Raw genomic sequence first — 57671 nt, 5'->3', positions numbered from 1 at the left:
AAGCCACCGTCGACCCAAATTTAGGGTCGTCAGCGAGAAGCGACTCCTCAATCTCACGGAGTAACTTCTGTTCTTGCTCTGAAAGAGCCACTTTTCCTCCCAGCCATGTTTGGTCGGTGTCCACTATGTGAGTACAACGCTCAACTACACGGCATTGTTCCCTGGACGCTCACATCATCATAGCGCCTGCACACGCCTGGACATGCTACGCCGCCGCCATACCCGGCCCCTCCCCCGCTACCTCCGCATAGAACGCGGCGGCCCGGTCAACCAGCTCCGCGACTAGTGCACCATCAGGCTTTAGCTCGATGCCCGAGGCGACCCGCCCGCGCAATCGCGAGTAGCCCTCGAACACTTCCGCCCAATAGCCGCCGCGGACACCGGTCAGCTTGAGCTTTGCCCACGCACTGGTTGGCAACCTCTTCCTTTTAGCAATCACCGCCGAATCCGCCACGACTGCGCCTGCCGTTCGCAGTGCTGCGCGGTAGGCGCTCTCCAGCGCAAGATCGGACCGGCCGGCGCCAAGGTGCGCATACGACTCATCCAGCAGAGCTCGAGCGGTGCCGAGAAAATTCTCACTCCGGGAGGCAGCTGGAACCGTTCCGTACACCGTGCCAGTGGTTGCAGAGATAACGCTGTTCATGAGGGGCCTCCTTTGGCTGGCCGTCTCGCCTGTCGGCAGTTCGTTTTGTTGAGTAACAACCTAGGACCCCCACCCGACAAACCGGGCTACCCAATCGAACGCACATTCGAACCCCAAAAATGGCCCCGCACTAACCCCGACGTGATTCGATTAAGACGTGACCTTCACTATCCGCAGGTTGTCCGGTTTTGACTTTGCCCGCATGGCTCCGGACCTGGTTGATCTCTATATCACTGCCATGAAGTACCCGCGCACCCTCCGCGAACAGCGAATCGGGGTATGGCGCCGTGAGACCTCACATCCGGGTTTCACTGCCGTGGCGGCATTCACAGAGACCGGAGCGCTCGCCGGTGTCGCCTACGGTTTCAACGGCACGCCCGACAGATGGTGGGACCAGCAACTTCGTCTGGGTTTGCAGCAACAGAGCATCCCCGACCACATACGGCGCGAGTTGACATCGCATTACTTCGAGCTAGCGGAGATCCACGTTGCGCCTGACCTACAGGGACAGGGCGTTGGACACGCCCTGATTCACGAGCTGCTAGTAGATATAGGTCGCAAGTACGTCCTGCTGTCAACGCCTGAAGTCCCGGCGGAAGCAAATGCCGCTTTCGGTCTCTACCGCTCACTCGGATTCAAAGATGTCCTACGCAACTTCCTCTACGCGGGAGATTCCCGTCCCTTTGCGGTGCTCGGACGCACGCTACCGCTGGGCTCCCAGTCTGTAGAGTGGCCGCTATGGTGACCCATCCCGATAAGGCCGATGTCCCGACTACTGCACAGATCCCCGCGGCTGTGCAACGGGAACTGGAAAAGTTCTTCACCGAGCACGGCCCTTCAGTGGACGTCATCGGTCCGCCGGTATCGGAGGCGGTAGAGCACCTTCGCACCTTCGTTCTCGGGGGTGGTAAGCGCATTCGCCCCACATTCGGATGGGTCGGGTTTGTCGGTGCGAACGGGCTGGAGAATACGGAGGAGGATCCGGCAGCTGTGCTCTGCGCGGTGAGTTCCTTGGAATTCATTCAGGCATGCGCACTCATCCATGATGACATTATCGATGCATCTGCGACCCGGCGCGGAAACCCGACCGTGCACGTCGCCGCTGCGCACAGTCACCGCGAACACAACTGGCTCGGAGATTCCGACAAGTTCGGGGAAAGCCTCGCCATTTTGGTCGGTGATTTGGCGCTCGTGTGGGCAGACGACATGTGGCACCACTCCGGCCTGAGCCATGCGGCTCTTCTCCGCGCTTCCGAGCCCTGGCGAGGCATGCGCACGGAGGTCATCGGCGGCCAGATTCTGGATATTTCGCTCGAAGCCGCCGGCTGCGAAAGCGAAGAGCTTGCAAATGCAGTCAATCGTTTCAAAACTGCCGCATACACCATCGAGCGCCCCCTCCACTTGGGCGCAGCAATCGCGGGTGCGGACGATGACACGATTGCTGCTCTGCGGCGTTACGGCCACGACATCGGGATCGCTTTCCAGCTTCGCGACGACATTCTCGGCGTCTTCGGCGATCCTGAGGTCACTGGAAAACCCGCCGGAGACGACCTGCGGGAAGGCAAGCGCACTGTGCTGTATTCCCGTGCGCTCCAGGCAGCCGATGAGCGTGACCCGGCGGCAGCGCAGCGCCTCCGGGACGGCATTGGTACGGCCCTGACCCCCGACGAGATCGCCGAACTCTCGGGGATCATTCGTGAGACGGGGGCGGTAGAAGACGTCGAAAAGCGTATCGACGAGTTGACCGAATCCGGCCTTGCACATGTCCGTGGTGCCGCGTTGTCGCCCGAGGCGGTGGAGACACTCGAGACCCTGGCGGTCAATGCCACCGCGCGGCGCATGTAAGCTCCGCACCATGTCTCCCCGTGTCGTAGTTCCGCTCGGCGTTGCCGGTACCACGCTTATCGCGCTCGGTTCTTTCGGCGCGGGCGCCACCCGCAACCGCGGCGGAATGCTCGACTACTTCGGATGGGCCTTCCTGTCCTACGGCCACGCGCGCGGGCTTGCCGACGTCGCTCTCACTGCCGGGCTTTTTCTCCTCGTTTTCGCGTGGGTCATGCTGCAGGGAGCTCACGTGGAACAGGTCCGCGCTGCGGTATGGGGGTGGACCGCTCCCCTGCTGCTCGCGGCACCGCTGATGTCGCGCGACGTGTACTCCTACCTCATGCAGGGCGCCATGGTGCGCGACGGCTTCAACCCTTACGACGAGGGCGCGGCCGTCAACCCAGGGCCGTACTTGCTGGAGGTCTCGCACGACTGGCGGAATACGACCACCCCTTATGGCCCGCTGCACTTGTGGATCGGCGAAGGAGTGACCACTGCTGTCGGCGACAACGTCATGGCCGGCATCATTGTCTACAAATTCATCTCCTTCGCCGGTTTCGCCGCTATCGCGTGGGCAGTCCCGCGCATCGCGCGTGAGCTGGGTGGCGATCCTGCATTGGCGCTGTGGCTCGGCGTGGCCAACCCAGTGATGATCATCCACATGGTCGGCGGCATGCATAACGAGTCTGTGATGGTCGGCCTGGTCAGCATCGGCTTGCTCGCCTGCCTGCATAGCCGCTTCTTTGTGGGGATCGTGCTCATCTCCGTGGCGGTGTCGCTCAAGGCGACGGCGGCCATTGCACTGCCGTTTGTCGTGTGGATCGCGATGCAGCGTTACGGCCGCCGAGTCACCGTCTTCCTGGCCACGGGAGTAAGCGTCGTCGCGCTGTCCATCGCCGTCGTCGCCGCAGTTACCTGGGCATCCGGCACATCGTGGGGTTGGCTAGCGGAGATCTCGGGCAACTCGAAGGTGGTCAATCCCCTCTCCGGCGCCACACTCATCACAGACTTGGTCACTCCGCTCGTGTGGCTGGTGGATGAGGAATTCCCTTACAACACTGTCCTCGACTTCACCCGCACCATCGGGTCTGTGCTCATGCTGGTTGGTCTCGTCGTGGTGTGGGTCCTCTACCGCCAGTCGCAGCGCCGCGCCGTCAAGGGCGTAGCACTGGCGTACCTAGTGGCGTTCGTGTTCAACGCGGTGACGCTGCCGTGGTACTACGCATCGTCGATCAGCGTTGCGGGAACGTTCGCACCGCCGCGCTGGCTGGTGAAGGTGACCGTCGCTGCGTCAGTCATTGTCGCGCTGTCGTTCATGGGCAGCGGAAACCACCGCTTTTACGTCGGCTGGTGGATGCTGGCGGTCTTCCTTCTCGGCTGGCTTGCAGCCCGGAGCGTTAAAACGCCATTGCCTGCGCGCGCCTGATTACTTCGCGGGCACCATGCCCATGCAACGCATCGATGGGGCGGCCAGGCAGACTGTCGTCGTCAGTGAAGAGGTAGGCGAGGATTTCGTCGGGGCGGTATCCGCCGTCGAGAAGCACCGTGATCGCGCCACCAACGAACTTGGATAGCTCATCACCGCTCAGAAGCGCCTCTGGAATGTACTTCACACCGTCAGCCTTGTGCGCAACGAGTTTTCCCGCACCAACGTAATCGTGGACCTTGGTCACTGGGACACCGAGACGGTCCGCCACCTCAGGGAAAGACAGCAGCGTTTCGCCCTCAAGAAGGGTGTCAAGGTCATATTCGATATCGCTCACGCTCTTCACTGTACGCGCGCTGCTAGCACTTCCCCAGCCTCGTCGGCCATACTTATATGCCATGAGTGACCTTGCAGCTGGCGACGTATTGGAAGGACGTTACGCCGTGGACCGCCCCATTGCCCGCGGTGGCATGTCCACGGTCTACCGCTGCCTGGATACTCGTCTCGACCGCGAAGTCGCCGCCAAGGTCATGCACCCGCGCTATGTCGACGATCCGCTGTTTCTCGACCGCTTCCAACGCGAAGCTCGCGCCATGGCGCAGATGAGCCACCCGAACTTAGTCAACGTCTACGACTTCTCGTCCCACGGCGAGGATGTCTTCCTCATCATGGAGCTCATCACCGGCGGCACGCTGCGCGAGCTTTTGGCCGAGCGAGGTCCCATGCCCCCGCATGCCGCTGCTGAAGTCATGCGTTCGATGCTCACCGGGCTGTCTGTGGCGCACCGCCGCGGGTTGGTCCATCGCGACATCAAACCGGACAACATCCTCATTAACGGCGACAATTCGGTGAAGCTCGCAGACTTCGGCTTGGTTCGCGCAGCCAGCGAATCCCAGCGTTCCACCGACCAGATCGTGGGCACCGTCGCCTATCTCTCCCCGGAGCAAGTCGACGGTTCCGAGCTCACCCAAGCTTCGGACGTCTACTCCGCCGGCATCGTGCTCTTTGAACTGCTCACCGGTACCCAGCCGTTTTCCGGCGACACCTCACTGGCGCACGCGATGGCGCGGTTGCACAGGGATGTGCCGCCGCCATCCTCACGCATCGCGGGGGTGCCCATGCTTTTCGACGAGCTCGTGGCCACCGCCACTGCCCGCCACCCCCGCGACCGCTTCGCTGACGCAGACGAATTCCTCGACGCCCTCGAAGACGTTTCCGCCGACTTGGACTTGCCCGACTTCACCGTTCCGGCACCGACCCAGTCGGCCGCCCACCGTGTGGCCGCCATTCCGACCGGGGTGACGCAGATCGAACAGGACGGGGCAGAGGAACCCGAGCTTGCGCCCGAAACGCGCTTTGACCACCAGCCGGTATACGAACCAGAGCGCGAGCACCTGCAAGAACCAGTACGCGAACCATCGCCTGCGCTGTATCACCAGGACCACCAGCAGCCGTATCGGCCGCAAGCCCCTGCGCCAGTGCCAGCGCATGCACCTGCGCACCCGCCCGTTCCAGCACAGGCACCGGTGCGCGAACCTGAAGCTCCGCGCATCCCCGAACCGGAGACGAACCGCTCCGCAGCGGCAACAGCCGTCATGGTGCTACTCATGATTACAGCCACCGCGGCTGTCGCCGTCGGTGGCTGGTGGTACGGCTCCGGATGGTACGGGGAGATCCCCGAGATCATCCGGATGCCGGAGTACTACTAAGCGCAACTTAGTTGCGGAGCATCTCCGCGACGAGAAACGCGAGCTCCAGAGCCTGCTCGGTGTTCAGGCGCGGGTCGCACGCGGACTCATAACGGCCCGGCAGGTCGATGTCGGTGATGTCCTGGGCACCGCCGAGGCACTCCGTGACATGCTCGCCGGTCAGCTCGATGTGAATGCCGCCCGGGTGGGTGCCCAGGTGGCGGTGGACCTCGAAGAAGCCCTGCACTTCGTCGATGATCTTGTCGAAGTGGCGGGTCTTGTATCCATTGGACGCGGTGAAGGTGTTGCCGTGCATCGGGTCGGACTGCCAAATGACCTTGTGTCCCTCGCGCTCAACAGCATCCACAATGCCCGGAAGGACATCACGCACCTTGTCGTGGCCCATGCGGGCGACAAAGGTGAGGCGGCCGGGTTCGCGGTTCGGGTCCAGCTTCGCGGCGTAAGCGACGGCTTCCTCCGGGGTGGTGGACGGGCCGAGTTTCAGGCCGATCGGGTTGTTGATCAGCGCCGCGAAGTTCACGTGGAAGTCGTCGAGGCCGCGGGTGCGCTCGCCGATCCAGAGCTGGTGAGCAGACAGATCGTAGAGCTTGGTCTCGCCGTTCTCGTCTTCGGCGAGGCGCAGCATGGCACGCTCGTAATCCACCAGCAACGCCTCGTGGGAAGCGTAGATCTCGGAGGTGCGCAGCTCACGGTCATTCACGCCGCAGGCATCCATGAAGTGCAGGGAGCGGGTGATCTCGCGTGACAGGGCCTCGTAACGGGCGCCGGCAGCGGAGTTAGCCACGAACTCACGGTTCCATGCCTCAACGCGGTACAGGTCAGCGGTACCGGAGGTAGTCAGAGCGCGCACCAAGTTCATGGCGGCAGAGGAGTTGGCGTAAGCGCGGACCATGCGTGCCGGGTCGTGCTTGCGGGACTCTTCGGTGGGTTCCACACCGTTGACAATGTCACCGCGGTAGTTCGGCAGACCGTTCTCGTCCAAGTCCGAGGAACGCGGCTTGGCGTACTGGCCAGCAATGCGGGCCAGTTTCACCACCGGGGTGGACGCTCCGTAGGTGAGCACGACGGCCATCTGCAGCAGCGTCTTGATGTTGGCGCGGATGTGCGGCTCAGTGTTGGACTCGAATGTCTCAGCGCAGTCGCCGCCCTGCAGGAGGAACGCATTGCCCTCAGCGACGTCTGCTAGCTGGCTCTTCAGCTTGTGGATCTCGGGTGCAACCACCACCGGCGGGACCGATTCGAGGATCTTGCGGACGTATACGGCCGCGTTCTCATCCCATGTCGGCTGCTGTTTCGCTTCGAGGCCCAGAACCTTCTGGAATTCCTCATTGATATCGCCGGGCAACGGCGGTAGATCGGGCAGTACTTCTTTGGGGATGTCTACAGTCCAACTCACCCTATAACTTGTAGCACGCCCGAGACGTTTCTCCTACTCAGGGCGGGTAATTCTTCCACGGCGGTCCAATGGCAGAACGTCGTTGCAGGCGCGGAACTTGATCAGGTTGTGTCGAGCGTCCACAAGCGCGTCGTGGGCATCTTTCGGAGCAGGAGGAATCTTCGGGCGGCCAGCCATCTCCCAGTACTGCTTGAGCTCGCGGGTGAACCGCGGCAAGTCCTTAGGCAGCTTCGTCATGTCGCCCCACATCTGCGCGAAAACCACATGATCATAGGCACCCACCCACGCCCACAGCTCAGGCCTCGTGCCGTTTGGGGTGAGAAAGGCATGCACTTCTTCACGGATGCGCGCCAGAGGCTTCCATTCCGGACTGGACGGGTTCGGGAGTTTCTCTAGAACGTTCTCACGCACCCAAGGGTTGGCGCGTGAACCGTTGAAATCCGTGGACACTGCGTAATACTCGCGTCCGTCCTCAGCCACGATGCCGATGGAGATCAGTTCGATGGTGGAGCCATCTTCGATGAACTCCGTGTCATAGAAGTACCGCACGCTTTACTGCAGCCAACCCCACGGCGGCTCGGTGCCCTCCGGGTACCCGTTGCCAGCTTCGAGCGACTTCTTCACGGCCGCCGCGTAGGCGTCGCAGTAGGGGTAGCCGGACAGTTCCTCGAGTTGCTCCATGAAGAAGTCCGTGAACGGGCGCCACACGGCGGAGTCAGACGGGTCGTAGCCGTTGTCGCGGGCCCACTGGTGCGGGTCGATGGGCTCACCGACTTTGATGGTCACCTTGACCGGACGCGGAATCCAGGTGCCAATCGGGTTTGCCTCACGGGTGTCAATCATGGCCACTGGGATGCAAGGCACACCAGTTTCCATCGCGATTCGCGCCATGCCAGTCTTGCCCTTGTAAATGCGGCCGTCCGGGGAACGAGTGCCCTCCGGGTAGATGCAGAACAGGTCGCCGTTGTCGAAGACTTCCTTGGTCACTTTGAGCAAGTTGTCGCCGGCATCTTTCGCAGATCGGTCGATGGGAACCTGTCCCACGGAAGTGAAGAAGAATTTCTGGATGCGCCCGACCAATCCCGGAGCGGTAAAGTACTCCTTCTTTGCGGGGTGCACCAGCTGGCGCGGGCACACCAGGGGAAAGTAGAAGGAGTCCATCACGGCCTGGTGGTTGGACACCATTAGCGCGGGAGTTCCTTCGGGCGGAATGTTGTCCAGGCCGTGCGTTTCAGGCCGGTTCCACAACCGCAGCCAGGGACCAATCAAGATGTACTTGAAAAACTTGTACCACTTGTTGTTCATGTTTTCCCCTAAAGAAGTTTGCGGGCCAAATCAGCAACGCCAATCATACCTGCCTGCGGTCCAAGGTCCGCAGTTTGCAGACGTGGAATCGGGCGGAAGCCGGATCCGACCATGTTGCGACGCATGGCTTCGTGCGCAGCATCGAGGAACAGGTCAGCATCCGCGCTCACTCCCCCGCCCAGCACGATCAACTCCGGGTCGAGCACGTCGCTCACGATGGAAAGACCCTGTCCGAGCCAGCACGCAAAGTCATCCATTGTTGCTAGCGCCAGCGCATCGCCGTTGCGTGCGGCAGCGACAACATCGTTGCCAGTCGCGCGCTTATCGACGGCCCTGCGGTACAGCGTGCAGGGTTCAAATCCACCCTTCGTAGCAATCTCAACGGCGGTGTCCACCAGCGCAGTGCCAGAGGCATAGCGCTCCAAGCACCCTTGTTTCCCGCAGGAGCATGCACGCCCACCTTGGACGACGGTGATGTGACCGAATTCGGGTGCGGTACCAAAAGAACCGCGGTAGATCTCACCGTGATGCATGAGTGTTGCACCAATGCCTGTACCCACGGCAAAGAACACCCACGTGTCTGCGTCCTGGGCGGCACCGTAGCGGTATTCGCCCCACGCCGCGGCGTTCGCATCATGCTCCAGGCATACCGGCAACTCCAGCTCTTCTTCCAGCAGCTGCTTCACTGGCGCGTTGTCCTGCCACGGTAGGTGCGGAGCGAAACGGACCACTTCACAGTCCGGATCCAAGAAACCGGCGACGGCGAGACCGACAGCGCCGATGGAATGCCTGCGGCGCAAAACTTCCACCAGTTCGACGATGGCGTGAGTCAGTCCGTCCGCGTCGTGGGGAGTATGAGTTTCCTCCACGTCCACGATGTCGCCGTGCTTATCGACGACACCAGCGCGCGTATTCGTCCCGCCAATGTCGAATCCGATTGTGACCATGACAGATCATTCTAGACCCAACACACGGACGAGCCTGCTCGTCAGCATCTCCCACGAGAAAGCCTGGCTTACGTGCTCGCGGCCTGCGCGCCCCATGCGTCGACGCCTTTCCGGGTCCGCAAGCAAAGTGAGCACGGCCGTGGTGATCTCTTTCTCTGAATGCCCGTCCACGACAATGCCGCTCTCCGGTGTCACCGTCTCCGGCGCTCCGCCAGAGTCCCCCGCCACAACGGGGATACCGCACGCTTGGGCTTCCAGGTAGACGATGCCTAAGCCTTCGACGTCTAGCCCCCAGCCGCGTGTCCGGGCCGGCATTGCCATGACGTCGGCCGCAGCGAGAAGATCACGCATGTCCTCACGCTCCAGGCGGCCATGGAAACGCACTGAGTCTGTGACGGCGTTTCTATCGGCCAGCTTGCGCAGCGTGTCTTCATAAGGTCCCTGCCCGATGATCGCGAGCTTCGCATCCGGAAAGACCTGCCGGATACTTGGCCAAACGCGAATCAACATGTCCTGTCCTTTGCGCGCGACGAGCCGAGACGGAACAACCACCAACGGGTCTGCCCCGTAGCCGTAACGCTGCCGTGCTGAGCGCCGCTGCGACTCTGAAGCTGGGCGGAAGAAGTCCGTATCCACGCCCGACGGCAACGCGACATACTCCGGGTGCTTCCCGAAGGCGCGTGAGAACCTCCTGCGGGTGTAGTCCGACACGTAAGTCACCACGTCGGAGGAGTTTCCAATCCGCCGTAGTGCCTGGCGCGGCCCTGGGAGCATCGACCACCCGACTTCATGGCCGTGGGTGCTTGCGACAATTCTCTTCGCACCCGCCTTGCGCGCGACCCCGGCCATCAACCCCAACGGGGCGGCGGCGCCGAACCACACGGTGTCAATGCCCTGTTCTCGAATGATCTGGCTCATGCGTTCAGCGGTTCGAGGGGTAGGCAGCATGACGAGCTTCGGCCAGCGAAAGACAGGGGTGGCAGAAGAAGCGTCGTAAAGCGATGCTTGCTCATGATCCTGCGTCGATGCGAAAACAACGATGGACTCCGCACCGCATGTAGCAGCGACAGCGTCGGTGAAATCTCGCAAATACGACTGAATCCCGCCGAAAGTAGGCGGGAAGTCGTTGGTGACCAGGAGAACCTTAATGGCGCAGATGCCTTAGCGCTTAGTAGCGGACAGCGCCCTGAACAGGCATCGAGTTCAACGGCACGACCTGGACCGGAATACCGTAATCGGAGGCGTGCACAACCTGGCCGTCACCGATGTACATGCCCACGTGAGTAATTCCCGGGTAGTAACCGATGATGTCGCCCGGCTGCAGCTCAGACAAAGGCACCGGCGTGCCGCCAGCCAGCTGCGCCTGTGAGGTGCGCGGGATGGTCTTGCCGTTCTGAGCGTAGGACCAGTACATCAAGCCGGAGCAATCGAACTGGTTCGGGCCAGCTGCGCCCCAGCCGTACGGTGAACCAATCTTGGACAAGGCTGCACCCACCACGCCGTCACCATGGGCGGATGCCGGGACGTTGAGAGCTACCGGTCCGTTCTTCGCCTCCCACGCGGCGCGCTGCTCCGGGGTGAACGCATCCACGCGACGCTCGACTTCCTTGACCTTGGCGTCCAGGTCTTTGCGCTCCTTCTCCAGCTTGTCGCGCTTGCCCTCCAGCTCCGCCTTGCGGTAGTTGGCCACAGCCACGGCAATGTTAGCGTCGGTGGCCCGCTGGGCTGCTTGCTTGTTCAACTGGGTGGAGTTATCCAGGGTGCGCTGCGCGGAGCGGCTCAGAGAACCGAGGTAGGAAGCGCGGTCAATAGCCTCCTGCGGATTCATTGCATCGAGGGCATTAAGTCGAGCGTCGTTAGAGACGTTGCGGTACTGCGTACGCGCGTGGCCGTCGACCTCCTGCTGCGCGCCCGACCGAGCGCCTACCGCGCGTTCTGCTTCACGCTTTGCATCATCAGCTTGCCTCTGCAGCGTCTTGACTTCCTTATCGCCTTTGACGATCTGGTCCTCGATCTCCTTGACCTCTTCGGCCTTCTCGGTGGCCTGGTGGGAGACATCTTCCATCTCCTTGATCATGGTCTCAACGTCCTCGGCATAAGCCGGGACGGTAGAACCCGCAGTTGCGACGGCTGTAAGTACGCCAGCTGCAACGATCGGACGCGACGTGCGACGGGAGGAAGCGCGGTGCTTGCCCACGAGGACCTCTTTCTGAAAGAACATGAAGGAAGAGATGACAAACCTGTAACAAAGTTATAGCGTCCGCCCGCACCGGTCAAACACTTTGGACAGACTAAAGTGCCAAAAAGCTCCACTCTGTTACTGTTGTGACAATTGTGCGATAAAGAGCCAAAACCGGCCCGAGCCCCGAGGCTCCAGACCGGTTTTAGGTACGCCGCGGAAGTTCCTGCGGCAGGTGCTGCGCTAGAAGCGGACTGCAGAGTGAATCGGCATCATGTTCAGCGGGCGGTAGCCCACCGGGGTGCCGGAGTTCAGCGCGTCGATGATCTGGCCGTTACCGGCGTAAATAGCAACGTGGGATGCGCCACCGTAGTAGACGACGATGTCACCCGGCTGCAGGTCAGAAATGGCGACCTTACGGCCAGCGTTGGCCTGAGCCTGCGAGGTACGCGGAATCTGCTTGCCTGCCTGAGCGTGAACCCAGGAGGTGAAGCCAGAGCAGTCGAACGCGTTCGGGCCGGCAGCGCCGTAGACGTACGGGGAGCCGATCTTGGACTTTGCGATGGACACGATGCGCTCACCCTGGGACGGCTGGCGCACCGGAGCCGGTGCGGCAGCAGCCTGCGGCTGGCGGTTAGCGACAGGGGCGCTAGCGTACTTCTTCTCGACGCCGTTGATCCAGTCGTTGAAGCCCGGAACGTTAGCAACGCCCGGAACAGCCTTCACGGCCGCGATAGCAGAACGGATGTCAGCGTCGCGGTCGGCCTTACCGGCCAGGGACGGGATCCACTGCTCGATGCCCGGGATGCTTGCGATGCCAGGGGTGTTCTCAATGCCCGGGATCTCCGCAGAGATGTTCGTGTTAGGAACGCGAACCTCGGCAGCGTCAGCGGTAGTCGGGGCGATCAGGGTTGCGCCGGCGAGAACGGCGGACGCGGTTGCAACGGTGCGCTTAGTACCGTTTGCCTGGCGGCGGTGCTTAGCCACTTATAAACTCCATATCTCCAGTTGCGCCTACCGGGTTAGCTGTCGGGTTCGGTGCGGGAAGTCACCTCTAGGACGCTCCTGCGCTTGCGCGCTCCTTGCGCCCCGTTCACCCCAGGGAAGTCATGGTTCCCCGGCTTCCGGACCATAGGGGTCCTAGAACTCGGCTCTATGTGGTTCAAATGTCGCTTGCGCCTTCGTGGCTACAAGGTCTCAGCTAGGTTACGAAACGGACACAAGCATTGTCCAACGGCGCGCCCGTTATTTTTTCGTTATTTTCCCCGGCGCCCCGAAAAACCGACGCCTCGAGCCCCTCCATGCCAACCTGCTTTAGCGTGTGACGGCCTACTGCGGGCCTGTCACCAGCACGTTTGCTGCGGAATGGCGTTACGTCCAAGGCCGGCAGAAAGCGATGATTGACGCCAAAACTTTCTAATGTGATCCTGCTCACAGTAGATGTCTTTATGGTTTTGTTACAAGCCAAAGGCCCCTCCCCCACCCGTTTTTGGGCAGTCAGAGGGGCCTCGGCGTTATGCGCTAATGGCTCTAACGCTTGCTCTTAGTACCGGCGTCGCGGTCGACAGAGTTCTTCTCTGCCTCCAGCGCACGCAGCGTCTCCACCTCTTCGTGGTGGTTCTGGCGCGCGATCTCGTTGCGGCGCGCAGTGATCGCCGGATCATCCGGGCTGAACGTGCCGGAGGTCTCCGAGTCGGCGTAACCGAGCTGGTTCATCTGCTTCGGAACAACAGCGCCCGCGTACTCGAGCGGGATCTGGTGGCCGTGCTCGTCCACCGGGCCAATCGGCTGGTGAACCTCGACGAAGGCACCATTCGGCAGCTTCTTGATCACACCGGTCTCAATACCGTGCTCCAGGACCTCACGGTCAGAGCGCTGGAGACCGACGCAAATGCGGTAGGTGATGAAGTACGCCAGCGGCGGCAGCACGATCAAACCTATACGGCCAACCCAGGTCATCGCGTTCAGCGAGATCTGGAAGTGGTAAGCAAACAGGTCGTTACCACCGGACAATGTCAGCAGCAGGAAGAAGGTGATGCCCATGACACCGATACCGGTGCGGACAGGAACGTCGCGGGGACGCTGCAAGAGGTTGTGGTGCGCGTCGTCGCCAAGCATCTTCTTCTCTAGGAAGGGATACAGCAGCAACAGCACCACCATGAGGCCTGCCATCAGTGCCACCCAGAACACGCCCGGGATGGTGTAGTTACCCAAGTAGAGCTCCCACGCCGGCATGACACGGGCGGCACCATCCGTCCACAGCATGTAGACGTCAGGCTGAGAACCAGCGGACACCTGCGACGGGTTGTAGGGGCCGAGGTTCCAAATCGCGTTAATGGTAGTGACACCGGCCATCAGCGCGAGGACACCGAAGACCAGCAGGCCGAAACCGACAGCCTTGACTGCGAAGACCGGTAGAATGCGGATACCCACAACGTTGTTCTCGGTGCGGCCCGGGCCAGGGAACTGGGTGTGCTTCTGGAACCAGACCATCAGCAGGTGTCCGGCAATCAGCGCGAGGATGATGCCCGGCAGGATCAGCACGTGCATGATGTAGAAGCGGTCCAGCATGAGGTCGGACGGGAAGTCGCCGCCGAAGATTGCCCAGTGGATCCAGGTGCCGATGATCGGCAGGCCCACGATGATCGCGGACATAATGCGCAGACCGACACCGGAAAGCAGGTCATCCGGCAGAGAGTAACCGAGGAAGCCCTCGATCATGCCCAGCAGAATCAGGACAACACCGATGATCCAGTTGGCTTCACGCGGGCGACGGAATGCACCGGTGAAGAAGATGCGCAGCATGTGGGCGAACATCGCCATCATGAACATGAGCGCAGCCCAGTGGTGCATCTGGCGGATGAACAGACCACCGCGGACCTCGAAGGAAATGTCCAGGGCAGTCGCGTATGCACGCGACATCTCCACGCCGTTGAGCGGGAGGTACCCGCCGTCGTAGATCACCTTCGTGATCGACGGGTCGAAGAAGAGCGCCAGGTACACACCTGTCAGCAACAGGATGATGAAGCTGTACAAGGCCATCTCGCCGAGCATGAAGGACCAGTGCGTCGGGAAGACCTTGTTCAGCTGCGGGCGCAGGACACCGGAGATCGTGTAGCGCGAATCAATATTGTCAGCAGCTTGACTGAGTTTAGTGCTCATTAGGACTTACGCTCCCAGAATGCCGGGCCGACGGGTTCAATGAAGTCCCCGCGGGCGATGAGGTAACCATCTTCGTCGATCTCAATCGGCAGCTGCGGCAGAGCGCGCGCAGCTGGACCGAAGATCGGCTTGCCGTGCTGCAGTGCATCGAACTGCGACTGGTGGCACGGGCACAGGATGCGGTTGGTCTGAGCCTCGTACAAGGAGGTCGGGCAACCGATGTGCGTACAGATCTTGGAGTAGGCGTAGTAATCGCCGTAGTGGAAGTCTTCCTGACCTTGGCGCTCCACCACTGCGGCAGCGTCGGAGGAACGCAGGCGGATCAGCATGACCGCATTGCGCGGGCCGTGGATGGAGTGCATGTGGTTCTCGTACACGTCCAGGTCCGGGTTGTAGTCATCGCCGTCGTTAACGTCCTGCTCCAGGAGCGGGAAGACCGTCTCCATGGAAGCTGCGTCCAAGTCCTCGGGGCGCATGCGCACCAGGCGGGACACACCAGCCGTGGTGTAGTGCTTGCCGGCGTCACTGTCGTGCAGCTCGGCAATCGCACCGGTGTCGCGGCCCAGGTAAAGCTTCTTGCCTTCACGCGCCATGGACCAACCCTGGGTCCACAAGGTGCCGTCGCCTTCGTAGTTCATGGCGTGGCGGGGACGCCACGGGTTCTTGATCACGCCGCCGAGCGGGGCGATGATGGCCAGGCCAGCAAGCAGGCCAGCACCACCGAGGAGACCCTGCATCACCTTGCGGCGACCAAGGGTGGAAGTCTGCCATGCATCGTTAAGCAGCGCGGTGGTCGTGCGGCGGTCCAGCTCGGAGGAGCGGCCGTCGTGGCGACGCTGTACCGCGATTTCTTCCGGGATGAACTTCTTGACGTACTGGACGACAGCGAAGCCCAGAGATGCAAGCGCCAGGCCAGAGGTCAGGCCGAGCAAAGGGGTGTACATGGTGTACATCCACAGGCCTTCGTCACCGTGGAAGCGGGGCTCCCACGGCCAGAAGAGGTAAACGCCCAGGAATGCCAGGCCCATGACGATCGAGATGATCAGCCAGACCATGATGCCGCGCGCAGCGCGCTTCTCTGCCGGGTCATCCTCAATCGGCCAGCGTTCCTTGCGGTACGCAACCGTCACGTCGTCGAGCTCGGTGCCCAGGGCAGCCAGCTCGGCATTGCTCATGCGATCGAGCTCTTTGTCTGTGTAATCCTTCTTCACTTCATTGCTCATGAGCGCGATCCAATCCACATTGCAGCGGCGCCGACCAGGGTGACACCGATGATCCACATTGCAAGGCCCTCAGCAACGGGGCCGATACCGCCAAGCGACCAACCCGAGGGGCTCGGGGTTTCCTTGGCGGACTTGATGAAGGCGATGATGTCCTTCTTCTCGTCCGCGGTGAGCTGGCGGTCAGAGAACTTCGGCATGTTCTGCGGACCAGTCAGCATTGCCTGGTAAATCTCCTGCTCATTGGCAGGGTCCAGGACCGGCGCGTACTTACCGGAGGACAGCGCGCCACCACGGCCAGTGAAGTTGTGGCAGGACGCACAGTTGAGGCGGAACAGCTCCGATCCGCGTGCAACGTCGTCAGCCTGAATCTGTCCGTCGTAGTTCTTACCGCGCAGCTCCTCCATAGCGACAGAGCCGTCCTCGTTGTAGACCAGCTCCGGGCCGCCACCGTTTGCTGCAACATACGCGGCGATGGCCAGGGTCTGCGCCTCGGTGTAGCGCGGCTTCTTGCGCTCAGCCTGAGCGTCATTCGACATCATCGGCATGCGGCCGGAGTGCACCTGGAAGTACACGGCACCTTCACCGGTACCGATCAGGGACGGACCGCGGTCCTTGACGCCCTGGAGGTTAGCGCCGTGGCAGGTGATGCAAGCAACGTCGTAGAGGTCCTTGCCCTCTTGGATCATTGCCTGGTCGTCGCGCTGGGCGGTGGCGACCTGTGCGTCCGGAGTCAGGGCGGACGCAAGCAGGCCGGCACCCGTGAGACCAAACGTCAACGCCATCGCGCCGGCAGCGGACCTGCGCAGCTTGCGGCGGTTACGCGCCTTCTTGGGGGTGTTATCCATGTTGTTCCCTTTAGCGAAATCAGATTTTCAATCAGCGTGCTGCGTGCGAGCGAGTGCCCGTGTGGGCAGCTACTGAACGAGGTAGAGAGTAACGAACACGCCGATCCAAATGACGTCGACGAAGTGCCAGTAGTAGGAGGTCACCATGGCCGCAGTTGCCTGCGCCGGGGTGAACTTCGACTTGGCCACGCGTGCCATGACAATGCAGAACGCAATGATGCCCGCGGTCACGTGCGCCATGTGGAAGCCGGTGATGATGTAGAACACCGACCCGTAGACGCTGGACTGCGGGGTCACACCGTGCATGACCATCTCAGCCCACTCGTAGGCGACCAGACCCAGGAAGATCACGCCCAGGGCAATGGTCACGGTGAACCACTTGCGCAGCCCGAAGACATCACCCTTCTCTGCGGCGAACACACCAAGCTGCGAGGTGACCGAGGAGGTCACCAGCACAATGGTGATGATCGTTCCGAAGAGAACGTTGAGGTGATCGGTTTGAACAGCCCAATCACCAGTTTTCATGCCGTTTGCACGCGAGGTGAAGTACATCGCGAACAAGCCGGCGAAGAACATCAATTCTTGGGCGAGGAACACGATCGTTCCGACGCTGACCATGTTCGGTCGGTTCAGCACCGGCAAACGGTCGGGCGAAGTCGCCATACCTGGGTTCGTTGTTGCAGTCGTCACGCGTATTAGTATCCCGCTTTTGAACCCTAAAGTCACCTTGTTTACCCCCGAGTTTTTCATGTGAGCAGTTCACGGACCTGCCCGTATTTCTGCTCACATTCCGCGTGTCGCAGTCACGCATCCGTCCGGGAACTCTTTCGCGGGGCTTTACGACGGTCATCCGTGCAGGTCATAGCTTGAGCCGCGATTCCCCTAACGCGGCAACACTCTCACCCCACCGCGGGAACGCCGCTAAGCGAACGTGCGCCACGAACGTCTTAGTTCCCGCGTGTGACTGGATTCACACATTCGGCCTGCAGAAACGTGCACCCCCATCAACTTTCGGATGACCCCTCACCCCATCGACCGAAAGGTTGGTCTGCCCCAATAGAAAAATGGAAACCCCCACGCCACGGGGCGTGGGGGCGGAAGTTACGTTCGCCTTTGCGGCGAAGTCTTAGTGCTTCTCGCGGGGGATACCGTACTGCAGGTTCAGCATCGTCACGCCCCAGATGAGCACGACGACACCAAGGGCCAGAAGCCACAGCTGCCAGAAGCAGATCCCGAAAGCCATGAGGGTAATGCCACCAGTCATCACCATCGGCCAGACGGAGTTCGGGGAGAAGAAGCCCAAAACACCAGCGCCGTCCTCAACCTCTGCTTCCTCCCAGTCCTCCGGGAGGATATCGATGCGACGTTCGGTGAAGTGAAGGTAACCGCCGAGCATGAAGGAGAAAGCAGCTGCGAGAACCAGGGCCACACCGCCGGCCCATTCGTAGCCGCCCATGTACGCGTCGTCGCCGACGAAGTTAGTGCCCAGGGCGTAGAGCACCGCAATGACCGCGATGAAGACGCCGATTCCGTAGAAGACCTTTGATCCTGCACGCATGATGTGTACCTAGCCTCTCTTAGATGCCGACGTTGTCGACGGCGTTGTTTCCGTCGCGCGTGCCGGTGCGGTCGGAGTTGAACGGGCGGGTGGACGTAGCGAACGGCTCCTCGCCGATGGCCTCGAGAGCCTCGGAGTTGGATGCTTCGGGGTTGTTGTGGCGGAAGTCCATGTACTCGCGGAACTGATCCGGCGTGACCGCACGGATTTCGAAGTTCATCATTGCGTGGTAGGTACCGCACATCTCAGCACAGCGGCCGACGAAGGAACCGGTCTCGGTGATCTCCTCGATCTGGAAGCTGCGCTCCTGCTGGTTCATCTCCGGGTGAGAGTAAGCATCGCGCTTGAACAGGAACTCCGGAACCCAGAAGGCGTGGCTCACATCGCTGGATGCGAGACGGAACTCGATCGCTGTGTCGGTCGGCAGAACCAGAACCGGAACTTCCTCGGTGGAACCGACAGTCTCAATCAGGTTGTAGTTGAGGTAGGACTGGTCGTTCGAAGACTGGCCGTGGATCGGGTTGCCGTTGACCATGTTCTCGTCGTCGATCTTGGTCTCGTCGGCCAGCTTCTGGCGCTCCAGATCGCTACCGTCATAGTCCCCGCCGACCGGCGACAGGTCTCCCTTGACCTCCGCGTAGCCGAACTTCCAGTTCCACTGGAACGCCGTGACATCGACAGTGACATCAGGCTCTTTATCCAGGGCCACAACCTTGGTCTGCGCCTGGACCGTGAAGAAGAACAGGACCATGACAATCAGGATCGGCACAATGGTCAGCGCCAGCTCGAGCGGGATGTTGTACTGCAGCTGCTTCGGGAACTCACCGTGGCCCTGCTTCTGACGGCGCTTGCTGTTCCACGCGAAGACCGCGTAGATGAAGATGGCCCACATGATGATGCCGATGATCCAGGCAACGAGCCAGACCCAGACCCAGAAGTTGTACATGCTGGCACCTTCAGGGGTGACCGGGTCAGGCCAGCCCATGTCCAGCAGGTTGCCGAGTGCGCTCGGCGGTGCGACCTCACAGCCCGTCAGGCCCAAGCCGCTCAGGGCGATAATCCCTGCGAAGCAGAGCTTCTTGGCAAGGCCACGGTTCTTTGCCGTATCCACGTGTGTAAAGCCTTCCTATCCACACAGAATATTCCTACCCAGTCAGAATAGAGGATCAGCGCCACATGTTTAACCTGCACGGCTCCCGCGTTTTCGGCGACGCAGAGCCACGGCCTACGCAGAGCCCCCAAAGAGGCGCTGTCCTAGCCGGTCACCTGCAGTCACTGTGCGCAGATCCGCCACAGATTTCCCACAGGCGTAATTGCGGTCACACTTATCTTGCAGAATATCAATCGGAAGTTGCACCCCTAACGGGGACGGGCTAAAGGTGGTGCGACACCAATAGACTCAGCGGCGCCCCGCAGATCTATTGTGGGTGGAGCTAGTTTTACTCAACTCTTTCTAAGGAGCCACCCACTTATGTGCGGTCTTCTCGCAATGCTCAGCAGCAATTCGGACGCTGCCCGCTTCGTCGCGGCCACCGAGCGTGCCCTGCCATGTTTCCACCACCGCGGCCCAGATGCCGCCGGGACGTGGAACGACGATGACGCAGTTTTCGGCTTCAACCGCCTGTCCATCATTGACCTCGAGCACTCCCACCAGCCGTTGCGCTGGGGGCCGGAAGACAACCCGCAGCGCTACGCACTGACGTTCAACGGTGAGATCTACAACTACATAGAACTGCGCGATGAGCTGTCCGCCCTCGGCTACACCTTCAACACGCACGGTGATTCCGAAACCATCGTGGTGGGCTACCACCACTGGGGCAAGGACGTGGTGAACCACCTCCGAGGCATGTTCGCCTTCACCATCTGGGACACCCAGGACCGGGTCGTGTTCGCTGCCCGCGACCAGTTCGGAATCAAGCCCCTCTACTACGCCACAACTGACGCAGGCACCGTCTTCTCCTCGGAGAAGAAGTCCATCCTGGAGATGGCGCCGGAGCTCGGGCTGGATCTGAGCCTGGATAAGCGCGCCATCGAGCATTATGTGGACCTGCAGTACGTCCCGGAGCCGGAATCTCTCCACGCGGCCGTCCGCCGGCTCGAATCTGGATGCACCGCCACGCTGACCCCCGGCGGTGAGGTCGTCGCGGAGCGCTACTTCCGGCCCCAGTTCAATGTCACGCCGGTGATCAAAGGCGAAGAACAGAAGCTTTTCGACGCTATTGCCGCCGCCCTGGAAGATTCCGTCGCAAAGCACATGCGCGCAGATGTGACCGTCGGCTCCTTCCTCTCCGGCGGTATTGACTCGACCGCTATTGCGACATTGGCTAAGCGGCACAACCCGAACTTGCTGACGTTCACCACCGGTTTTGAACGCCAGGGTTACTCCGAGGTCGATGTCGCGGCTGAGTCCGCGGAAGCGATCGGCGTTGAACACATAGTCAAGATCGTCTCTCCGGAGGAATACGCCGAGTCCATCCCGAAGATCATGTGGTACCTCGACGACCCGGTGGCTGACCCGTCGCTCGTCCCGCTCTTCTTCGTGGCGCAAGAAGCTCGTAAGCACGTCAAGGTGGTCCTGTCCGGTGAGGGCGCGGACGAGCTCTTCGGCGGCTACACCATCTATAAGGAGCCCCTGTCTCTCGCGCCGTTCGAGAAAATGCCGGACCCCCTGCTCAAGGGCCTCAATCGGTTAAGCCACATTCTGCCTGAGGGAATGAAGGGTAAGTCACTGCTTGAGCGCGGAACGATGCCGATGGAGGATCGCTACTACGGTAACGCGCGCTCCTTCAACTACGACCAGCTGCGCCGAGTGCTTCCGTGGGCCAAGCGCGAGTGGGACCACCGCGAGGTCACAGCACCGATCTACGCCGAGTCCACGGGAATGGACCCGGTCGCACGCATGCAGCACTTGGACCTGTTCACGTGGATGCGCGGCGACATCCTGGTCAAGGCTGACAAGATCAACATGGCGCACTCCCTCGAGCTGCGCGTGCCGTTCCTGGATAAGGAGGTCTTCGCTGTCGCGGAGACCATCCCTCACGATCTGAAGATCGCGGACGGAACAACCAAATACGCCCTGCGCAAGGCCATGGAGCAGATCGTCCCGCCGCACGTCCTGCACCGCAAGAAGCTCGGCTTCCCCGTGCCTATGCGCCACTGGCTCGCCGGCGACGAGCTCTACGGTTGGGCCCAGCAGACCATCCGCGACTCCCAGACCGACGACATCTTCAACAAGCACGAAGTCGAAGAGATGCTCAAGGAGCACCGCGACGGTGTCTCCGACCACTCGCGTCGTCTGTGGACCGTGCTGGCGTTCATGGTCTGGCACGGCATTTTCGTCGAGCACCGCATCGATCCCGGCATTGAGCAGCGCGATTATCCGGTGAAGCTCTAAGGCTCACCACTCTCCCTGCCCCACTACCCCGCTCGTCGGCACCACACACGCCGGTGGACGGGGTAGTGCTGGCTCTACCCCGATTGGATAAGCAGGGTTACTGAATTTTCGTGCTTCTGTCGGTTCAATTCGCACTATGACCAACGCGCAGAGCAACCAGCAGTTACAGCGAAAGTCCGAGACCAAGACAAACCGAAGGAAAGTCTGGACCGTGATCGGGGCGCTAGCCCTCGCCGTGGTGATAGTCGCTGCAGTAGCCGTGTACTTTTACGGCCCGGCCGTCACCGCGATGACTACGGGGACGGCACGTTTTGTGGGCACGGACTCACCGAAACGCTACACCTCGACGGTACTTCAGCTGGCCGAGCAAGGTATCTACAGCGACTCGGAGGAATTCTCGGCCGCGAGCGAGCACGCCAAAGATGTGGCCAAGAAGGCGGATTCTGTCGACGAAGTGCGCGAAGATCTCAACAACGCGGTTCGCGCCGCGGGCGGTAAGCACTCGCGCCTGATCTCCCCCGATGAAAAGCAGCAGCGCGTTGATGACGAAAACGCCGAAGACGGCGCATCCGAACCCACCGTCAACGTGGAGAGTGCCGTCGCCATCGCCACGGTTCCCGGTATCCACCGCGACGACGACGTGCAGAGCTACGCTGACGAGCTGTCGAACGGCCTGACGCAGGCCCGCGATAACGGCGCATGCGGCGCAATCGTGGATCTACAGACCAACGACGGCGGCGACATGGGCCCTATGCTGGCGGGTCTCTCTCCCATCATCCCCGACGGCACTGCGATCGAGTTCGTCGCTTCCGGCAATGCGATGCCGGTGAAGGTCGAGGGGAATTCAGTCAGCGGCGGCGGCACTCCTCTCTCAACCACCGGTGGCAAATGGGATGCGCCGACGGCTGTGCTCGTCAGTGACGCGACCGCGTCTTCCGGTGAGGCGACCATGCTGTCCTTCCGCGGTCTGGACAATTCCCGCAGCTTCGGCACGCCGACCGCTGGGTTCGCCTCGGCGAATAATGTCTATGAATTCCCCGACGGCAGCGAGCTGATGCTCACCACAGCCAGGAACCGCGACCGTACCGGCCAAACCTACGCGGAGGATCCAATCGAACCCGACACAAAGACTGATTCGAGCGACGCTGCTTTGGCAGCGGCCAAGACATGGCTTCGCGAGGAGCACGGCTGCGAATAGATGCTAGGGCACCGGCTAGCACCGGTACTCAACCTAAAGAATTAAGCGCCCCGAGGGGCGCTTAATTCAATCCTCGCTCTCAGCGGAGCGTTCGTCTTAGTTGAAAGAGTCGCCGCAGGCGCAGGAGCCACCGGCGTTCGGGTTATCAATGGTGAAGCCCTGCTGCTCAATCGTGTCTGCGAAGTCGATCTCTGCGCCCATGAGGTACGGAACAGACATCTTGTCCACGACGAGGCGCACACCGCCGACGACATCGGCCTTGTCGCCGTCGAGGTCGCGGTCGTCGAAGTAGAGCTGGTAGCGCAGACCAGCGCAGCCACCCGGCTGCACAGCGATGCGCAGAGACAGGTCGTTGCGGCCTTCCTGATCCAGCAGCGCCTTTGCCTTAGCTGCAGCTGCGTCGGTCAGCTTGACGCCGGTAGTGGAAGTCGGTGCAGTCATAAAACATCTCCTTGGCCAATTGAGGCCGTGTTGCAGTTTCGGGGTCCGAGCCTACTCCCCGAGCCGGAACGGATGCTAGTGCACCCTAACTTGGAGCGAAGGAGCGGACTTCTACCGTGTCCAACACCCACGATGCGAACTGCATTCCAGGAGCAGAAACCGGCGCACTGCCACGGCCGTCAAGCTGCACGAACCCGTCGACCCTGTGTGGCTGTAACAGAAACCGGCCTTGTAGCCTAGAGAGCGTGAAACTTCCCTGGCAGAAAACTGACGCGACCGACGCCGCGGCCGGCGGCTCCACCAAAGTCGATCTTGCTGAACACAAGTCCGAGGTGACCAGCACGACCAGCACGGCAAGCACGGACGGCGCTAAAAATGCCCCAGAGAAGAAACTGCCCAAGGGCTACACTCCGCCGAAGGGGCGCCCCACGCCGAAGCGCCACGACCAGGAGGTCAAGCGCGGTGTGATCCGCGACCCGAACGCGATGTCCACTCCGCAGGCTGCGCAGAAGCGCAAAGAGCTGAAGAAGTCCATGTCCAAGGAAGAGTGGAAGGACTACAAGAAGCAGGAGCGCGCGCAGCGCCGCGCACAGAACAAGGAATTGCAGGCCAAGATGGACGCCGGTGAAGAGGCGTACCTCATGGACCGCGACAAGGGAAAGGTGCGCAAGTACGTCCGCGATTGGGTGGATTCGCGCCGTTTCATCTCCAACTACATCATGCCGGCGGCGTTCGTGATGTTGCTGATTATGCTCATCGGCCAGTTCGTGCCGCAGATGGCTGCGGTGCTGTCGACGTTGTCGATGATTTTCATCGCGACGGTGCTGGCGGAGGCGTTCATCATCGGCCGCAAGGCCAACAGGGCCGTCAAGGAGAAGTTCCCTGAGGAGAATGACACCGGCTTTGGCCTGGGCATGTACGCCTTCTCCCGCGCGTCACAGCCACGCAACTGGCGCACGCCCAAGCCGCAGGTCGCTCTCGGTTCCAAGGTGTAGAAGGGGCCAGCGCCGTGTCCACTCCTCTTTCGCTCGCGTTCGATCCGGTCCCCGCCCCTGACGCGTCTGCGGAGGCTGCAGTCCAGTCAGCGTTGACACAGAATCCGCGGGGGCTGTCTTTTGGCCGCTTAGCAGGCATCGGTGCGTGGGTGGCTGGACGGCAAGGCGAGGCTCCACCGAGGCCCCTGGGCACGGTGCGAGTGGTCGTGTTCGCCGGTAGCCACGGCATTGCGCAGCGCGGTGTCTCTGCGTTCACTCCTGATGCGACGGCGGTGCAAGCGCAGGAAATTCAATCCGGTGCGGCACCAGTGTGTGCGCTCGCTCGGAATGCTGGGGCATCCGTGCGCCTTATCGACGTCAACGTGGACGCCCCGTCCGGCCCCATCGATGTCGACGATGCCATGAGCCCGGATGAGTTCGAGCGCTCCGCGCAGCTAGGCATGTCCGCTGCGGATCACGAGATCGATTCAGGCAGCGATCTGATCGTGCTCGGTGACCTCGGCGCGGGGAACACCACCGTCGCCGCTGCGGTCATGGGCACGTTCACCTTCACGGAACCGGCTGTCGCCGTTGGGCGTGGCAGCGGGATTAATGACGAAGTGTGGAAAACCAAAGTCGCCGCGGTGCGCGATGCCATGTTCCGCGTCCGCGACCAGCGCGAGGACGTCCTCGAAGTGCTGCGGAGAATCTCGGCCCCGGACTTCGTTGCGCTCACTGCGTTCATTGCGCAATGCGCGGTGCGGCGTACGCCAGTGCTTATCGACGGCGCATACACCGCCGTTGCGGCCTACACCGCCGAGCGCCTCGCTCCGGGGACGAAAGAATGGCTCCTCGCTGGCCAGTTGAGTCCGGAACCGTGCCACATGGTCTGCCTCCAAGCACTTGATCTCACGCCGGTGGCTGCCCTGGACATGTCCACGGGACAAGCAACTGGCGGAGCCGCCACCCTTCCCTTGGTCAAAGCTGCCGTGGACTTGGTGCGCGACGAGATGCGCGCCCAGGCCAGCCAGCAGGCTGACAACCAAGCCGCCAGCGGCGACCCGGTGCTTTAGTTCCCGCCCTGCACCAGGGTGTGCAGCCAGCCGTGGGTGTCCTCATGCTCACCGCGCTGGATCGCGGTGAGACGATCGCGCATCGCCATCGTGACATCACCGGCTTCATTGCCGTTGACGGTGAAGTCAACGTCATTGCCCACGACGTGGCCGACCGGGGTGATCACTGCTGCGGTGCCGCATGCCATGGTTTCGGTCATTTCCCCCGATTCGGCACCGTTGCGCCAGTCGTCGACTGTGATGCGCACTTCCTCCGTCGTAAAGCCAAGGTCGCGTGCGACCTGCAACAGTGAGTCGCGCGTAATACCCGGAAGCAGCGAGCCGGACAATTCCGGGGTGACCACCCTGGCGCTGTCACCGGAGCCATAAACGAACATGAGGTTCATGCCGCCCATCTCTTCGATGTAGGTCCGCTCGATAGCGTCAAGCCACACCACCTGGTCGCAGCCCTTCTCTTCGGCTTGCGCCTGGGCCAGCAGAGACGCGGCGTAGTTGCCCGCGAACTTGGCTGCGCCGGTACCGCCTGGCGCGGCGCGGACATAATCGTCGCTAATCCACACCTTGACCGGGTTCACGCCGCCGGAGAAGTAGGAGCCAGCCGGGGACGCGATGACGAAGAAGGTGTAGGAGTCAGCCGGGTGCACGCCTAACCCGACCTGCGTGGAGATCATGAATGGGCGGAGGTACAGCGCCGCCTCACCCCCGGCCTCCGGGACCCACTCGTGGTCAATATCAACCAGCTGGCGCAGCGACTCAATGAACAGCTCCTCCGGAATCTCCGGCATAGCCAGACGTTCCGCCGAGTTCTGCATACGGCGCGCGTTCTGTTCCGGCCGGAAAGTGACGATGGTGCCGTCGGCGTGACGGTAGGCCTTCAACCCCTCAAAGATGGCCTGACCGTAGTGGAACACCATCGATGCCGGATCGAAGGAGACATTCTCATACGGGCGCACCTGCGCGTTGTGCCACCCCTGATCCTTAGCCCAATCGATGGAAACCATGTGGTCGGTGAATTTCTTACCGAACATTGGGTTTTCCAGAATCTCCGCGCGCTCCTGCGCACTCTTCGGATTCTCGTTCTTTGTAACGGTGAATTCAGGGAGGTTGTGGTTCGTCATACCCGGAATCATACTCCCGCCCCCGACCGCCCCCGACCGCGCTGCCATAGTCCAGACCGGGGGTTATCCGTAGTCAGCGAGGCCAGTAGGATCGCTGGCATGTCCACTCACGCGAAACTTCCCCACTTCACCGATCTGCTACCGGCGCACGGCACCATGCCGCAGCTGGAGTTCGCCGCCGACATTGCTAGAGCCGAGTCAGCGAACACGAGGATCATCCCCGTCCTGCAGGAGGATGGGGAGCTGGCGATGCCTACGTCACCTCTGACCAGTGCTGAGGTTTACCGTCAGCTCGAGTCCCTCGGGGCGACGGGCAAGTTGGGGGAAATCACGAAGCTCGTCAGCGACGGTGTGCTCTTCGTTGCCGTCGGTGTTGGTGAGGACGGTTTGGACGAGACCGCTCTGCGCCGCGCGATGGGTGCGGCTGCGCGGGGGCTGAAGGACTCCACGAACGCAGTCGTTCTGGGCAGCTACGGCATCCGCGCGACTGTGGAGGGGCTGCTGCTCGGCGGCTACGCCTACAACGGCCTCAAGAGTGCGGAGAAGGCCACCCCGGACACCGCCGAAGGAGAGAAAACTGCCGAGGTCGAGGGGTACAGCGACACCCCGGCGCGGCGCCCCTTGGTCACTGTCATCGGCGATGAGGCCGACCGCGACCAGTTCGATGCCGCCGTCACCGTTGCCAACGCGGTCGTCCTCGCCCGTGACCTGGTGAACACGCCGTCGAACCTGCTCTACCCTGCCAACTACGCCGACATCGCTACTGCGGTCGCCGGTCGGTGCGGTCTCACCGTGGAGGTACTCGACCACGATCAGCTCCGCGAGCAGGGTTTCGGCGGCATCACCGCCGTTGGTCAGGGTTCTGAGCGTCCGCCGCGTCTCGTCCACCTCTCCTGGGCGCCAGAGAACGCGGGCACGTCCGTGGCGCTCGTCGGTAAAGGCATCACCTTCGACACCGGCGGCATCTCCATCAAACCTGCCGCCGGGATGGAGCAGATGGTGATGGACATGGGAGGTTCCGCAGCTGTGCTCGCGGCTACCTCCGCGATCGCGGCGCTCGAGCTACCTGTGCGTGTCGACGCATGGCTTCCCCTGGCCGAGAACATGCCATCCGGTACGGCGCAACGCCCTGGCGACGTGATCACCCACTACGGCGGCATGACATCCGAGGTGATCAACACTGATGCCGAGGGCCGCCTCGTGCTTGCCGACGCAATTGCCCGCGCCAGCGAGGACCACCCCGACTACCTCATCGAAACATCCACCTTGACCGGCGCGCAGATGGTGGCGCTGGGCAAGCGCACCTTCGGCGTCATGGGTTCAGACGAACTGCGCGACCAGATCGCCGAAACGGCACGCGAGATCGATGAACCCGGCTGGGCCATGCCGATGCTGGAAGAACACGACGAGGAAATCGCCTCCAAGGTGGCCGACATCAAAAACGCCAACTCGGACCGCTTCGGCGGCATGGAATTCGCCGCCACCTACCTATCCAAGTTCGTGGGCGAGACCGCCGACGGCGAGGAGATCCCGTGGGCGCATATCGACGTCGCCTCCCCCGCTTGGAACACCGGCGGCCCCTACGGATTCATTCCCGCCCGGGCGACCGGTGTGCCGGTGCGCACCATCGTGGAGACGATTCGTTCGATCTGCTCCTAACGTTTAAGGGCTCCGTCGCCTAGACGTTAGGGTCTTCGCCGCGCTCGAACTTGGCGCGGCGTTCTTTTTGTTCGGCGCGCTTACGCAGGATCCGCTCCTGCTCCATCCGTTTCCGCATGCGGTCCGGGTATCCGGTCTCTTCAACGTCGTAAAGCGAAATGCCCAGCATCTTGCTCACCGCGTCAATGCCCGTGGGTCCCCCAATGTTGCGGCGCGTGTACTCGCCATTGTCCGCAACGAGCACGACTGACATTTCGTTGACCATCGTTTCCGGCTCGACGAAGCCCTCGACGAACCCATGCCGCTCCGCCCACTGCTTGAGATACTGGGCATCTTCCGGCCGCACAGTCTCCCCCGGGCCGCGCGGCGGCTTGAACGGGGAATTCTTCTTGCGTGAGCCGAACAGATTGAACACGGTCAATATTGTAGGCCTCCCCTGTCGCACCCCCCGTATTTGGCGGACATCACACTTGCGGACGCGATGCCTGGGAAGCGAGTACTCTGGGAAGAGATTCAACGTCTGCAAACTTTTATAGGAGACACACACAACCATGGCTCACTCTGTAGAGATGCCCGAGCTGGGCGAATCGGTCACCGAAGGCACCATCACGACGTGGCTCAAGGAGGTCGGCGACACCGTCGAGGTCGACGAGCCATTGCTCGAGGTTTCCACCGACAAGGTCGACACCGAGATCCCGTCCCCGGTCGCTGGCGTGCTGCTGGAGATCAAGGCTGAGGAAGACGACACTGTCGAGGTCGGCGAAGTCATCGCTGTCGTCGGCGACGAGGGCGAAGAGCCGTCCGGTGATTCCGGCTCCGGCTCTGACGCGGCTGACTCGGACGACTCTGCAGAGGCAGAGAAGGAAAAGGCCGACGAGAAGCCGGCCCAGGAGGAGTCCGCGCCGAAGAAGTCCGGCGGCTCCGGAAGCGCCACCGATGTTGAAATGCCGGAGCTGGGTGAGTCTGTCACCGAGGGCACCATCACCACGTGGCTGAAGTCCGTCGGCGACGAGGTTGAGGTCGACGAGCCGCTGCTCGAGGTCTCCACCGACAAGGTCGACACCGAGATCCCGTCCCCGGTGGCCGGCACCCTGGTCGAGATCCTCGCGGAAGAGGACGACACCGTTGAGGTCGGCGAAGTCATCGCCCGTGTTGGTGACGCTGACGCAGCTGGTGCTTCCGACGAGCCGGAGCAGACCAACCGCGGCGAGGACGATGTTGCTGACGCTGACGAAGAGGTCGACGACGACAACTCGGCACAAGGCGAAGGCGACAACCCGGCTGACGCACCGAAAAAGGACTCCGAGAACAAGTCCTCCACCAACAAGAAGGGCTCTGGTGAGTCCACCGACGTGGAGATGCCGGAACTGGGTGAGTCTGTCACCGAAGGCACCATCACCACGTGGCTGAAGTCCGTCGGCGACATGGTCGAGGTCGACGAGCCGCTGCTCGAGGTCTCCACCGACAAGGTCGACACCGAAATCCCGTCCCCGGTGGAGGGCACTCTGCTGGAAATCCTCGCAGAAGAGGACGACACCGTCGAGGTCGGCGAGGTCATTGCTCGCGTCGGTGACGCTGAGGCGGCTGCTGACGATTCCGGTTCCGACGACTCTGGCACCTCTGCTTCCGAGCCCCCTGCAAAGGAGGAGAAGCCCGCTGAGCCTGAGGTCAAGGAAGAGAAGCAGGCAGCCAAGGACGAGAAGCCGAAGTCCGAGGCACCGAAGAAGGACGAGAAGCCTGCAGGTGACTCCGCTGAGTCCACCAACACCTCGGCGAAGGTCGACAACGGCGGCAAGGTGCCGTACGTGACCCCGCTGGTGCGCAAGCTGGCTGACAAGCACGGTGTGGACCTCAACTCCATCGAGGGCACTGGTGTCGGCGGCCGCATCCGCAAGCAGGATGTCCTGGCTGCTGCGCAGGGTGGCTCCGCCGACTCCGCTGAGTCGACCCAGGCTGCTGCCGCTGAGCAGAAGGACGCTGACCCGCGCTCCCGCTGGTCCACGAAGTCTGTGGACCCGGCGAAGTCCGAGCTGATCGGCACGACCCAGAAGGTCAACCGCATCCGCGAAATCACGGCCGCCAAGATGGTCGAGTCCCTGCAGATCACTGCACAGCTCACCCACGTCCAAGAGGCCGACGTCACGCGCGTTGCAGAGCTGCGTAAGGCTGCGAAGCCGGCGTTCGTCGATAAGCACGGCGTGAACATCACGTACCTGCACTTCTTCATCAAGGCCGCCGCAGAGGCTCTGGTTTCCCACCCGAACGTCAACGCGTCCTACAACGCGGAGACCAAGGAGATCACCTACCACGACACCGTCAACATTGGCGTGGCGGTGGACACCCCGCAGGGTCTGCTCGTGCCGGTGTTGAAGAACGTTCAGGACATGAACCTGGCTGACATTGCCAAGGGCGTGGCTGATGTCGCCGAGCGCGCACGCAACAAGAAGCTGCGCCCGGATGACCTGTCGGGGGCCACCTTCACGGTGTCCAACATCGGCTCCGAGGGTGCACTGCTGGATACCCCGATCCTCACCCCGCCGCAGGCCGGCATCCTGGGCACCGCGGCGATCCAGAAGCGCCCGGTCATTGTCACCGAGGACGGCATCGACTCCATCGCGATCCGCCAGATGTGCTTCCTGCCGTTCACCTACGACCACCAGCTGGTCGACGGTGCTGACGCTGGCCGCTTCGTCTCCACCATCGTGGACCGCATCGAGGCCGGCGACTTCCAGGACGACTTGGACATCTAATCCCCCAGTCTCCGCGCACTGAGCCCGGTTCCAGCTTCGGCTGGGGCCGGGTTTCGGCTTTTCTAGATCCCATGGTCACCGCGGATGTGCAACCCCTGTGCGGGTTGTGAACCGGGCACGCCACCTCGCCGATCCCTCTAGACTGGAGGTATGGCAAAGGTACAGGACAACGCGAAAAAGAAGAAGACCGAGACCTTCAAATCCTTCCGCAACGATGCAGCAGATTTCATCGAGGAAGCGATCGGCGGCCTTGTCGCCGCTCACCCGGATGCAGAGTGGCACAGCGAAGGGTTCATCGGCCGCAAACGCACACAGGAGGAGAGCAATCAGCGCGGCAAGGTCGGCGTGATTTCCGGTGGCGGTTCCGGCCACGAGCCGATGCACGCCGGTTTCATTGGGGAGGGCATGCTGGACGCGGCCTGCCCAGGTCTGGTGTTCACCTCCCCGAACGCCGTCCAGGTCATCGCCGCCACCGAGTGGGCTGACCGCGGCAAGGGCGTGGTCCATGTGGTGAAGAACTACACGGGCGACGTCATGAACTTCACCGTGGCGGCGAACACCGTCGAGGGGGAAGTCGGCCAGATCATCGTGGCGGACGATGTCGCCACTGAGATCGACAACGATCACTCCCCCGGCCGGCGCGGTACCGGCGCGACGATCATCGTGGAGAAGATTGCCGGAGCTTCTGCTGCCCGCGGTGATGAGTTGAAAGATGTGGTCAAGTGGGGGCAGAAGGCCGCCGACCAGTCCCGCAGCATGGCCGTGGCGCTTCAGGCAGGCCACTTGCCCACCAGCGACCGCCAAACCTTCGACCTTGAGGAGAAGGAGATCGAGATCGGTGTGGGCATCCACGGCGAGCCTGGTGTTGAGCGCCGCAAGCAAAAACCGGGTGTGAAGAAGCCGACGGCAGCCAACCTTGTTGAGGAACTGCTCGACGGGATCATCACTTCCCTCAACAAGGCCGACGTCACGGTCAAGGAGAACACCGATGTTGTTCTTCTGGTCAACGGGCTGGGCGGCACGAGCGAGCTGGAGCTCGACCTCGTTTTCGGCGAGGCGTGCAAGCAGCTCGAGGAAAAGGGCATCAAGGTCAAGCGCGGCTACCGCGGCTCATTGGTGACTTCTCTGAACATGGCCGGTGTCTCGCTGACGTTGACGAAGGTCAACCGAGAAATGCTGGAGCTGCTCGATGCCGAGACATCTGCCCCTGCCTGGCCCGCCGCTGCCGTCAACCCGAAGTTCGCCCTTGCTGCGATGGAGGATGATTTTGAACAGCCGGTCAACGGCAAGAAGAACAAGTGGCTCAGCGCGTTTGTCGACCGCCTCTCTGGCGCTTTCGACGACCTCACCGAGCTCGACCGCATTGCCGGTGACGGCGACTTCGGCCAGAACATGGAAGCCGCTTTTGGCGACATCACGACCCCGCTGAAGTGCTCCGACGAGCAAGCGCTCGAGTTCTTCGCCCACCGCATGCTCGTGCGTGCCGGCGGCACCTCAGGCGCGGTCCTGGGCACGTTCTTCCGCGAAATGAGCGACGCCTTCGCTGAAACCGGCGTGGACTCGCGCGACGCGGGCGCGGGAGCCTTTGCGAAGACGCTGGCGACGGGCCTGAACAACGGTGTCGAGGCGATCACGGAGCTCGGCGGCGCCAAGGAGGGAGACAACACGCTTATCGACGCTTTGGCTCCCGCCGCCAAGGCCGCCTCCGACATCACCAGCGCCGAATCCATCGATGAGGTTCTGGAGCGCGTTTTCGAGCCGGCAGTCAAGGGCGCGAAGTCGACCCGCGGCATGGCAGCGAAGAAGGGACGCGCCTCTTACCTGGGCGAATCCGCCTCCGATGTGCCCGACCCCGGCGCGATTGCCGTTACGTGGCTGTTCGGCGAAGCAGCTGTGGACGAGTTCTAAAACCCCTCACTTAAACTTGTGGGAGACCAACTGAATCACCCCGGAAACTAAAGGAGAACCGTGGACTACATCACCCGCCACATCGGCCCGACTGATGAAGAACGCGCGCAGATGCTCGACCGCGTTGGCTACGGCTCAATCGCCGAGCTTGTCGACGCTGCAACACCCCCCGGAATCCTGCTCAAGCAGCCACTGAACTTGCCTGAGCCGCTGAGCGAGAAGGAGGCGCAGAACCGCCTTCGCGAACTAGCTGGCAAGAACACGGTGTTGCGCGCCTTCCACGGCCAGGGGTATTCCTCCACGGTCACCCCACCAGTGATTCGCCGCGGTGTGGTGGAAGATGCAGGTTGGTACACCGCCTACACCCCCTACCAGCCGGAGATCTCCCAGGGCCGTCTAGAGGCGCTGCTGAACTTCCAAACAATGGTGCAGGACCTTACGGGCCTGCCGATGGCTAACGCATCTCTCCTGTGCGAAGCTTCTGCCGTTGCTGAAGCCATCGGCCTGATGTCGCGCGCCGTGAAGAAGGGCCGCCGCGTCATCCTGGACTCCCGTCTCCACCCGCAGGTGATCGCCGTCGGTGCTGAGCGCGCCCGCGCCCTGGACCTCGAGGTTGAGGTCACCGCTTTGGATTCCAACTTGGTCGGAGAAGACTTCGTCGGAGTTGTCATCGCCTACCCGGGCACAGAGGGCGACATCACCGACCCTCGGCCGGTTATCGAGGCGATCCACTCCCGCGGCGGCCTGGCCACCGTGGTTGCCGATCCGCTGGCGCTGCTGCTGGTCGAGTCCCCGGGCGAGATGGGCGCAGACATCGCGGTGGGTACCACCCAGCGCTTCGGTGTTCCGCTGTTCTACGGCGGCCCGCACGCCGCCTACATGGCTGTCACCGACAAGCTCAAGCGCCAGATGCCGGGCCGCCTGGTCGGCGTCTCGGTCGACGCTGAGGGCTTCCCCGCCTACCGCCTGTCGCTGCAGACCCGTGAGCAGCACATCCGCCGCGAGAAGGCGACCTCTAACATCTGCACCGCCCAGGCGCTGCTGGCGGTCACCGCGTCCATGTACGCCGTGTACCACGGGCCGGAGGGCCTGCGCGAGATTGCGCAGCAGGTGCATGAGTGGGCGGGGCGGTTTGCTGCGTCGATAAGCAATGCGGGCCTGGAGCTCGCGCACGAGAACTTCTTCGACACTGTCGCGGTGAAGGTGCCCGGCCGTGCGCAAGGCATTGTCGATGCGCTGGCTGAGAACGGTTATCTTGTTCGCGCGATCGACGCCGACACGGTGGGCGTGAGCTTTGGTGAGGACACCGACGAGGCCGACCTGGTCGGTCTGCTCGGAGGCTTCGGCATTATTGACCAGCCGGCAGCAGGTGCCGAGAACCACCTGCCGGAAGCACTGCTGCGCACCAGTGACGTGCTCACGCACGAGGTATTCAACACGCACCACTCCGAGACGATGATGATGCGCTACATCCGCAAACTCGGCGACAAGGATCTGGCGCTCGACCGCACTATGATCCCGCTGGGTTCGTGCACGATGAAGCTCAACCCGACTGCCGGGCTTGAGGCGATTACGTGGCCGGGCTTTGCCAACGTGCACCCGTTCACGCCGGACAAGTACACCGAAGGCTGGCGCGAGCTGATCGACGAGCTCAACGGCTGGCTTGTGGAAATCACCGGTTACGATGCCGTGTCCGTCCAGCCGAACTCCGGCGCGACCGGTGAGCTGGCCGGCCTGCTAGCGATGCGCCGCTACCACGTGGCCAACGGCGACACCGAGCGCGACATCTGCCTCATCCCGGCATCCGCACATGGCACGAACGCTGCTTCGGCAACGCTGGCGAATCTGCGCGTGGTCGTCGTGGCGACCGCCGATGACGGTTCCATCGACATTGAAGACCTGGATAAGAAGCTCGAGCAGTACGGCGAGCACGTCGCGGCGATCATGATCACCTACCCGTCCACGCACGGTGTGTACGAGGACACTGTGTCCGAGGTCGCAGAGAAGGTCCACGCCGTCGGCGGTCAGGTCTACATCGATGGCGCGAACATGAACGCCCTGACCGGCTTGGCCCGCCCCGGCGACTTTGGCGGCGACTGCTCGCACCTCAACCTGCACAAGACCTTCACCATCCCGCACGGTGGCGGCGGACCGGGTGTCGGCCCGATCGGTGTGGGTAAGCACCTGGCTCCGTTCCTGCCGTCTGATCCGCAGGTCAGCGGTTCTGAGGCCGCGCAGGAGGCTCCTGAGGGCGCCGGCGTGCCTATCGCGTCGACCACGTACGGTTCTGCGGGCGTGCTCCCGATCTCGTGGGCGTACATCGCCATGTCCGGTGCAGAGGGCCTCGCGTCTGCGACCCGCAACGCGATCCTCAACGCCAACTACGTAGCGCACGAGCTCAACGACTCTTTCCCGGTGCTGTACACCGGCAACAACGGATTGGTCGGGCACGAGTGCATCGTGGATCTCCGCCCGCTGACCGACCGGTGCGGCGTGACCGCTGCCGACGTGGCCAAGCGCCTCGTCGACTACGGCTTCCACGCCCCCACTTTGGCGTTCCCAGTGGCAGGCACATTGATGATCGAGCCCACCGAATCCGAGGATCTCGCCGAGCTGGACCGGTTCATCACAGCGATGCGTTCCATCCGCGCGGAGATCCAGGACATCATCGACGGACACGTCGCCTACGAGGCCTCTGTCGTCCACAACGCACCGTTCACCGCCCGCAGCGTTGTCGTCGGTGATTGGGATTACCAGTTCAGCCGCCAAGAGGCCGCTTACCCGGTCGACTCGCTGTTGACCAACAAGTACTTCCCGCCGGTGCGCCGCATCGACGAGGCCTACGGCGACCGCAACCTCGTGTGCGCCTGCCCGCCGCCGGAGGCTTTCGATATTGCCGCAAGCGACGTCGATGAAGAGCGCGACCCGACTGTCACCGAAGAGAACAGGATCTAAGTCATGCCCCAAACACCACTGCACTCTGCCCACGAGGCGTTGAACGCCACCTTCACCGACTTCGGTGGCTGGACCATGCCTCTGAAATATGGCAGCGAGCTCGAGGAGCACCGCGCTGTGCGCAACAACGTGGGCATCTTCGACCTGTCGCACATGGGCGAGATCGACGTGAAAGGCCCCGACGCCGGTGCGTACCTCGACTACGTTCTGATCAGTTCCCTTTCCGCCCTCAAGGTGGGCAAGGCGAAGTACTCGATGATCGTGAATGACGATGGCGGCATCATCGACGATTTGATCACGTACAAATTTGCTGACGATCACTTCATGGTCGTGCCCAACGCCGGCAACACCGGCGCAGTCTGGGCGGCGTTCGAGGCCCGCGTCGGCGACTTCGACGTGGAGATCCGCAACGATTCCGAAGCGGTCGCCTTGGTCGCAGTCCAGGGTCCGCGTGCGCTCGAGGTGCTCGAGCCGCTTATCGACGGCACCCCCGGCGACCTCGCCTACTACTCGGGCGAGTGGATGACGCTTGACGGCATCGAGACCTTTGTCGCCCGCACCGGCTACACAGGCGAAGACGGCTTTGAGCTGTTCTGCATGCGCGAGGACGCACAAAAGGTGTGGGACGCGGTCGTCGACAAAGGCACTCCGTGCGGTCTCGCTTCCCGTGATTCCTTGCGTCTCGAGGCCTCCATGCCCCTCTACGGCCACGAACTGACCGCAGACATCACCCCGGTGGAAGCTGGGATGGGACGGGCGTTTGCGAAGAAAGAGGCGGACTTCGTGGGCAAGCAGGCGCTGACCGGCCGCGAGCCGACCGTCGTCATCGCGGGGTTGACCTCGGAGGAACGTCGCGCAGCCCGCGAAGGCGCTACTGTTTTCCTCGCGGACGGCTCGGACACCCAGATTGGCACCGTTACTTCGGGCCAGCCCTCCCCCACGCTGGGTCACCCCGTTGCTTTGGCGCACATTGACCCAAATCACGCCGAGCCAGGCACTAAGGTTGAGGTGGACATCCGGGGTAAGCGCTACGCCTACACGGTCAGCGAAACCCCCTTCTACTCCCGAAAGGACAAGTAACCATGGCCGACATCACGCTGCCCCAGGAATTCTCTTACTCCGAGGACCACGAGTGGGTCAACGCTGCCGCTGACGCCATTCAGGGCCAGACTGTGCGCATCGGCATCACCTCCGTGGCTACCGAGCGCCTCGGGGAGATCGTTTTCGCAGAGCTGCCTGCTGTCGGCGACACCGTCACCGCCGGTGAGACCTGCGGTGAGGTTGAGTCCACCAAGTCGGTCTCGGATCTGTACTCCCCCGTCACCGGCACCGTCACGGCCGTGAACGAGTCCATCGAGGACAATTACGAGGCCATCAACAACGACCCGTTCGGCGAGGGGTGGCTCTTCGAGGTCGAGGTTTCCGCGGTCGGCCCGCTCATGACCGCCGACGAGTACGCTTCCGCCAACGGCGTCTAATTCGCCGGTGGCGGGAGCTTCATACATTTTTAGTATCGCCTTCTGATCCATCTCCGCGACGTTTCCCCAGGTGAGATCACGCCGAAAAGGCTGAAGGGCGATACTAAAAAGGTAGCGCTACCATGAACCCATGACTGCTCCCCGCGATCCGTTCTTCCCCGCCGACAAATCGATCCGCGCTGATAATTCTCCTCTTGACGTGCGAAATCTCGGCCTTGTGGACTATGAAGAAACCTGGCACATGCAGGCGGACCTCGCTACCCAGCGCGCGAACGACGAGATCGGCGATACCCTGCTGGTTCTGCAGCACCCCAATACCTATACCGCCGGCAAGCGCACCCAGCCGGAAGACCTCCCCGACAACGGCCTGCCCGTGGTGAAGGTCGACCGTGGCGGGCGCATCACCTGGCACGGTGAGGGCCAGCTGGTGACCTATCCCATCATCAAGCTCGCCGATCCTGTGGACGTGGTCGACTTCGTGCGCCGCATCGAAGAAGCGATGATCTTCGCTGTGCGCGAGTTCGGCGTTGCCGATGCTGGTCGGATCGAGGGCCGCTCCGGTGTCTGGGTCCCGGCCGACCCGGCCACGTTCCGCCGCGACCGCAAAGTCGCTCAGCTGGGCATCCGCGTCACGCGCGGTGTGACTATGCACGGCTTGGCAGTGAACTGCAACAACACACTCGAGTACTTCGGACACATCATCGCCTGCGGCATCAACGACGCGGATGTGACCACCTTGTCGCTCGAGACCGGCCGCGACATCACCCCCGATGCCATCACGCCCACGCTTGTCGACGCTCTCTCCCGCGCCCTTTCCGGCGAACTCCACGTCTCCGACCACACGATTGGTGCGGCACCGACCCCGTAGTAGGGCAATCGCATCGTAGATATTCGACACGCTAGTAAGGCAGCACTAACCTGGATGGTGTGACTGTGGCAGAAGAAGGACGCAAGCTAAGGCGCGTCGAAAAGCGAAACGCTCAAACCCCCATCGAGTCGAAGCCGCGGTGGATCCGCAATGCGGTGAAGACGGGTCCGGAGTACGAGGACATGCGCCGCAAGGTGTTCGGTGCGTCGCTGCACACCGTGTGCCAGGAGGCCGGTTGCCCCAACATTCACGAGTGCTGGGAATCGCGCGAGGCCACCTTCCTCATCGGCGGTGCGAACTGTTCCCGCCGTTGCGATTTCTGCATGATCAATTCCGCGAAACCGGAACCGCTTGACCCTGAAGAACCCTTGCGCGTCGCCGAGTCTGTGCGCGAGATGGAGCTGAACTACTCCACCATCACCGGCGTGACCCGTGATGACTTGGATGACGAGGGTGCTTGGCTCTACGCCGAGGTCGTGCGCAAGATTCACGAGCTCAACCCGCACACCGGCGTGGAGAACCTTACCCCTGACTTCTCTGGTAAGCCCGACCTGCTCCAGCAGGTGTTCGAGGCTGAACCGGAGGTCTTCGCGCACAACCTGGAGACGGTGCCACGCATCTTCAAGCGCATCCGCCCGGCGTTCCGTTATGACCGTTCCCTGGAAGTCATCCAGGCGGCACGCGACTACGGGCTGATCACCAAGTCGAACCTCATCCTGGGTATGGGCGAGACCCGCGAAGAGGTGCTCGAGGCACTGCAGGACATGCAGGAAGCCGGCACCGACATCATCACGATTACCCAATACCTCCGCCCCGGCCCGCAGTTCCACCCGATTGAGCGGTGGGTGAAGCCGGAGGAGTTCATTGAGTACCGCGACGCCGCATACGAGATGGGCTTCGCTGCGGTCATGTCTGGCCCGCTCGTTCGCTCCTCCTACCGCGCTGGCAAACTCTACGTTGAGGCTATGAAGTTCCACGGCCGTGAACTGCCGGAGAACCTCAAGCACCTCGCACAGACGTCCCAGGGTGCGACCGGCCAGGAAGCTTCTACCCTGCTGAACAAGTACGGCCCGTCCCAGGAGACTCCCGTGGTCTCTGCTGGCCACCCGTCTGTCTCGCTGGGCATGCCGAGCCTGTCTATGCCGTCGGCTTAGCGGCTACATCAGGGGCCGGGATCTCATTCAGGTCGTCCCGCCCCCTTGCCTGCCGGATGGAATACTGCTCGGACATATAGGCGGAACTGCATGCTTTTGACCTGGGTTTACAGATGAGCAGTATTCCAGAAAACAGCGAGTAGTATTCTAGAGCTGAGAAGCACTCGAAAAGCTAAGGCCTCCCGGATGTGATCCGGGAGGCCTTGCTCGTCTAAGCGACTAGCTACGTAGAGCTAGTTCTCTTTCGCCGTGGTCGGGATGTTGGACCCAACCGTCCACGCCTCCGGGTTGTCGCGGGAGGCGTCGGTGCCGCCGTCCTTGAAGATCGGACGGTCGAGCACGACGGACGGGACTGCGAAAGCGTCCACGAGAACCTCAGACCAGGGGCCAAGCGAGTCGACCAGGTCGTTGATGGCGGCGCGGGCTGCCTTGACGCGGCCGGAGGAGATGACGTTTTGCTCCTGGTACCAGCCAGCGTTGCGGATGATGGTGTCGAAGACGAACAGGTGGCGGACCTGCTCGAATACGGCACGCTCGGTGGAGCCGACCGGCAGGGAACGCTCTGCTTCGATCATGGCCTGGACCATCAGGTTCTCGATGTACGCCCATGCGGCGTTGAGCATGTGGTCCTGGGCCTTGTCGATGACCTTTGCGCCCTCGGCACGCGACAGCTTGCGTGCGCCCTGGATGCGGCGGATCAGGGAACGCATCACCAGCTGCTCGCGCAGCTGGATCACCTTGAGCTGGTAGTCAGCGTCGAAAAGCGACGCTTCTTCGCTCGCGAACGTGTCCACCACGGACTGGACGGTGGCACCCAGGCCAGCGCGGGAGCGGAAGATGTCCGTCACGTTGGTGGCGGCGTACTTCACAATGTCCATCGCAGACGGGTTAGCCATCTCGCTGGTGTACGCGGTGAGCAGGTTCTTGCCGGCCAGCTGCAGCAGAACGGTGTTGTCGCCCTCGAACGTGTTGTACACATCGGTGTCTGCGCGGAAGGTGGTCAGCAGGTTCTCGGACATGAAGCCGGCACCACCGCACGCCTCGCGGCACTCCTGGATGGTGTCGGTGGCGTGCTCGGTCGCGACGGCCTTGAACGCTGCAGCCAGGGTCTCCATCTCGCGGGATGCCAGGGCCTGCGCCTTGGTCGGGTCGGTCACGGACCACTCGCCGGATGCCTGACGTGCGGTCTGATCCGCGTAACGCTGGGTCAGCTGATTCTGCAGCAGCTGGATAGCGTAGGTGCGGGCCAGCGGGATGATCAGACGGCGGCGGTGCGCACGGTAGTCGATCAGCTTGTCTTCACGGCCGGCGTCACCGTAGTCGAACTGGCGGCGCTGGTGCGCGTATTTCGTGGCAATGGCCAGTGCGGACTTGGTCGCGCCTGCGCCGGCAGCACCGACGGCAATACGGCCGCGGATTAGGGTGCCCAGCATGGTGAAAAAGCGGCGGTTCTTCGACTCGATCGGGGAGGTGTAGTTACCGGCCTCGTCGACATCGCCGAACTGGTTCAGCAGCGCTTCGCGCGGGATGCGGACGTTGTCGAAGGTCAGGGTGCCGTTGTCAACACCGAGCAGGCCGCCCTTGTGGCCGTGGTCGCCGATCTTGACGCCCTCGACCGGGGAGCCGTCATCCTCGCGAATGCGCACAACGAAGCAGTGCACACCGTGGGACTCTTCCTCGCCCGGGGTGTAGAGCTGGGCGAAGACTGCGGACCAGCGGCCATCGCGGGCGGTGTTGCCGATGTAAACCTTGGTCGCCGACGGAGACGGAGAGTGGATGATGAACTCCTGGGTCTCCGGGTCATAGGTCGCGGTGGTCTCCAGGTCCTGGACGTTGGAGCCGTGGCCACGCTCGGTCATGCCGTAGGAGCCGAGCATGGACAGGTCCATAGCACCTTGCGCGTACTCGCGGTGACGCTCGGTGCCCAGGACGTCGACTGCGCCGCCCCACAGTCCGAACTGCACACCGGACTTAATCGCAAGGGAGCCGTTGAACTGACCCAGCAGGTCCAGGCCCAGGATGCCCACGTGGGCCTCGCCGGAGCCGCCGTTAGCTTCGGAGAAAGCGGTCTGCATCATGCCGGAGCCAGCCACCATCTTGACCTTTTCCAGCAGGGCGGCGCGGATGTCCTCAACCGAGCCTTCGATCATCGGGAGGGCTTCTTCCCGGTTGAGCTGCTCGCGGATGTCGTCCTTGCGCTCGCCCCATGCGCCGTCAAGCAGATCCTTCAGCTTCCCCGCGACAGCTGCATCGGGGGTTTCTGGCAGCGTCTGCGGTTGGCGGGATTCCGGCTTGGCCTTGCGGCCTTCCTTTTCCTCAACAGAGGTCATGGTTGTGTTCCTTTACGGAGAGTGGTGAATAGGTGAAGCCTTGGCGCTTTAGCGCTCAATGATCGCGACGACGCCCTGGCCGCCTGCTGCACAGACGGAAACCAGGGTGCGGCCGCCACCGTTTTGCTCCAGCACCTTGGCAGCCGAAGCGAGGATGCGTGCACCGGTCGCGGCGAACGGGTGGCCGGCTGCCAGAGAGGAGCCCTTGACATTGAGCTTGGAACGGTCGATGGAGCCCAGCGGAGCGTCCAGGCCGAGGCGCTCGCGGCAGTAGGTCTCGTCTTCCCATGCCTTGAGGGTGGCCAGCACCTGGGAGGCGAACGCCTCGTGGATCTCGTAGTAGTCGAAGTCCTGCAGGGTCAGTCCGTTGCGCTCGAGCATGCGCGGGACAGCGTAGGTCGGAGCCATGAGCAGGCCGTCCTTGCCTGAGACGAAGTCAACGGCTGCCAGCTCGGAGTCGACGATGTACGCCTGGACCGGCAGGTTGTTCTCCTTTGCCCATTCCTCGGAGGAGAGGAGGACAGCCGCTGCACCGTCAGTAAGCGGGGTGGAGTTACCCGCGGTCATCGTTGCGGTGCCGCCGTGCTGCTCCGCGTCCTTCTTGCCGAAGACCGGCTTGAGCTTCGAAAGCTTTTCGACGGAAGAGTCCGGGCGCAGGTTAGTGTCGCGCTGCACGCCGAGGAACGGGGTCATCAGGTCGTTGAAGAAGCCCTCGTCGTAAGCCTTGGCCAGGTTCTGGTGGGAGGTTGCTGCCAGCTCATCCTGGGCCTCGCGGGAGATTTCCATCTCGCGGGCGGTGATGGCGGCGTGCTCACCCATGGACAAGCCGGTGCGCGGCTCGCCGTTCTGCGGCTGCTCCGGAGCCAGCTGGCTCGGGCGGATGGAACCGACGAGCTTGAGCTGATCAGCGGTGGACTTGGCGTTGGACAGACGGATCAGCGTCTTACGCAGCGTGTCGTTCACAGCCAGCGGGGCGTCCGACGTGGTGTCGGCGCCGCAGGCGATACCGTTCTCGATGCGGCCCAGAGCAATTGCGTCAGCGACCTGGATCGCGGAGGTCAGCGAGGTGCCGCAGGCGTGCTGCAGGTCGAAGGCCGGAGTGGTGGATGCCAGCTCAGATCCGATCACCGATTCGCGCACGAGGTTGAAGTCGCGTGCGTGCTTGAGCACAGCACCACCGACGACGAGACCCATCTCCTGGTCCTGCAGACCGTAACGCGCCACTAGGCCGTTGAGGGCCGAGGTGAGCATGTCCTGATTGGATGCGTTGGCGTATTCCTTGTTGGACCGAGCGAACGGGATGCGGTTACCGCCGAGGATGGCTACCTTGCGAGGTTCATTCATGCTTATTCCTGCACTTCCGTGAAAAGCGTTGAGAAACCCAGGATCTTCCTGCGATTTTCTCCGGACTTTTGTTTGGCACTTTACAAAGTCATTCCTTTGTAAGGTTCGTCACCATAGTGATCTTATAATAGTATCCGACACAGAGCCACCGATTTCGCACGGTTGCCCTTGCCTCAGTACGTGCCTATATGAAGGAGAAAATAGTGGCATCCCAAGGCCTCCTCGAACAGTTCATCAACTCCCCTCTCGCTGCCAAGGCTGGTGTCCCCCAGGGTTACCCGCTGCGTCGTTACAAGCAGGGTGAGCCCCTGCTCCACGGTCCGGTCGTCGTTGGCGGTGAGGGCCGTCTGACTCCAGCTCTGGCCGAGCTTCTCGATGGCCCTTACAAGCTGTTGAAGGCCGAAGCAGACACCAAGCGTGCTGGCATCGTGTTCGATGCCACCGGCCTGACCAAGCCGGAGGAGCTCGAGGCCCTGCACAAGTTCTTCCACCCGCAGCTGAAGAAGGTGCTGGACAACGCCCGCATCATCGTCATCGGCACCACCCCGGAGCTGGTCGACGGCGCAGATGAGCGCATTGCACAGCGCTCGCTGGAAGGTTTCACCCGCTCCCTGGCAAAGGAGATGCGCAAGGGCGGCACCGTCCAGCTGGTGTACGTGGACCCCTCCATCGACGGCGGCCAGATCTCCAAGGTGGAGTCCACCCTCCGCTTCCTGCTGTCCGGCAAGTCCGCGTTTGTCGACGGCCAGGTCATCCGCGTCACCCCGGCCGATGTTGATCAGCCGGAAGACTGGGAGAAGCCGCTGGCTGGCCGCCTCGCCGTGGTCACCGGTGCCGCCCGCGGCATCGGTGCCGTTATCGCAGAGACCCTGGCCCGTGACGGTGCCAAGGTGATCTGCGTGGACATTCCGCAGGCTGGTGAAGGCCTGGCCAAGACCGCCAACAAGGTCAAGGGCACCGCTTTGCCGCTCGACGTGACGGACCCGAAGGCTGCGGAAGAGATTACTAAGCACGCACAGGAGCGTTACGGCCGCAAGATCGACACAATCGTTCACAACGCCGGTGTCACCCGCGACAAGCTGCTGGTCAACATGGATGACAGCCGCTGGAACATGGTCCAGAACATCAACCTGGTCGCACCGGTGCGCATCACCGAGGCTCTGCTCGAGGCTGATGCATTCGCTGACAAGCCGGCCATCGTCGGTGTCTCCTCCACCTCTGGTATCGCCGGTAACCGCGGCCAGACTAACTACGGCACCACCAAGGCTGGCGTGGTCGGCTTCGTCGATGCGCTTGCCGACAAGATCGCTGAGAAGGGCGGCTCCATCAACGCTGTGGCTCCGGGCTTCATCGAGACTGAGATGACCGATGCCATCCCGTTCACCACTCGTGAGGTCGCCCGCCGCCTGAACACCCTTAGCCAGGGCGGTAAGCCACTCGACGTTGCTGAGACTGTTGCGTACTTCTCCGCTCCGTCGTCGACCTCCGTCAACGGCAACACCGTCCGCGTCTGCGGCCAGAACCTGGTTGGAGCTTAAAAAACATGACCACTGCAGTAGGTAAGGGTCCGGAGAAGGACCCCAAGAACGACGCACAGCAGCAGGCTGAGGCAAAGGCTGCCGAGGTCAAGGCTGAGGCAAAGCAGGCCGCCGCCAAGGCAGAAGACAAGGCCGAGGACGTCGCCGACAAGGCGAAGGCAACTGCCGCCGACGCTCAGGATCGCGCTGAGAACCTCGCCGACAAGGCTGCCGCGAAGGCCGAAGAGGTCAAGAACACTGTGGCCGACAAGGTTGAGGACGTCCAGGAGAAGGTCTCCTCCACGGCAGAGGAAGTCAAGGCCGACGCAGAGGCTAAGGCCGAGGAGGTCAAGGCAGAGACGGACGCTAACGCTGGCGCTGAGACCCACAACGAGCGCATTGTGTCCGGCAAGACCCGCGACTTTCAAACGCTCAAGGCCGTGCCGGATCTGAAGGCCATTAACCGCAAGATCTTCATGGGCGCTCTGCCCGTCGTGGGTGAGACCCGCTCCGCGAAGGGTGATCCGACATCGGCGATCCAGGTCGACGGAGTGAAGATCGACAAGAACAACCTCGCCGCGTACACCTCCGCGACTGGGCTGCGCTTGGGCAATGAGATCCCGCCGACGTACTTCTTCGTGCTGGCGTTCCCGATGATCATGGACCTGATGTCCCGCCCGGACTTCCCGGTTCCGGCAATCGGTGCGGTGCACGTGTCCAATGTGATTGAGCAGTCCCGCACCCTCACGGTCGATGAGACCTACAACATCCGCTGCTACGGCCAGAACCTGCGCCCGCACCGCCGCGGCCTGATCGTCGACATGATCACCGAGGTCACCCCTGAGGGTGAGAACGATGTCGTATGGCGTCAGACCTCGAGCTTCCTGGCAATGGGTGCCAAGTTCGCCAAAGACGCCGAGCTGGCTGTGACCACCCGCGGCGAGGACACCGGCAAGGTTCTGCCGAAGCCGGAGCTACCAGAGTTCAAGCCGAATGCTCGCTGGCGCTGGAACCGCGACAACGTCAACGCGTACGTGGATGCTTCCAACGACCACAACCCGATCCACACGTCCAACGTGGGTGCGAAGCTGTTCGGCTTCCCGGCGGTCATCGCGCACGGCATGTACTCTGCTGCCGCGGTCCTCGCTCCGCTCGAGGGCAAGCTGCCAGGCGCGCTGCGATACTCCGTCGAGTTCGTCAAGCCTGTTGTCATCCCGGCCTCGGTGGCACTGTGGACCATCGAGCAGGGTGACGGCTCTTACGAGCTGCAGCTGCGCGGGTCTTCCAGGCCGGAGAAGCTGCACCTGAACGCAGAGATCAAGGCGCTCTAGCCCAAGCCTGCTTATCGACGACAACCCGCGGCCCCACTCCCCCTTTGTGGCGGCCGCGGGTTTGTCGTTGTCCCGGATGGGGCGGGGTAGGAACGTGGCGGGCGGGGGACGTCGATAAGCATGCGGATTGATAGGCTTGTCCCCATGGCCAAAGACAAGCAAGCAGCCGCAGCGAAGACCGCGAAGAAAGAGCAACGCACCGCGAAGCGCTCCCAGCGCAAGCAGACGCGCTCGCAGGTGTGGCAGGCGTTCAACATGCAGCGCAAGCGGGATAAGAAGCTCATCCCGTACATGCTGCTGGCGATCCTCGGTGTCGGGCTGGCGTTCTTCCTGCTGGGCATGCTGACCGGCGGAAAGTGGTTCCTGCTGGTGCTCGGCCTCTTGTTCGGTTTCGTGCTGGCCATGTTCATCTTCACCCGCCGTCTTGAAGGCTCCATGTACGAGGAGATCGGCGATACTCCGGGCGCTGCCGGTTGGACGCTGGACAACATGAAGAACACGATGGGCATCGTGTGGCTGACCAAGAAGGCTGTCGCCGCGACGCCGCAGATGGATGCCGTGCACCGCGTGGTAGGCAACCCGGGCGTGGTCTTGGTTGGTGAAGGCGACGAGAAGCGGCTGAAGCCGCTCATGGACAAAGAACGCAAGCGCGTGGACCGTCTCATCGGCGGCGTGCCCATCCACGAAGTATTCGTCGGCAGCGGCGAGGGCCAGGTTGAACCGAAGAAGCTGCAGCGCCACCTGTTGAAGCTGCCGAAGAACTACCAAAAGGACGAGGTCTACTCTATGAACGCCAAGCTGGAGGCGATGGATAACGTCCGTGGCGGGCAGCAGCAGGGCCTGCCGAAGGGTCCAATGCCGCACCAGGCGCAGAACATGTCGGGCATGAACCGCAAAATGCGCCGTATGCAGCAGCGTCAAGGCAAGTAAGCACCCTGTGCGCGCGCACTGCGGGCGCTCCTAGTTCGCCATAAGATCCCTCCCGCTACATCGATTTCAACAGGAAGCTCGACGGCACTCCCCGCCCGATCAACGCTTAGCTTTCTAGCTCAGGATGACTGTCGTGCCAGTTGCGCGGTCGTGGAGGCCGCGGCCGTTAGCGTCAACCATCGCTGCCGGCAAGATGAACGCGGTGAGCAGCGTGCGCACAGCGGCGCGCCACAGACCGACGGGGTTACCGGGGTCGTCGATACGCGCAACGCCCATGCCCAGCACAGCCATGCCCGGTGTCCTCGCGAACAGCCATCCGGTGACAATGCCCAGAACGATCCACAGCAGATACCTCAGCGTGGGCACGTCGCCGAGCCCGGACGTGTACATGTTGATGAACGCGGCGATGATCCAGCAGATCACCCAGTCAATGAGTACCGCGCCAGAGCGCCGCAAGACTGACGCTTGCGCCCCAGATCCCTCTTGCGGCAGGCCAAGGTTTTGCCCCGGCCATTCGCCGGGTTCAGCCCAGTCATCACCGGTGTTGAGCTCGGGCCCGTCGCGCCAGTTTTTCTTGGGGTTCGCCATAGATGTCAAGGATAGAGGACGTCTATTTTTCGGTACGATCGATGGGGTAACTGATCCGCAATCAAGGAGTTTTCCCCGTGGCCTTCGACAACATCCAGGACACAATGAAGTTCATCAAAGACGAAGAGGTGGAATTCGTTGATGTCCGCTTCACGGATGTTCCGGGCATCGAGCACCACTTCTCCATCCCCGCGTCCATGTTTGACGAGGATGCAGTAGAAGAAGGTCTCGCATTCGACGGTTCGAGCATCAAGGGCTTTACGACGATTGATGAGTCCGACATGATCCTCATGCCGGACCTGGCAACCGCGCAGATCGACCCCTTCCGCAAGGCAAAGACTCTGAACGTGAAGTTCTTCGTGAACGACCCGTTCACCCACGAGGCATTCTCCCGCGATCCGCGCAACGTGGCGCGCAAGGCCGAGGAGTACCTGGAATCCACCGGCATCGCCGATACCTGCTTCTTCGGAGCAGAGGCGGAGTTCTACCTCTTTGACAAGGTCCGCTACTCCACCGCGGCAAACAAGAGCTTCTACGAGGTCGACTCGATCGAGGGCTGGTGGAACCGCTCCCGTGAATCCGAGCACGACGGTTCGCAGAACCTGGGCCACAAGACCCCGATGAAGGGCGGCTACTTCCCGGTCCCTCCGGTCGACCAGACCATGGATATTCGCGACGCCATGACCCTCAACCTGGCCAACGCCGGGTTTGAGATCGAACGTTTCCACCACGAGGTGGGCACCGGCGGCCAGCAAGAGATCAATTACAAGTTCAACACGATGCTGCACGCTGCAGATGACCTGCAGACCTTCAAGTACATCATTAAGAACACAGCGCACCAGTGGGGCAAGACCGCGACGTTCATGCCCAAGCCGATCGCCGGCGACAACGGCTCCGGCATGCATGCCCACCAGTCCCTGTGGAAGGACGGGGAGCCGCTGTTTTACGACGAGTCCGGTTACGGCGGTCTGTCCGACATCGCCCGCTTCTACATCGGCGGCATCCTCCACCACGCTGGTGCTGTCCTGGCGTTCACCAACCCGACGCTGAACTCCTACCACCGCCTGGTTCCGGGCTTTGAAGCGCCGATCAACCTTGTGTACTCCCAGCGCAACCGCTCCGCCGCGATCCGTATCCCGATCACCGGCTCCAACCCGAAGGCTAAGCGCATCGAGTTCCGCGCTCCGGACCCATCGGGCAACCCGTACCTCGGTTTCGCGGCGATGATGCTCGCCGGTCTGGACGGTGTGAAGAACCGCATCGAGCCGCACGAGCCGGTGGACAAGGACCTCTACGAGCTGCCGCCGGAAGAGGCCAAGTCCATCCCGCAGGCCCCGACATCCCTCGAGGCCTCCCTGGCCGCGCTGGAAGAGGACCACGAATTCCTCACCGAGGGCGACGTGTTCACCGAGGACCTCATCGAGACCTACATCAAGCTCAAATACGACCTCGAGATCGAGCCGAACCGCCTGCGCCCGACGCCGCTGGAGTACGAGCTGTACTTCGACGTCTAAAGCTCAAGGCATTTTGCGCAACTGACCTGCGGTTATTTGTGAAACTGGCCCTGAAACCAAAACCCACGGTTTCCGAGATGGATTCCGTGGGTTTTGCCCTGTCTGGCACCTTTTTTCGGCCCGGTGCGGCCCGCGTTTTGGCCGGTTTTCGGCGCCAGCCCAACACGTGTAGACCGTGGCCCCGTGGGCGACGGTCTAGGCAGCGTTGTGGCCGGATTGTGGTGGTGCGTTGGCTCCGGCCGAGTCCACGAAGTCGGTGGCCTGCTTCTTGCGTGGTGGGTGACGTACCCGTTACAGAGACGGCGTATTCCACCATGTTCGGGTCGAACACGCTGGTATGGGTCAGCTCCCCGCCGAGTGGGTAGTGGTGAGCGCCTCGCGTGCCACGACGATCATGGCGTTGCGGAGTTCAGACCAGCTTGACGCGGTGGGCAGGACGTGTTTAATCACGGTGTTCACGGTGAAGTCTCGGACAGCTGCCCACTCTTGCCTGATCATGGAGCGCGGCACGTATGCCCGCGCCGCGTGAAGTAGTCTGTCTCTTGTTGCAGGCATTGTTCCCGCTCCCTTCGCACGACGGCGTTTCTTAACAGAATCACTACAAGGCAGGCACGACAATGCGGTAGAAAAGCGAACCCACGTCGAACATTGCAGGTCGAGGCATGCACGGTTACGACTCCCAGTTGGGCGAGACGATGTGCAAGTCTTCGCGGCGCACCCGTTTCGAACCAACAATCGGTGGAATCTCAATGGCTCTGTAATCGGTGTCGCGGTTGATAGCGAGAATCGCAGCCCGACTGATCTGCGCGTAGCTAACCCAGCGCTCTAACTCCTCCACCTCCACGCCGCCGCACAACTGCATAACATTCTATCGATCAAGCGCCTACCGGCGAGAGGAAACCCGAGCGGAGCCAGTCGGGCGAACGGTACCTGCTGCGCCCTGCCCGTAACACCGCTTTGGCCTAGACTCGCTGCCGCCGCGCGAAACTCGGGACGAATCGGATTCCGCTCGCCATCCAGCGACACGAACTCACCATTCTGTACTAAGTCGGGCCTTGTGTCCCGCGCGGGCGCGACGGTCAGGCACAGGCTCCTCGGTGAGCCAACGGCACACCTGCGCCAGTTCTTACGGGGACAGTGGTGCGCTCTTCGTCTTTGCATGGTTAGCGATTTTTAACGGCCCCCGCTTACGAATATCGCCCAGCGTTTGTACTGTCGCTTCCGGGTCCGGCGACGTCCACGCCCAGCACAGCCGTAGAACCGTGCGATCTTGCCAGGTATTCGTGTTGATGCCAGGTTGCTCTGCAACCGAACAGTCGATCAAGTCGAGGCCCAGCAACTCGTGTGCGTCATCGGCGCCGACCTCGCCCCACACCTGGCCCACGGCAGTGACCGTCGCCCAGTTGGAACACGGCGTAGGCCGACCTTTGTGGCGGGTGAAGGAACAGAAAACTCGCATAACCGCACAGTGACGCGCTCACACACGTGCCGTAGCGCGCGGGCAGGACTTCCGGCGTGCCGAAAGGCAGCAGGGCTACATGAGTTTCAGACCACCATACCGTTTCTTTCGGGAGACACGAAGTAATCTGGAGACATGCCGGAAGCTAAGCAAGGACACGGGCGCACGCCGCGGCCAAGTCCCAGAACCCTGTACCCCGCGTGGCCCGACGACGACACCACAGCGGGCGCGCACGCGCTGGTGCAGGCGTTCGTGCGCAACCTCGCCGCGTTTGTTGCCGAACAAGCAGGTAACGGCGTGTCCCAGGCCGAGTTGGCGCGGCGGTCCGGTGTCGCCAAAGGCACAGTGAGCAAGGTACTACGCGGCGACGTGTGGCCCGATTCCGTCACCGTCGCCCGCTTCGAGCAACTAGCCGGCCGCAGGCTCTGGAACGGGCCAATCACCGTCATGTCCCCTGATGTCACCATTCCGCAGACATCGACCACCGACACAAACCCGAAGGATTAGCGAGAAACCATGTCACGACTTAGCGACCTGATTGCGCAGGCCAAGAAGGAAAACCCACGACTGGGCGCTGCGTTGGAGCAAGAGTTCCATGCGCGGACGAACCGCACGTTCGGGCTGGTGTTTGAGCGGCACCTGCCGGAGGAGGTGGAGTTGCCGGGCCGTCCGGTGCACCGCGGCGACACCGTGCACGTACTGCCCCCGCGCGGATTAGACGAGACACCGGATACCCGCACCTGGATCGTGACCGACATTCGGCGCACCGACACCGGCCGCGTGGCTCAATTGGTCGAAGCTCACCCCCAGGCCGACGAGCAGCCGGAGATGAAAGACGCGGTGGACGTGGCCGATCTCGTTGTCACCGCCGAGCAGGATGACGTGATTTATCCGGGCCTGGTGCAGACCGGCGAAGTGATCGGCAGCGACGACGAGAACGCGCCGTTCCACAGCGTGATTAATGCGGAGAACTACCACGCGCTGAAAATGCTGACCTACACGCACTACCACTCCATCGACTGCATTTACATCGACCCGCCCTATAACACCGGCGCAAAGGACTGGAAGTACAACAACGACTACGTGGACGGCGACGATGGCTACCGGCACTCCAAGTGGCTGTCGTTCATGGAGCGGCGTTTGCTGGTTGCGAAGCAGCTGCTCAACCCCGACAATTCCGTGCTCATTGTGACCATCGACGAGAAGGAATACCTACGTCTCGGCATGCTGCTAGAGCAGACGTTTCCGGAAGCCCGTATTCAGATGGTGAGCAGCGTGATTAGTAGCCAAGGGTCAGTTCGGGGAGGGGACTTCGCGCGCTGCGGCGAAATGATTTTCTTCGTCATGCTAGGAATTTCCGGTCCGACGAAATCCGACGACGACATGCTTAACGAGGGTTTATCGGAGACGAAATCACAACTCTGGTTTCAATACATCCGCACTGGTAAAGGGCAGATTAGGTCTGCGCGGCCGGCCCTTTTCTTCCCGATTTTTGCAGACCCGGCCACGGGTAAGATTCACTCCATTGGCGACCCCCTCCCATTAGATCAGGAACGCGAATCAGTTTCGGTTCCAGATGGATTGATTGCCGTGTGGCCTGAACGGCCTGACGGAACGGAGGGGTACTGGAGGACAAGCGTGACAAACGCACGTTCCAGAGCCAATAAGGGACTGCTTCGGCTAGGTCAATCGAATCGGACTTCCAGCGGTTTATCGGTAATGACGGTGAACAGCGGTACCGAAAAACGAATAGAATCCGGCGAGGTAGTAGTCACGGGCTACGCGGAAAACGGGGCGGCGATATTGGATGAGGTAGTCGGTTCCAATCTTCGTAACCCCAAGTCCATTTGGAACAAGGTTTCCCACAACGCCGGCTGGCACGGAACGAAACTCAACCTTCGATTACTCCCTGGACGGGAGTTTCCGTACCCCAAGTCGCTGTACGCCGTCGAGGACGCGCTACGGTTCTTCGTGAAGGACAAACCGGACGCGACCGTGTTGGACTTCTTCTCCGGCTCGGGCACCACCGCGCACGCGGTAATGCGGTTGAACAAGCAGGACGGTGGGCGCAGGCGTTCTATCTCGGTGACGAACAACGAGGTTAGTGCGGACGAGCAGGTCGCGCTGCGTGCGCAGGGCTACCGACCAGGTGACCCCGAGTGGGAGCAGTGGGGTATCTGCGACTACGTGACGAAGCCGCGCGTGGAAGCAGCGATTACGGGACGGACCCCTGCCGGTGAGCCGATTAAGGGTTCGTACAAGTTCACCGATGAGTTCCCAATGGCGGACGGTTTCGACGCGAACGCGCGGTTCTTCACGCTGACCTATGAGGCGCCCACGCGGGTGCGGCACAACCGCGCCTTCCCAGAGATTGCGCCGATGTTGTGGATGCGTGCAGGCCAGAGCGGCCGCATTATCGACCAGATACCAGAGCGGGGCTGGGACCTCACCAACTCCTACGGTGTGATTGAAAACGTCGCCGCGTCGGCAGACTTCGTCGCAGCGGTGCAGCAGAGCGAGTCGGTCAAAGTGGTCTATATCGTGACCAATGACGACCTGGTGTTTGAATCAATGGCGCGAGAACTGGCAGACACCGGAACCGAACTGGTTCGTCTTTACTCCACCTACCTCAACAACTTCGCCTTCCAGCAGACACGGGAGAACCGCTAATGAAGTACACGCTCATGCCATACCAAGAAACGGCCTCCGACACGATCATGGAGCGGATCGACAAAGCAGCAGGTGCAAGGTCCATCGACCAGCAGGCAGTGTTTGCGCTGTCTGCTCCGACCGGGGCCGGCAAGACCGTGATTGCTACCAGCGTGTTCGAGCGCATTTTGATTCCCAGCGACGACCGCGTGGAGGACGAAAACGCCGTCATTTTGTGGCTGTCGGACAACCCGGACTTGAACGAGCAGTCCCGCTACCGGATCGAAACCGCGTCAAGTGACCTCGCCACACGCACCGTCACGTTGGACAGCAGCTTCAACCTGCCCACGTTCGAGCGCGGGTGCATCTACTTTCTGAACACGCAGAAGTTGGGCAAGGGCACCAAACTCACGGGCGGACGCAAAGACACCCAAGACCCACTCATTGGACGCGGTGACACCATGCAAGTCACGTTCTGGGACACGCTACGTAATACCATCAACTCCGACCAGCACAACCTAATTTTGGTCGTGGACGAAGCCCACCGTGGCGCGGGCAGGCAGCGAACGGACAAGGCGACGATTCTGCGCCGCCTGATTGAGGGCCACACCCCGGAGGGCCATACCGAGCCGGTCCCGCCGATCCCGACGGTCATGGGTATCTCCGCAACCCCCGGCGCGTTCAAGTCGATGGTGCACTCCATGTCCGGTAGTCGCCTGGTACTCGACGACGTGACTGTGCCGGTGGCCGACGTGCAGGAGTCAGGCCTCATCAAGGACATTGTCGAGTTGCGAATCCCCGGCGAGGAGGGCAGGTCGTTTGACGGCGTGTTCGTCCAAGACGCAGCCCGTCTGCTTGCGGACACCACGACCCGATGGGACGCCTACCACGCCGAGCAAGGCGGCGACGGTGAGCGCGTCGTCCCGCTCATGGTCGTGCAGATGAAAGACAAAGCCACCGACGAGGACGTGTATCAGGCCATTGTCGCTATCCGAAAAGGGTGGCCGCAGATTCCGAGCACGGCGTTTGGAAACGTCTACGGTGAACACACCGACATAACAGCGGGCGACACGCTGGTTCCCTATATCGAACCGCAGAAGGTGCAGGAGCGCACCGATATTCGTGTTCTGTTCGCCAAGACCGCCATCTCGACCGGCTGGGACTGCCCACGTGCCGAAGTCATGGTGTCGTATCGCACCGCCCGCGACGAAGCCCACATCACGCAGGTCATTGGGCGCATGGTGCGCTCCCCGCTTGCGCGCAGGATCGAGGGTAACGACCTGTTGAACTCAGTGTTATGTATCCTGCCGCAGTTCGACCGCACTGCTGCCAGCACCGCCGTGGAAAACATCAACCGCGACAACACACCAATCGGTCCCGGTGGAGGCAGTAGCGGTGAGGGCGATGTGCCAGTGAGCGAGGTCGTGATCGACCCGGTCACGCTGTACCCCATCGACAACGAAGCCGTGTGGCAGGCGTTTCGTGCGCTGCCACGCATGGTCGCACCGATCCGCTCCGATAAACCCATCTCCATGCTGCTCAATCTCGGTATCGAGTTGCAGCGCGACAGCTTGCTGGACGGCGGCAAAAAGGTGGCCGAGGACGAACTAATCGCCATCGTGAACGGATACCTCACCCGCTACGAAAAACAGGTGGCGGACAAGCGCGACGACATTCTCAAAGTCGAAACCGAGCGGCTTGTATTCGGTTACGCCGGCCGCGAACTCTCCGTGCACGAAGCCGCGCCCTCCCTGTACGCGGATCACCACGTGATCGACGAGGCGTACCGCGCAGCAATTCCGGTGTTCACACGCGCCCTGGCCGACATGTGGGTGGACGCACGTGCTGACGCGCTCGCTGCCGCTGACCCGGACGCGGACGAGGACGAACTGCTCGACGAAGCACGGCTGCAACTGGCGGCACTGGCCAGTATCGCAGGCATTGCTCAGTCGGTGTCCGACAATGCCGACGACGTAGCGAGTGACTGGTTCGCTAAGTACAACGCCGAGCTGGCCGTGCTGCCCGATTCTCGCAAGGCGGCCTACCAGCCGTTGCGTGAAATGGCGACCACGCCGAGCCACGAGCCGCTGACCAAGCCCGCCAACCGCACTGTCGCGCCGGGCAAGGCGGGCAAGGACGGCGAACTGGTGCCGTTCGACACCTACACCGGCCACCTGCTCACCGCGAAGGGCGGCGACGCACCGTTGCACCTGAATGAGTGGGAAAAGCACGTGGTGGGTACCGAATCAACCCGCAGCGGTGCGACTGCCTGGTACCGCAACCCGTCGCGAGCGAGCGCGGAAGCCCTCACTGCGGTCTACTACGACGGCACGACGGAGCAGTGGCGCAACATGCAGCCCGACTTCATCTTCTTCCGCGAGGTGGAAGGGGTGGTTCGTCCCTCCATAATCGACCCGCACGGCCACCACCTGGGCGACGCGCTCGACAAACTCCGCGCGCTGTCCAACTACGCCGCCGAGTTTGGCGACCAGTTCGTGCAAATCCTCGCGGTCTCCGGCGAGAACACCGCGTCGTTGAAATCTGTGGACTTGAAGGATCCGACAACACGGACGGTGATTGAAAAGGCCGACACCGCCGCCGAGGTGTACGAGCAGGTAGGTCGTGCGTACAAGTAACGCGCGGGAAAACCGGGCGGGGTTTGTCGGGAACCGTGTGTGAACTTGCAGCACAATTCGCTGGCCAGCCGGTTCCGCAAATGTTTCCGCGGTACACTTTCAGATCCCTAGAACTTAAGCCCTCGCCCAGCACGACGAAACCCCGAGATTCCACGCGAATTTTCGGGGTTCGTGTTATCTCAGGCCCATTTAGGCCGGGATCTCGCCACCGCACGAGCCGTTTTCGCCGCCGAAAGACGGATTGTAGAACACGGTCCTTTACGGGGTTTCGTGACCTCCTACACCGGCGTGCCAGCCCTAAAAGTAGTGATTATCGTAGCAGCATTGAGCGTCAAGATTGCATGAGGCGATGTGATCGAAATTGAAGGATTTCGCCTGGTTCTAAACAGTGGCGAAACTCTGGCTACAGACAACGTCATTCAGGAAGATGATTAAGTGGTGAACCCATTCACGGAAGACGCAGAAGGTCCAGCAAGTAAACAGGAGAGATTCCTTGAACCATTCCCACTAAGCAAACTCATCGATACGGTAGACGAATGCATACATTTCTTTAGCCATATCCCTAATGCCCCATGGCCTGGCAGCAAACTTCACTACCTCAATGAGGTCGCCTCGGTTGGGCCACTGACGGTTCATCGGTCGCTCAAGTCCAGTCTGTTCAGGGGCATCCAAACGCTGCGAGCGGCAAACGGAATGTGGTTCTCAGAGACCCCGTTCAAAAACGGGAATGAGATTGGGTTTCGTAAAACGCCGACTGATATGGCTACGCTTGTAATTCTGATGAGGACGGTTGAGATGGCCTCCTCTAGAGTCAACTGGGTAATCTTACCAGCCGATACCGCTACATCCAAGGAGCGCGCTAAGCATCTGATGAGGAATGAATGCACCTCCATGCTTGAGGCAAAGAAGCACACAACAGGTCTTCAAACTCAGTCCGGCGTAGCGATCCCGATACCTTTCGAAGAAGCCGTCTTGAAGGCCCAACGAGGACAGTTTCGTGGATTAGAACGAGTCTCTCAGAGCAAAATTATCAAAGAAGCCGCAGAATCGTTCGCCACTTACCTCGGGCTGGCCGGTAAGCATCCTCCGGTTAGCCAAGACCAGACCATTTATATGTGGAATTTATCCAGCGTGATCGCACATGGCCAAGGCTGGCCAGTAGTTACGGATGTTGCAGAAGCTTTAGAACCTGTTCTTGTTCAATGGGTGGAAGTTGTTGCTCAACATCTCCAGATCGCTACTTTGCGGTTGCAGGCGTGCAGCACTGACAACTCATCCTAGGAAGGTTTGAGCGGTTTACTCCTAGCTCAGTTCCTCGAGCCGGTTTCAAGGGATTCGTTCTTCCGAAGTACCGGGCGGGGACGCTGAATTGCCTGAGTAACGACAGAACCCAAGGATACACGGGAATAAGCCGGTGGGGCCCGTGAGAACTCAAGGGGTTACCCAGTTAACTACGGTTTGCAAATGGCCCGAAAGTGCCCGCCCGATAAGTGTTCCCTCTCAGGGATCCCCCTTAATAAGCCACGAATTTGGCTTCATACCTCACAGAACCAGCAAGAGATCAATACCATAAGCTAAGCAACCGATACATCAGCTGCCAGTGATTCCCCCTTGGTCGTGCGCTCCGTCCTCCTGCTTGTCTAACCCACTACGGCGAAAGAATAGTTGCGCACCAGCCGACATGGGTGTCATCTCTCCTAGAGGCCATCTTCGCCCTCCGTGTCTCACCGGCCGTAATCTGCGGGCGCTATGGTCTGTCGAGTTGCGTTTCACGTGGCGGAATTTCGATCTCGCAATCCTGCCCCACACGACTTGCGGAATAGAGACGGCCCCAGCAGTTCACACGGTGGGCAACACATTTGCCCACGCGCTAGACTCTTTCGAGGTGAGCGGGGTGGGTCTGGCGGCGACGTCGATAAGCGCGCTCACGACTTCTCTGCTGGTAACCGTGGCGGCGACTGGCTCGATCTTCATGGACCCGGTCTGTAGGTTAGGCTTCGTTGACGTACCAGCCTGAACCGTCCGAAAGGGCCCGCACCGTGAGTACCCCTTACAACCCATTTTCCGCCCAGCCCCCGAATGCGCACCAGGGCGGTTACCCGCAGTACTTGAAGCGTCCTGGTTTTCGTTCCGCTTATTGAACGCCCAACGGGTGGGCGTGTGATTGTTGATAGTAGGCGTCTTCC

49 protein-coding genes and 1 riboswitch (1 of these 50 running past the window's edge) are annotated in these 57671 nt (G+C 61.8%); of the genes, 25 read left to right on the top strand and 24 right to left on the bottom strand.

The window, feature by feature from the left end:
• Positions 1-91 carry the start of a DUF3040 domain-containing protein gene (locus tag KBX19_RS06050; protein ID WP_040423594.1) on the bottom strand. The gene continues 302 nt to the left of window position 1, outside the view, so only the first 91 of its 393 coding nucleotides appear in the window; it begins with the start codon at positions 89-91; the stop codon falls past the left edge of the window.
• Positions 92-205: 114 nt separating this feature from the next.
• On the bottom strand, positions 206-643 hold the full coding sequence (locus KBX19_RS06045; protein WP_005289544.1) for an SAV_6107 family HEPN domain-containing protein: 438 nt from the start codon (positions 641-643) through the stop codon (positions 206-208).
• A gap of 157 nt (positions 644-800) precedes the next feature.
• Between KBX19_RS06045 and KBX19_RS06040 the strand changes: the two genes are divergently transcribed.
• The 3 genes from KBX19_RS06040 to KBX19_RS06030 are packed head-to-tail and all read left to right on the top strand — an operon-like array spanning position 801 to position 3893.
• Positions 801-1388, top strand: a complete 588-nt coding sequence (locus KBX19_RS06040) for an N-acetyltransferase (protein ID WP_005289542.1) — start codon at positions 801-803, stop codon at positions 1386-1388.
• Positions 1382-2488 carry a polyprenyl synthetase family protein gene (locus KBX19_RS06035; protein ID WP_005289540.1) on the top strand — a complete coding sequence of 369 codons (1107 nt, stop codon included), beginning with the start codon at positions 1382-1384 and terminating at the stop codon, positions 2486-2488. Before KBX19_RS06040 ends, KBX19_RS06035 begins: the two co-directional genes overlap by 7 nt.
• Positions 2489-2498: 10 nt before the next feature.
• Positions 2499-3893, top strand: a complete 1395-nt coding sequence (locus KBX19_RS06030; protein WP_005289537.1) for an alpha-(1->6)-mannopyranosyltransferase A — start codon at positions 2499-2501, stop codon at positions 3891-3893.
• Here KBX19_RS06030 and KBX19_RS06025 read toward each other — a convergent pair.
• Positions 3865-4239 carry an Rv2175c family DNA-binding protein gene (locus KBX19_RS06025; RefSeq protein WP_005289534.1) on the bottom strand — a complete coding sequence of 125 codons (375 nt, stop codon included), beginning with the start codon at positions 4237-4239 and terminating at the stop codon, positions 3865-3867. The genes KBX19_RS06030 and KBX19_RS06025 overlap by 29 nt on opposite strands.
• Positions 4240-4291: 52 nt before the next feature.
• Here KBX19_RS06025 and KBX19_RS06020 point away from each other — a divergent pair, with 52 nt between their 5' ends.
• Entirely contained in the window at positions 4292-5602 is a 1311-nt protein-coding gene (locus tag KBX19_RS06020; protein ID WP_005289532.1) for a protein kinase, read from the top strand.
• A gap of 7 nt (positions 5603-5609) precedes the next feature.
• Here the strand turns inward: KBX19_RS06020 and KBX19_RS06015 are convergent, their stop codons facing one another.
• From KBX19_RS06015 to KBX19_RS05955, 13 genes are all read right to left on the bottom strand, one after another.
• Positions 5610-6998 (bottom strand): class II 3-deoxy-7-phosphoheptulonate synthase, encoded by a 1389-nt coding sequence (locus KBX19_RS06015; RefSeq protein ID WP_005289530.1) that lies wholly within the window; start codon positions 6996-6998, stop codon positions 5610-5612.
• Positions 6999-7031: 33 nt separating this feature from the next.
• Entirely contained in the window at positions 7032-7547 is a 516-nt protein-coding gene (locus tag KBX19_RS06010; protein WP_005289528.1) for a polyadenylate-specific 3'-exoribonuclease AS, read from the bottom strand.
• A 3-nt stretch (positions 7548-7550) separates the two neighbouring features.
• Positions 7551-8303 (bottom strand): 1-acyl-sn-glycerol-3-phosphate acyltransferase, encoded by a 753-nt coding sequence (locus KBX19_RS06005; protein ID WP_005289525.1) that lies wholly within the window; start codon positions 8301-8303, stop codon positions 7551-7553.
• A gap of 8 nt (positions 8304-8311) precedes the next feature.
• Positions 8312-9250 carry an ROK family protein gene (locus KBX19_RS06000; RefSeq protein WP_005289522.1) on the bottom strand — a complete coding sequence of 313 codons (939 nt, stop codon included), beginning with the start codon at positions 9248-9250 and terminating at the stop codon, positions 8312-8314.
• A gap of 6 nt (positions 9251-9256) precedes the next feature.
• Positions 9257-10399, bottom strand: coding sequence for a glycosyltransferase family 4 protein (locus KBX19_RS05995; RefSeq protein ID WP_255997953.1), 1143 nt, complete (start codon positions 10397-10399; stop codon positions 9257-9259).
• Between the two features lie 19 nt (positions 10400-10418).
• Positions 10419-11471, bottom strand: coding sequence for a C40 family peptidase (locus KBX19_RS05990; protein ID WP_255994787.1), 1053 nt, complete (start codon positions 11469-11471; stop codon positions 10419-10421).
• 201 nt (positions 11472-11672) lie between these two features.
• Positions 11673-12416 carry a C40 family peptidase gene (locus KBX19_RS05985; protein WP_005289516.1) on the bottom strand — a complete coding sequence of 248 codons (744 nt, stop codon included), beginning with the start codon at positions 12414-12416 and terminating at the stop codon, positions 11673-11675.
• A 9-nt stretch (positions 12417-12425) separates the two neighbouring features.
• A riboswitch (cyclic di-AMP (ydaO/yuaA leader) is annotated at positions 12426-12592 on the bottom strand.
• 367 nt (positions 12593-12959) lie between these two features.
• Positions 12960-14591 (bottom strand): cytochrome bc complex cytochrome b subunit, encoded by a 1632-nt coding sequence (locus KBX19_RS05980; RefSeq protein ID WP_005289514.1) that lies wholly within the window; start codon positions 14589-14591, stop codon positions 12960-12962.
• Positions 14591-15814: a ubiquinol-cytochrome c reductase iron-sulfur subunit gene (locus tag KBX19_RS05975; RefSeq protein WP_005289512.1), complete on the bottom strand. Its 1224-nt coding sequence runs from the start codon at positions 15812-15814 to the stop codon at positions 14591-14593. Before KBX19_RS05975 ends, KBX19_RS05980 begins: the two co-directional genes overlap by 1 nt.
• Entirely contained in the window at positions 15811-16659 is an 849-nt protein-coding gene (locus KBX19_RS05970; RefSeq protein ID WP_255994785.1) for a c-type cytochrome, read from the bottom strand. Before KBX19_RS05970 ends, KBX19_RS05975 begins: the two co-directional genes overlap by 4 nt.
• 69 nt (positions 16660-16728) lie before the next feature.
• Complete coding sequence (locus KBX19_RS05965; protein ID WP_198002190.1) at positions 16729-17349, bottom strand: heme-copper oxidase subunit III; 621 nt, start codon at positions 17347-17349, stop codon at positions 16729-16731.
• A 436-nt stretch (positions 17350-17785) separates the two neighbouring features.
• Positions 17786-18217: a cytochrome c oxidase subunit 4 gene (locus KBX19_RS05960; protein ID WP_255997895.1), complete on the bottom strand. Its 432-nt coding sequence runs from the start codon at positions 18215-18217 to the stop codon at positions 17786-17788.
• A 19-nt stretch (positions 18218-18236) separates the two neighbouring features.
• Positions 18237-19328: a cytochrome c oxidase subunit II gene (locus KBX19_RS05955; RefSeq protein ID WP_005289500.1), complete on the bottom strand. Its 1092-nt coding sequence runs from the start codon at positions 19326-19328 to the stop codon at positions 18237-18239.
• Between the two features lie 360 nt (positions 19329-19688).
• Between KBX19_RS05955 and asnB the strand changes: the two genes are divergently transcribed.
• Both asnB and KBX19_RS05945 read left to right on the top strand, forming a co-directional pair.
• Positions 19689-21611: an asparagine synthase (glutamine-hydrolyzing) gene (gene asnB / locus KBX19_RS05950; protein ID WP_255997894.1), complete on the top strand. Its 1923-nt coding sequence runs from the start codon at positions 19689-19691 to the stop codon at positions 21609-21611.
• A gap of 136 nt (positions 21612-21747) precedes the next feature.
• Entirely contained in the window at positions 21748-22809 is a 1062-nt protein-coding gene (locus tag KBX19_RS05945; RefSeq protein WP_005289496.1) for a S41 family peptidase, read from the top strand.
• A gap of 96 nt (positions 22810-22905) precedes the next feature.
• Here the strand turns inward: KBX19_RS05945 and KBX19_RS05940 are convergent, their stop codons facing one another.
• Positions 22906-23250: an iron-sulfur cluster assembly accessory protein gene (locus KBX19_RS05940; protein WP_005289494.1), complete on the bottom strand. Its 345-nt coding sequence runs from the start codon at positions 23248-23250 to the stop codon at positions 22906-22908.
• Between the two features lie 245 nt (positions 23251-23495).
• On the opposite strand from KBX19_RS05940, the gene KBX19_RS05935 reads away from it, so the two are divergent.
• Complete coding sequence (locus tag KBX19_RS05935; protein ID WP_255997893.1) at positions 23496-24245, top strand: DUF3043 domain-containing protein; 750 nt, start codon at positions 23496-23498, stop codon at positions 24243-24245.
• 14 nt (positions 24246-24259) lie between these two features.
• Positions 24260-25297, top strand: coding sequence for a nicotinate-nucleotide--dimethylbenzimidazole phosphoribosyltransferase (locus KBX19_RS05930; RefSeq protein ID WP_255997891.1), 1038 nt, complete (start codon positions 24260-24262; stop codon positions 25295-25297).
• On the opposite strand, the gene KBX19_RS05925 is transcribed toward KBX19_RS05930, so the two are convergent.
• On the bottom strand, positions 25294-26415 hold the full coding sequence (locus KBX19_RS05925; RefSeq protein WP_255997890.1) for a branched-chain amino acid aminotransferase: 1122 nt from the start codon (positions 26413-26415) through the stop codon (positions 25294-25296). The genes KBX19_RS05930 and KBX19_RS05925 overlap by 4 nt on opposite strands.
• 99 nt (positions 26416-26514) lie before the next feature.
• Here KBX19_RS05925 and KBX19_RS05920 point away from each other — a divergent pair, with 99 nt between their 5' ends.
• Complete coding sequence (locus KBX19_RS05920) at positions 26515-28074, top strand: leucyl aminopeptidase (protein WP_255997888.1); 1560 nt, start codon at positions 26515-26517, stop codon at positions 28072-28074.
• A 19-nt stretch (positions 28075-28093) separates the two neighbouring features.
• On the opposite strand, the gene KBX19_RS05915 is transcribed toward KBX19_RS05920, so the two are convergent.
• Entirely contained in the window at positions 28094-28489 is a 396-nt protein-coding gene (locus KBX19_RS05915; protein ID WP_040424316.1) for a hypothetical protein, read from the bottom strand.
• Positions 28490-28625: 136 nt separating this feature from the next.
• Here KBX19_RS05915 and sucB point away from each other — a divergent pair, with 136 nt between their 5' ends.
• From sucB to lipA, 7 genes are all read left to right on the top strand, one after another.
• The gene (gene sucB, locus KBX19_RS05910; protein ID WP_255997886.1) at positions 28626-30824 is read left to right on the top strand and encodes a 2-oxoglutarate dehydrogenase, E2 component, dihydrolipoamide succinyltransferase; all 2199 of its coding nucleotides are present in this window, start codon (positions 28626-28628) and stop codon (positions 30822-30824) included.
• A gap of 150 nt (positions 30825-30974) precedes the next feature.
• Positions 30975-32732: a dihydroxyacetone kinase family protein gene (locus KBX19_RS05905; protein WP_255997884.1), complete on the top strand. Its 1758-nt coding sequence runs from the start codon at positions 30975-30977 to the stop codon at positions 32730-32732.
• Positions 32733-32792: 60 nt separating this feature from the next.
• Complete coding sequence (gene gcvP, locus KBX19_RS05900; protein ID WP_255997883.1) at positions 32793-35687, top strand: aminomethyl-transferring glycine dehydrogenase; 2895 nt, start codon at positions 32793-32795, stop codon at positions 35685-35687.
• 3 nt (positions 35688-35690) lie between these two features.
• Complete coding sequence (gene gcvT / locus KBX19_RS05895; RefSeq protein WP_255997882.1) at positions 35691-36767, top strand: glycine cleavage system aminomethyltransferase GcvT; 1077 nt, start codon at positions 35691-35693, stop codon at positions 36765-36767.
• A 2-nt stretch (positions 36768-36769) separates the two neighbouring features.
• Positions 36770-37165, top strand: coding sequence for a glycine cleavage system protein GcvH (gene gcvH, locus KBX19_RS05890; RefSeq protein WP_255994775.1), 396 nt, complete (start codon positions 36770-36772; stop codon positions 37163-37165).
• A 130-nt stretch (positions 37166-37295) separates the two neighbouring features.
• A complete protein-coding gene (lipB, locus tag KBX19_RS05885; RefSeq protein WP_005289474.1) occupies positions 37296-38033 on the top strand; it encodes a lipoyl(octanoyl) transferase LipB in 738 nt (245 codons plus the stop codon).
• Between the two features lie 59 nt (positions 38034-38092).
• A complete protein-coding gene (gene lipA, locus KBX19_RS05880) occupies positions 38093-39187 on the top strand; it encodes a lipoyl synthase (RefSeq protein WP_050748797.1) in 1095 nt (364 codons plus the stop codon).
• 233 nt (positions 39188-39420) lie between these two features.
• Here lipA and KBX19_RS05875 read toward each other — a convergent pair whose 3' ends face one another.
• Together KBX19_RS05875 and KBX19_RS05870 are read right to left on the bottom strand one after the other, a co-directional pair.
• Entirely contained in the window at positions 39421-41517 is a 2097-nt protein-coding gene (locus KBX19_RS05875; protein ID WP_005289470.1) for an acyl-CoA dehydrogenase family protein, read from the bottom strand.
• Positions 41518-41565: 48 nt separating this feature from the next.
• A complete protein-coding gene (locus KBX19_RS05870) occupies positions 41566-42861 on the bottom strand; it encodes an acetyl-CoA C-acetyltransferase (RefSeq protein WP_305082912.1) in 1296 nt (431 codons plus the stop codon).
• Positions 42862-43064: 203 nt separating this feature from the next.
• Here KBX19_RS05870 and KBX19_RS05865 point away from each other — a divergent pair, with 203 nt between their 5' ends.
• The 3 genes from KBX19_RS05865 (at position 43065) to KBX19_RS05855 (ending at position 46639) form a co-directional block, all read left to right on the top strand.
• Entirely contained in the window at positions 43065-44399 is a 1335-nt protein-coding gene (locus KBX19_RS05865; protein WP_370687003.1) for a 3-oxoacyl-ACP reductase, read from the top strand.
• Between the two features lie 5 nt (positions 44400-44404).
• On the top strand, positions 44405-45709 hold the full coding sequence (locus KBX19_RS05860) for a MaoC/PaaZ C-terminal domain-containing protein (RefSeq protein WP_255997880.1): 1305 nt from the start codon (positions 44405-44407) through the stop codon (positions 45707-45709).
• A 144-nt stretch (positions 45710-45853) separates the two neighbouring features.
• Entirely contained in the window at positions 45854-46639 is a 786-nt protein-coding gene (locus KBX19_RS05855; RefSeq protein WP_255994770.1) for a DUF4191 domain-containing protein, read from the top strand.
• Between the two features lie 114 nt (positions 46640-46753).
• Here the strand turns inward: KBX19_RS05855 and KBX19_RS05850 are convergent, their stop codons facing one another.
• The gene (locus tag KBX19_RS05850; protein WP_255997879.1) at positions 46754-47227 is read right to left on the bottom strand and encodes an RDD family protein; all 474 of its coding nucleotides are present in this window, start codon (positions 47225-47227) and stop codon (positions 46754-46756) included.
• 104 nt (positions 47228-47331) lie between these two features.
• On the opposite strand from KBX19_RS05850, the gene glnA reads away from it, so the two are divergent.
• A complete protein-coding gene (gene glnA / locus KBX19_RS05845) occupies positions 47332-48741 on the top strand; it encodes a type I glutamate--ammonia ligase (RefSeq protein WP_255997951.1) in 1410 nt (469 codons plus the stop codon).
• 337 nt (positions 48742-49078) lie between these two features.
• Entirely contained in the window at positions 49079-49270 is a 192-nt protein-coding gene (locus KBX19_RS05840) for a hypothetical protein (RefSeq protein WP_255997878.1), read from the top strand.
• Between the two features lie 141 nt (positions 49271-49411).
• On the opposite strand, the gene KBX19_RS05835 is transcribed toward KBX19_RS05840, so the two are convergent.
• Positions 49412-49603: a hypothetical protein gene (locus KBX19_RS05835; RefSeq protein WP_255997877.1), complete on the bottom strand. Its 192-nt coding sequence runs from the start codon at positions 49601-49603 to the stop codon at positions 49412-49414.
• 732 nt (positions 49604-50335) lie between these two features.
• On the opposite strand from KBX19_RS05835, the gene KBX19_RS05830 reads away from it, so the two are divergent.
• The 4 genes from KBX19_RS05830 (at position 50336) to KBX19_RS05815 (ending at position 56766) form a co-directional block, all read left to right on the top strand.
• The gene (locus KBX19_RS05830) at positions 50336-50707 is read left to right on the top strand and encodes a helix-turn-helix domain-containing protein (RefSeq protein WP_255997876.1); all 372 of its coding nucleotides are present in this window, start codon (positions 50336-50338) and stop codon (positions 50705-50707) included.
• 9 nt (positions 50708-50716) lie between these two features.
• The gene (locus KBX19_RS05825) at positions 50717-52870 is read left to right on the top strand and encodes a site-specific DNA-methyltransferase (protein ID WP_255997874.1); all 2154 of its coding nucleotides are present in this window, start codon (positions 50717-50719) and stop codon (positions 52868-52870) included.
• On the top strand, positions 52870-55485 hold the full coding sequence (locus KBX19_RS05820) for a DEAD/DEAH box helicase (RefSeq protein WP_255997872.1): 2616 nt from the start codon (positions 52870-52872) through the stop codon (positions 55483-55485). The genes KBX19_RS05825 and KBX19_RS05820 overlap by 1 nt, the downstream gene beginning before the upstream one ends.
• A gap of 438 nt (positions 55486-55923) precedes the next feature.
• A complete protein-coding gene (locus KBX19_RS05815) occupies positions 55924-56766 on the top strand; it encodes a hypothetical protein (protein WP_255997871.1) in 843 nt (280 codons plus the stop codon).
• 558 nt (positions 56767-57324) lie between these two features.
• Here the strand turns inward: KBX19_RS05815 and KBX19_RS05810 are convergent.
• Positions 57325-57459, bottom strand: coding sequence for a hypothetical protein (locus tag KBX19_RS05810; protein WP_255997870.1), 135 nt, complete (start codon positions 57457-57459; stop codon positions 57325-57327).
• Positions 57460-57671: the final 212 nt, after the last annotated feature.

The organism is Corynebacterium sp. CCUG 71335 (assembly GCF_024454075.1).
Taxonomy (GTDB): Bacteria; Actinomycetota; Actinomycetes; order Mycobacteriales; family Mycobacteriaceae; genus Corynebacterium; species Corynebacterium genitalium.
The sequence above is the reverse complement of the archived record's forward strand: the minus strand, read 5'-3'. Positions and strand labels throughout refer to the sequence as shown.

Coding starts and splice junctions, on each gene's coding strand:
- KBX19_RS06045 (WP_005289544.1), bottom strand. CDS start 643: ATGAACAGCGTTATCTCTGCAACCACTGGCACGGTGTACGGAACGGTT.
- KBX19_RS06035 (WP_005289540.1), top strand. CDS start 1,382: ATGGTGACCCATCCCGATAAGGCCGATGTCCCGACTACTGCACAGATC.
- KBX19_RS06030 (WP_005289537.1), top strand. CDS start 2,499: ATGTCTCCCCGTGTCGTAGTTCCGCTCGGCGTTGCCGGTACCACGCTT.
- KBX19_RS06020 (WP_005289532.1), top strand. CDS start 4,292: ATGAGTGACCTTGCAGCTGGCGACGTATTGGAAGGACGTTACGCCGTG.
- KBX19_RS06005 (WP_005289525.1), bottom strand. CDS start 8,303: ATGAACAACAAGTGGTACAAGTTTTTCAAGTACATCTTGATTGGTCCC.
- KBX19_RS06000 (WP_005289522.1), bottom strand. CDS start 9,250: ATGGTCACAATCGGATTCGACATTGGCGGGACGAATACGCGCGCTGGT.
- KBX19_RS05990 (WP_255994787.1), bottom strand. CDS start 11,471: ATGTTCTTTCAGAAAGAGGTCCTCGTGGGCAAGCACCGCGCTTCCTCC.
- KBX19_RS05980 (WP_005289514.1), bottom strand. CDS start 14,591: ATGAGCACTAAACTCAGTCAAGCTGCTGACAATATTGATTCGCGCTAC.
- KBX19_RS05975 (WP_005289512.1), bottom strand. CDS start 15,814: ATGAGCAATGAAGTGAAGAAGGATTACACAGACAAAGAGCTCGATCGC.
- KBX19_RS05970 (WP_255994785.1), bottom strand. CDS start 16,659: ATGGATAACACCCCCAAGAAGGCGCGTAACCGCCGCAAGCTGCGCAGG.
- KBX19_RS05960 (WP_255997895.1), bottom strand. CDS start 18,217: ATGCGTGCAGGATCAAAGGTCTTCTACGGAATCGGCGTCTTCATCGCG.
- asnB (WP_255997894.1), top strand. CDS start 19,689: ATGTGCGGTCTTCTCGCAATGCTCAGCAGCAATTCGGACGCTGCCCGC.
- KBX19_RS05945 (WP_005289496.1), top strand. CDS start 21,748: ATGACCAACGCGCAGAGCAACCAGCAGTTACAGCGAAAGTCCGAGACC.
- KBX19_RS05940 (WP_005289494.1), bottom strand. CDS start 23,250: ATGACTGCACCGACTTCCACTACCGGCGTCAAGCTGACCGACGCAGCT.
- KBX19_RS05925 (WP_255997890.1), bottom strand. CDS start 26,415: ATGACGAACCACAACCTCCCTGAATTCACCGTTACAAAGAACGAGAAT.
- KBX19_RS05920 (WP_255997888.1), top strand. CDS start 26,515: ATGTCCACTCACGCGAAACTTCCCCACTTCACCGATCTGCTACCGGCG.
- sucB (WP_255997886.1), top strand. CDS start 28,626: ATGGCTCACTCTGTAGAGATGCCCGAGCTGGGCGAATCGGTCACCGAA.
- KBX19_RS05905 (WP_255997884.1), top strand. CDS start 30,975: ATGGCAAAGGTACAGGACAACGCGAAAAAGAAGAAGACCGAGACCTTC.
- gcvT (WP_255997882.1), top strand. CDS start 35,691: ATGCCCCAAACACCACTGCACTCTGCCCACGAGGCGTTGAACGCCACC.
- gcvH (WP_255994775.1), top strand. CDS start 36,770: ATGGCCGACATCACGCTGCCCCAGGAATTCTCTTACTCCGAGGACCAC.
- lipB (WP_005289474.1), top strand. CDS start 37,296: ATGACTGCTCCCCGCGATCCGTTCTTCCCCGCCGACAAATCGATCCGC.
- KBX19_RS05875 (WP_005289470.1), bottom strand. CDS start 41,517: ATGACCTCTGTTGAGGAAAAGGAAGGCCGCAAGGCCAAGCCGGAATCC.
- KBX19_RS05870 (WP_305082912.1), bottom strand. CDS start 42,861: ATGAATGAACCTCGCAAGGTAGCCATCCTCGGCGGTAACCGCATCCCG.
- KBX19_RS05860 (WP_255997880.1), top strand. CDS start 44,405: ATGACCACTGCAGTAGGTAAGGGTCCGGAGAAGGACCCCAAGAACGAC.
- KBX19_RS05855 (WP_255994770.1), top strand. CDS start 45,854: ATGGCCAAAGACAAGCAAGCAGCCGCAGCGAAGACCGCGAAGAAAGAG.
- KBX19_RS05850 (WP_255997879.1), bottom strand. CDS start 47,227: ATGGCGAACCCCAAGAAAAACTGGCGCGACGGGCCCGAGCTCAACACC.
- glnA (WP_255997951.1), top strand. CDS start 47,332: ATGAAGTTCATCAAAGACGAAGAGGTGGAATTCGTTGATGTCCGCTTC.
- KBX19_RS05840 (WP_255997878.1), top strand. CDS start 49,079: ATGGGTCAGCTCCCCGCCGAGTGGGTAGTGGTGAGCGCCTCGCGTGCC.
- KBX19_RS05835 (WP_255997877.1), bottom strand. CDS start 49,603: ATGCAGTTGTGCGGCGGCGTGGAGGTGGAGGAGTTAGAGCGCTGGGTT.
- KBX19_RS05830 (WP_255997876.1), top strand. CDS start 50,336: ATGCCGGAAGCTAAGCAAGGACACGGGCGCACGCCGCGGCCAAGTCCC.
- KBX19_RS05825 (WP_255997874.1), top strand. CDS start 50,717: ATGTCACGACTTAGCGACCTGATTGCGCAGGCCAAGAAGGAAAACCCA.
- KBX19_RS05820 (WP_255997872.1), top strand. CDS start 52,870: ATGAAGTACACGCTCATGCCATACCAAGAAACGGCCTCCGACACGATC.
- KBX19_RS05810 (WP_255997870.1), bottom strand. CDS start 57,459: ATGAAGATCGAGCCAGTCGCCGCCACGGTTACCAGCAGAGAAGTCGTG.